Below are 56,775 nucleotides of genomic sequence, written 5' to 3'. Positions count from 1 at the left end.
GCGGTCTACCTGCGTGAATACGCGCGCCAGGGGCCGATGACCCGCCTGATCCGCATCGCGGTGAACAACCTCGCAGGCGTTCCGGCCATCGTCTACGGCGTGTTCGGGCTGGGTTTTTTCGTCTATGTGCTGGGCGGCTCGGTTGACCGGCTATTCTTCCCCGAGGCTTTGCCGGCACCGACCTTCGGCACGCCGGGCCTGCTCTGGGCTTCCCTGACCCTCGCGCTGCTGGCCGTGCCGGTGGTGATCGTGGCCACCGAGGAAGGCCTGGCGCGAATTCCCCGGACCGTGCGTGAAGGTTCCCTCGCGCTCGGTGCAACCAAGGCCGAGACGCTGTGGAAAATCGTCCTGCCAATGGCGAGCCCGGCGATGATGACCGGCATGATCCTCGCCGTGGCCCGTGCCGCCGGCGAGGTAGCGCCGCTGATGCTGGTGGGCGTGGTGAAACTGGCGCCATCGCTGCCGCTGGATGGCAACTACCCGTACCTGCACCTGGACCAGAAAATCATGCACCTGGGCTTCCATATCTATGACGTCGGCTTCCAGAGCCCGAACGTCGAAGCAGCCCGGCCATTGGTCTACGCCACGGCGTTGCTGCTGGTGCTGGTGATCGCGACCCTGAACCTGTCGGCGGTATGGATCCGTAACCACCTGCGTGAAAAATACAAAGCGTTGGATAGCTAAAAGCATTAGCCACAAGCGGCAAGCTGCAAGCTGCAAGCCGCTTTTGCTCAAAACTTGCAGCTTGCAGCTAAAAGCTAGCAGCTACGAACGGAGTGAGACCATGCAACACGAAGCACCTACACACGGCATCAACATGTCGGCCCTGGGCCGCGACAAGCAGAGCCTGAACCTGGCTCAGGAAACCGTCGCCATCGAAGTGCCCGGCCTGAACCTGTTCTACGGTCAGAAACAGGCGCTGTACGATGTCAGCCTGAACATCCCGAAACAGCGCGTGACTGCGTTCATCGGCCCGTCGGGCTGCGGCAAGTCGACCTTGCTGCGCACCTTCAACCGCATGAACGATTTGGTGGACGGCTGCCGCGTCGAAGGCGAAATCAACCTCTACGGCAACAACATCTACCGCAAGGGCGAGGACGTTGCCGAACTGCGTCGTCGCGTGGGCATGGTGTTCCAGAAGCCCAACCCGTTCCCCAAGACCATCTACGAGAACGTCGTCTACGGCCTGCGGATCCAGGGCATCAACAAGAAGCGCGTACTCGATGAAGCCGTGGAGTGGGCACTAAAGGGCGCGGCGCTGTGGGATGAGGTCAAGGACCGCCTGCACGAATCGGCGCTGGGCCTGTCCGGTGGCCAACAGCAGCGTCTGGTGATTGCCCGCACCATCGCCGTGGAGCCAGAAGTGCTGCTGCTCGACGAACCTTGCTCGGCACTCGACCCGATCTCGACGCTGAAAGTCGAGGAACTGATCTACGAGCTCAAGTCCAAGTTCACCATCGTCATCGTGACCCACAACATGCAGCAGGCGGCGCGGGTGTCCGACTACACCGCGTTCATGTACATGGGCAAGCTGGTGGAATTCGGCGACACCGATACCCTGTTTACCAATCCGGCCATGAAGCAGACCGAGGACTACATCACCGGTCGCTACGGCTAGGAAGCCGTTGTTGCTCATTGAATCTACGCTGCGGTCCGCCGCACCTTACCGGACGCTCCAAGGACGCCAAAGATGATTAGTAAAGAAGGCCTCACCCACCACATTTCCGCGCAGTTCAACGCCGAGCTGGAAGAGGTGCGCAGCCACCTGCTGGCCATGGGCGGGCTGGTGGAGAAGCAGGTCAACGACGCGGTGACCGCGCTGATCGAGGCCGACTCCGGCCTGGCCCAGCAAGTGCGCGAGATCGATGACCAGATCAACCAGATGGAACGCAACATCGACGAAGAATGCCTGCGCATCCTGGCCCGTCGTCAGCCGGCGGCTTCCGACCTGCGCCTGATCATCAGCATCTCCAAGTCAGTGATCGACCTTGAGCGGATCGGCGACGAAGCCACCAAGATCGCTCGTCGTGCCATCCAGTTGTGCGAAGAAGGTGAAGCGCCGCGCGGCTACGTCGAGGTTCGCCACATCGGTGACCAGGTGCGCAACATGGTCCGCGATGCGCTGGACGCCTTCGCCCGTTTCGACGCCGACCTGGCGCTGTCGGTGGCCCAGTACGACAAGATCATCGATCGCGAGTACAAGACCGCCCTGCGCGAGCTGGCGACCTACATGATGGAAGACCCGCGTTCGATTTCCCGGGTGTTGAGCATCATCTGGGTGCTGCGTTCGTTGGAGCGTATCGGCGATCATGCGCGCAACATCTCGGAACTGGTGATCTACCTGGTGCGTGGCACCGATGTCCGGCACATGGGGCTCAAGCGGATGAAGGAAGAAGTTGAGGGCACCCCGTCCGAAACCGCTAATGTTCCCGGTGAAACTGACGATAAGTAAGATTGCCAAGAAAAGCGCCCGGCCTTCTGGTCGGGCTTTTTTTTGCGGTTTTTTTAATCGAAAGCAGCACCCCGCGAACGAAAAGTCCCGGCGTGACTGAAGGTTTTTGGCGATGTGCCATCAGTAAGGCGGTATGCTTGCCGGGATTTTTTAGAGGTGTATCTGGATGAGTAAGGTCAGTGTGTTGGTCGTGGACGATGCTTCGTTCATTCGTGACTTGGTGAAGAAGTGCCTGCGCAACTACTTCCCAGGCATCCGCATCGAAGACGCGGTGAACGGCAAGAAAGCCCAGGCCCTGCTGGCCCGTGAAGCGTTCGACCTGGTGCTGTGCGACTGGGAAATGCCAGAAATGTCCGGCCTGGAATTGCTGACCTGGTGCCGCCAGCAGGACAATCTCAAGGGCATGCCTTTCGTGATGGTGACCAGCCGTGGCGACAAGGAGAACGTGGTCCAGGCGATCCAGGCCGGCGTTTCCGGCTACGTCAGCAAACCCTTCACCAACGAACAGTTGCTGACCAAGGTCAAGCAGGCCTTGAACAAGGTAGGCAAGCTCGACACGTTGATGAACAGCGCCCCGACCAAGATGAATTCGGCGTTCGGCAACGATTCGCTCAGTGCCCTGACCGGCGGCAAGGCCGCTCCGGTTGCGGCGGCTGCGCCAGCGGCGAACCCGTTTGCCAAGCCCGCTGCCGCGCCTGCACCCGCTGCGGCTGCCGCTCCGGCGGCACGTGGCTTGCTCAACAGCCCGCCCGTCAAGGCACCTGCGGCGTCCGCACCCACCGCCAATCGCGGCCAAGGCCAGTTGCGCCTGTCCAGCGGCACCCAGCAGTGCGTGATCAAGGCCCTGAGCCTCAAGGAAGCGCTGCTGGTGGTCAAGCGCACCGACATCCTGCCGCAAGTGCTGGAGAGCTCGGTGCTGGACATGGAGCAGGGCGACAACGCCGAAACCGCTCGTCTGAACGGCTACCTGCACGCCATCGTCGCCCATGAGCAAACCCCTGACAGCGAATGGCTGCAACTGACCTTCCGCTTCGTCGACAAAGACCCGCAGAAACTCGACTACATCTCCCGCCTGATCGCCCGCGGCACGGCGCAGAAGCACTTCGTACCGGGCGCCTGATCCTGCGGCGCCCTTCAGTCCGCTTTCGCGAGCAGGCTCGCTCCCACATTGATCTGTGCTTGCCACAAAATTTGTGTCCGCAGCAGATCCCTTGTGGGAGCGAGCTTGCTTGGGGCGGCGATCCGACGATGGGGCCATCAGCTTCAACCCGACTGTCGATCCCATTTTGAAACATCCGTCGACTACGCTGGTCCATCCCAGCTGCTAGGCTGCTTTGCAGGCCTTCATTTCGACAGAATTCTTGCCCATGCTCGTGCCGTTGCTGTTCGCCTGTGGTCTTGTCCTGGCCGCCACCCCGGCCTTGGCCATGACCATCTACAAATCCACCGACGCCAATGGCGTGGTCTCCTACAGTGACCGCCCCAGCAAAGGCTCCCAGGTGTTCGTATTTCGTGATCGCATGGTCGAGCGCCTGGAGCGCCAAGTGTTTCTCGACATCAGGAAGCAGAAGGGCGCGGACGCGGTGTACGTGCGCAACGACCTTTATGCGCCGGTGGAAATCGAGCTGAGCTTCGCCGGGTTGCGCAATGTGAGCGGAGCGCCGAGCCGGCCGATCCGCCGCGTGCTACCGGCGCGCAGCAACCTGCGCCTGGCGCTGCTGACGGCCACCCGGCCCGGCAGGCCACTGGCTTATACCCCAAGGTTCGAATACTCCCTGGGCGACCCCGCAGGCACGGCGCAAGCTTATCGCTATCCGTTGCCCTGGCGTGGCGGGCCGTTCCGGTTGAGCCAGGGCGCCAACGGCCAATACAGCCATTACGGCCCGAAGAACCGCTACGCCATGGACATCGCGATGCCCGAAGGCACGCCTATCATCGCGGCGCGTGGCGGCGTGGTGGTCAAGACCGAGAACGAGCAGACCGGGCGCGGCACCGATCCTGCCGGCAACTTTGTGCGCGTGTTGCACGATGACGGGACCATGGGAGTCTATCTGCACCTGCAAAAGGGCTCGGTGAGCGTCCAGGAGGGGCAACGGGTCGGGGTGGGCACGCCGCTGGCGCTATCAGGCAACACCGGTAACAGCTCCGGCCCGCACCTGCACTTCGTGGTACAGCGCAACACCGGGCTGGGGTTGGTGTCGATTCCCTATCAGTTCAACCAGCCGGTGGGGGACTTGCCCAACTTTGCGTTGGGCAAGCAATAGAGGCGACACATGGCGAGGAAGCTTTTGTGGCGAGGGGATTTATCCCCGCTGGGTCGCGAAGCGGCCCCCAGTACTGCCAGCGGTTTTGGGGCTGCTTCGCAGCCCAGCGGGGATAAATCCCCTCGCCACAGGAGGGTTTCGCCCGAAAGCAGATCGACACTCAATCGAGCATCAACACCTTCGCCAGAATGATCTTCGGCCCTTTCATCTTCTTGATGATGATCCGCAGGCCTTCGACTTCCAGCACTTCTTCCTCTTCCGGCACCCGTTTCAGGGTTTCGTAGACCAACCCTGCCAGGGTTTCCGCCTCGATGTGGTCCAGGTCGATGCCCAGCAGGCGCTCCACCTTGAACAGCGGGGTGTCGCCGCGCACCAGTAGCTTGCCCGGCTGATAAGCGAGGATGCCGCGCTCGGCCTTGCGGTGTTCGTCCTGGATATCGCCCACCAGCACTTCCAGCACGTCTTCCATGGTCAGGTAGCCGATGATATTGCCGTCGGCTTCCTCGACCACGGCGAAGTGCGAGCCGCCCTTGCGGAACTGCTCCAGCAGCTGCGACAACGGCATGTGCCTCGATACTCGCTCCAGCGGGCGGGTCAGTTCCGCCAGGTTGAACGATTCGGGGATGTGGTCCAGGGCCGCCAGTTCCAGCAGCAGGTCCTTGATGTGCAGCAGGCCGACGAATTCCTGGCGCTCACTGTCGTATACCGGATACCGGCTGAACTTGTGGCGACGGAACATCGCCAGGATTTCCTTGAGCGGGGCGTTGAATTCCAGCGTCACCAGGTCTTCCCGGGAGTTGGCCCAGTCCACCACTTCCAGCTCGCCCATTTCCACGGCGGAGGCCAGCACGCGCATGCCTTGGTCGCTCGGGTCCTGACCACGGCTGGAGTGCAGGATCAGCTTCAACTCCTCGCGGCTGTAATGGTGTTCATGATGGGGGCCGGGCTCACCCTGGCCGGCGATACGCAGGATCGCGTTGGCGCTGGCATTGAGCAGGTAGATCGCCGGATACATGGCCCAGTAGAACAGGTACAGCGGCACGGCCGTCCACAGCGACAGCAGTTCCGGCTTGCGGATCGCCCACGATTTGGGCGCCAGCTCGCCAACCACGATGTGCAGGTAGGAAATGATGAAGAACGCGGTGAAGAACGACACACCCTTGATCACTTCCGGCGACTGGACGCCGACCGCGCCCAGCAGGGGCTCGAGAATGTGCGCGAACGCCGGCTCGCCGACCCAGCCCAGCCCCAGTGAGGCGAGGGTGATACCCAACTGGCAGGCCGACAGATAAGCGTCGAGCTGACTGTGGACGGTGCGCAGGATGTGTCCGCGCCAGCCGTTCTGCTCGGCGATAGCCTCGACCCGGGTCGAGCGCAGCTTGACCATGGCAAATTCGGCCGCAACGAAAAAACCGTTGAGCAAGACCAGGATCAAAGCAAAAAGAATCATGCCGAATTCGGCGAAGAGTGTAGCGAGGGACAAGCCAGGGGAAGGGTCCATGATGGAGTTTTGCAGGTTCCGTATGTTCGTATGATGGGGAAATCGGCGCCTGAAAAGGCAGGCACAAGTCAGCCAATGTAGCGGCTGACCGGGCGATTGCCTAGTAGGGAACGCCCGTCGGCTTCATTCGTCGCGGTTGGAGGGGCGTCCGCGGACCACCTGCGCCGGGGTGAAATGGCAAGTAAACGTACTGCCATGGCCGGGCACGCTGCTGATTTCCATGCGCCCGCGATGGCGCAGCAGCACATGCTTGACGATTGCCAGACCGAGCCCGGTTCCGCCAGTGTTGGAGTTGCGGCTGGAGTCGACCCGGTAGAAACGTTCGGTCAGGCGTGGCAGGTGCTTGCTGTCGATGCCGATGCCGGAATCGCGCACGCTCAGGTGTGCGCCTTGTTCATCGCCCCACCAGCGCACATGGATCCGCCCTTGTTCAGGCGTGTATTTGACCGCGTTGAACACCAGGTTGGAAAACGCGCTGCGCAGTTCCGCCTCGCTGCCCTTGAGTTGGACGGTCGGGTCGGCTTCAAGCGTGATGGACTGCTGCTTGGGACCGGACAACTCCTGCGCATCTTCGGCAATGATTTGCAGCAGTTCCTCGATGGGCACCGGCTGGTTGTCCGAGGGATAGTCGGTGGCTTCCAGCTTCGCCAGCAACAGCAGGTCGTTGAGCAAGGTCTGCATGCGTCCGCCCTGCTGCTGCATCTGCTGCAAGGCACGGGTCCAGCGCGGGTTCACCTCTTCGACATTGTCGAGCAGGGTCTCCAGGTAACCGCAGATCACCGTCAATGGCGTACGCAGTTCATGGGATACGTTGGCGATGAAATCCTTGCGCATCTGTTCCAGTTGATGAATCCGCGTCACGTCGCGCACCAGCATCAGGTGCTCGTTGTTGCCATAGCGGGTGATGTACAGCTGGATGCGCAGCCGATCATTGGTGGGCGACGGGATTTCCAGCGGTTCGGCGTAATTGTCTTGCTCGAAATATTCCTTGAAGCGTGGATGGCGCACCAGGTTGGTCACCGGCTGGCCGCTATCCTGTGGCGTCTTGAGGCCCAGCAGGGTTTCGGCGGCGCGGTTCCACCATTCCAGGTTGCCGTCGCTGTCGAGCATGATCACCGCGTCTTTCAGCGCGGCGGTGGATTCCTGGACGCGGTCGATCACCGCCTGCAGGCGGCCGCGAACGCGCTGGTCGCGCCGTTGCAGGTGATAGATGCTGTCGAACACCTCGCCCCACAGCCCGTAACCGTCGGGCGGGGCCTCGTCGGGTTGGTGCAGGCGTAGCCACTCGTGCAGGCGCAGCAATTGCTTGAGGGTCCAGGCCAGGTAAAGCGCCAGGCCCGCGGCCAGGCTCCAGCCGTAGTAGCCGGTGATCAGGCCGATCAACAGGCAACCGGTCACCAGCAACAACATGTGGCGGATCAGGGTGCCATGCCAGTTTTGATTCACGTGAGCGCGCGTCCTTGTCAGCTTGTCGGGCGGTAAGGGCTCGGGTCAGGCCTTTGTCGAAAAACGATAACCGGTGCCGCGCACGGTTTGTACCAGATTCTCGTAGGCGTCGCCGAGGGCTTTGCGCAAGCGCCGGATGTGCACATCCACGGTGCGCTCCTCGACGTATACGTTGCCGCCCCAGACCTGATCCAGCAGCTGCCCACGGGTGTAGGCGCGCTCCTGGTGAGTCATGAAGAACTGCAACAGGCGATATTCGGTCGGGCCCATCTCGGCGGGCTTGCCGTCGATGGTCACGCGGTGGCTGATCGGGTCCAGCAGCAGGCCGCCAACTTCGATCGGCGCTTCGCCATCGGTCGGCCCGGCACGACGCAGCACGGCCTTGAGGCGCGCCACCAGCTCCCGAGGGGAAAACGGCTTGGTGATGTAATCGTCGGCACCGACTTCCAGGCCCTGGATCTTGTTGTCTTCTTCGCCCTTGGCGGTGAGCATGATGATCGGGATGTCACCCGTCAGCTCATCGCGCTTGAGACGCCGGGCCAGCTCGATGCCGGAGGTGCCAGGCAGCATCCAGTCGAGCAGGATCAGGTCGGGCTTGCGATCGACGATGATGGCGTGGGCCTGTTGAGAGTTCTCTGCTTCCATGCAGTCATAGCCGGCCATCTCCAACGCAACGGCGATCATCTCGCGGATGGGCGCCTCGTCGTCGACGATCAGAATGCTCCTGCCAACCATGGGGTAATCCTCTTGTCATTTAACTGTCTTGCGCCGCATTAGATAACGGAATTATTGCAGTCGTGTGACAGTTATTTCCCCGGACGGCAGCAGAGGCGATCTTGGGCTAGGCTTTTGGGTCCGAATCCTGACAACTGCAAAGGAAGGTTTCCATGACGCAAATGACTATTTCTTTTAAAGCCCTGCTGCTGTCTGCCGCGCTGACTCTGCCTGGTTTTGCGATGGCTGCCGATCCTGCGATGGAGAAGGACGGCATGTTCACTGACCACAAGGGTATGACCCTTTACACCTTTGCCAAAGACTCTGCCGGCAAGTCCGCGTGCAATGACACATGCGCGGCGAATTGGCCACCGCTGATGGCCGAGGCGGGTGACAAATCCATGGGTGACTGGACCGTGATCAAGCGTGATGACGGCTCGATGCAGTGGGCCTATCAGGGCATGCCGCTGTACACCTTCGTGATGGACAAGAAGGCCGGTGATATGATCGGAGACGGCAAAATGGACGGTGCCTGGAAAGTCGCCAAGGCCAAGTAACAGCTGATCCATGTGGGAGCGAGCCTGCTCGCGAAGGCGTCTGTACAGTCCTCAAGTCGCTGACTGACTCACCGCTTTCGCGAGCAGGCTCGCTCCCACAGGCCCGGATGTCACCGTAGGGCATAGTCCAGCACAATCCCCACAAAAATCGCCAGCCCGGCCCAGTGGTTGTGCAGGAACGCCTTGAAGCAGCGCATCCGGTCCTTGCCGCGGGTGTACCAGAACTCCCAGGCAAAGCACGCGGCGGCGGCCACGAGACCGAGATGGAACCAGCCCCCCAGCTTGAACTGAGCCCCGGCCAGCAGCAGGCAGCCCAGGGCCAGGCCTTGCAGCGTCAGGATGATCGCCCGATCGGCATCGCCAAACAGGATCGCCGTGGATTTCACGCCAATCTTCAGGTCGTCGTCCCGGTCGGTCATCGCGTAGTAAGTGTCGTAGCCCACCGTCCACAACAGGTTGGCGATGTACAGCAGCCATGCGGCGGCCGGCAGATGGCCGGTTTCGGCGGTGAAAGCCATCGGCATGCCCCAGGAAAACGCCGCGCCCAGCACCACTTGCGGGTAATAGGTGTAGCGCTTCATGAACGGGTAACTGAACGCCAGCGCCAGCCCGCCCAAGGACAACAGAATCGTCGGCGCATTGGTGCACAGCACCAGCAGGAAACTCACGCTCATCAACACCGCGAAGAACACCAGGGCTTCCTTCGAGCTGATCTTGCCGCTCACCAGCGGGCGCTGCTCGGTGCGTTTGACGTGGCCGTCGACCTTGCGGTCGGCCCAGTCGTTGATCACGCAACCGCCGGCACGGGTCAGCACTACGCCCAGCACAAAAATCACGATGTTGGCCAGGGACGGCGAGCCGTCGCCGGCAATCCACAGCGCCCACAATGTCGGCCACAGCAACAGGTAGATGCCGATGGGCTTGTCCATGCGGGTCAGTTGCACGAAGTCCCAGGCCCGCGGATTGAGGCGGTTCAAGGATTTGAGCAGTTGCACGTACATCAGCAATTCTCCGAATAGGCGCGAGCGACGGTCCACAGTGGCGGCAGGAAAATCTCCGCCACCAGCACGCTCAACGCACCGCGATCGAAACGCGAGCGACGGCCCCACAACGCGTGGGCGCGAACCTCGGGTGGCAACCATTCACTCGGGTAGTGGCACACCTCGATCGCCCGGCGCTGGAATGCCTGGTCGCAAAACAGCAGCTCACCCAGGGAGCGGCTGCCCAGTGCGTCCATCTGCAAGCCGTCGCCTTGCAGCGCGCTGCGCGCCGCCACGCTGCGGGCGAACACCCAAGGCTGGCCGTGACCGCGCAGGTACACTTCGCGCACCCAGCCTTCGCTGCCCTCGGCCAGATCCAGCGGGGCACACTCGTCGGCGCGCAACGGCTGCCAGCCCTCCAGCAGCGGTGTCACGCTGAAGTGGTCATCCGACAGGCCCGTAAGGCGCCGGGTCAGGGAGCCCTGGTCGAACAACCAGTCGAGCACGCAAGCATCGGGGCGGGGCGACAGCAGGTGCTGGGGCAGCCATCGAAGTGTAGGAAATATCGAATTTGTAGGCGGCACAAGGGTCTTGAATGGCAGCGAATGAGGCCGCGAGCTTACCATGCCGGTCGGCGATTTTGGCCGAGCCAGGGCGCCGCTGCACCGATCCCGCTTGCATCTGTCGCAACCGATCAGTACAAAACGGCCCTGAGCCGGAAAATACCGGCCAAGGCCTGACATCTTGAGGAAGTATTGGAATGAAAAAGTGGCAATGTATCGTCTGTGGCCTGATCTACAACGAAGCTGACGGCTGGCCCGACGATGGCATCGCGCCCGGCACCCGCTGGGAAGATGTACCGGCGGACTGGCTGTGCCCGGACTGCGGCGTCGGCAAAATGGATTTCGAAATGATCGAAATCAACTGATCGTTTCATCAAACGGAGAGCAACATGAGCGCACCTGTCGTCATCGTCGGTACCGGCCTGGCTGGCTATAACCTGGCCCGGGAATTTCGCAAGCTCGACAGCGAAACCCCGTTACTGCTGATTACCGCGGACGACGGCCGCTCCTACTCCAAGCCGATGCTCTCCACGGGGTTCGGCAAGAACAAGGACGCCGATGGCTTGAGCATATCCGAGCCGGGCGCCATGGCCGAGCAGTTGAAGGCCGAAGTGCGCACCCACACGCGCATCAGCGGCATCGACCCGGGCCACAAACGCCTGTGGATCGGCGAGGAAGCGGTAAGTTATCGCGACCTGGTCCTGGCCTGGGGCGCTGAAACCGTGCGCGTGCCGGTGCAGGGCGATGCGGCGGACCTGATCTTCCCGATCAATGATCTCGAAGACTACGCACGTTTTCGGACCGCCGCCGCCGGCAAGCGCCGGGTGCTGCTGCTCGGTGCCGGCCTGATCGGCTGCGAATTCGCCAACGACCTGATCCTCGGCGGCTACGAAGTGGAACTGGTGGCCCCCTGCGAGCAAGTCATGCCGACGCTGCTGCATCCGGCCGCTGCCGCAGCGGTCCAGGCCGGGCTGGAAAGCCTCGGCGCACATTTCCACTTGGGGCCGGTGCTCAACCGTCTGCAACATGTGGCCGACGGATTGGAGGCGCATCTGTCGGATGGCCAAGTGATTCCCTGCGATCTGGTGGTCTCGGCCATCGGCCTGCGCCCGCGCATCGACCTGGCGGCTGCCGCCGGGCTGGTGGTCAACCGCGGCGTGGTGGTGGATCGTCACCTGAAGACTTCCCACGCCAATATCTACGCTTTGGGCGATTGTGCGGAAGTCGATGGCTTGAACCTGCTCTACGTCATGCCACTGATGAGCTGCGTCCGCGCCCTGGCCCAGACCCTGGCCGGCAACCCGACCGCGGTCAGCTACGGCGCCATGCCGATCACTGTGAAAACTCCGGTCTGCCCGCTGGTGGTTTCGCCGCCGCCACGGGGCAGCGAAGGCGCGTGGAGCGTCGAGGGGCAGGGCGCCGACATCAAGGCCCTGTGCCGCGACGCCCACGGCAATCTGTTGGGCTACGCCCTGACCGGTGCGGCGGTGATGGAGAAACTGGCGCTGAACAAGCAGCTTCCGGCACTGCTGGCGTAAATGCCGGTCGCTCTGTCGCATATGCCCTGCTTTTCCGGCGACAAACGCCCGCCGGACACTGGCGCCGGTTGCGGCCCCGTGCCATCCTCACTCCGGTCTGCCGCAGAGTAGAGCCTGCGGCGCCTTAGGGGTTGTTCCGAAGAGAACAGCACGGACATAACAACAAAAAAATCGTCAAAGGGGCTTCATTCATGCGTAAACCAGAACTCGCCGCCGCCATTGCGGAAAAAGCGGACCTCACCAAAGAACAAGCCAACCGCGTCCTCAACGCTGTTCTCGAAGAAATCACCAGCGCCCTGCATCGCAAGGACAGTGTGACTCTGGTCGGCTTCGGCACCTTCCTGCAACGCCACCGCGGCGCCCGCACCGGCAAGAACCCACAAACCGGCGAGCCGGTGAAAATCAAGGCCAGCAACACGGTTGCGTTCAAGCCAGGCAAATTCCTGAAGGACAGCGTTAACCCATAATTGCGCCGACTACCTCGGTCGAGGAAAGCAAGCGGCAACAAAAAAGGTATATCGATTGATATGCCTTTTTTTGCGCCTGGAACAAACCCGTGGCGAGGGAGCTGGCTCCCGCACGGCGGCGCAGCCGTCTTAAATCGGCTGGCGCAGTCTGTGGTTGGTCATCGGCCCATGGACAGATTAATCGCCGTCAGCAATGAGTACCTCGTCAGCCTCGCTTGACGCTTTCAGGAAGGTGACAAATTCAACCACCCGACCTTCTTGGCTCTTGGAAAGTAGCTGTATCAAGGTTTGTTGGTGGCTTGGATAAATTCTGCTGGTTCCATAGGGGTCGATGTAAACGCCGGTCTGTTGTTTCAATGTGCTGAACGCGGCATCAAACAACTTGAACTCAGCATCCTTTATGACAAAGGAAGGACGCTCATTGTCTTCGTCTGAAAGGTAGGAAATATCTAGCATGTGAGGAACTCTAGAAGTCAGAAGGGTAAGACGTGATGATCTTGTTTTTCTTCGGATCGTAAATGGTTACGTGGCCTTTTTCGCCTCGGGTCCCTATGACCCGGTCGTAATCGCGTTCGTAACGTATCCGGCCGTCGTTCTGTACGACGGTTCGACTTGGATCTCGAATGGTCCTGTCCTCCAGTTTCTTGTATTGACTGGGTTTCCTGTACTTGCTCTTAGCCTGAAGTTTGACCTTATCCTTGACGGAGAATTTGCTTTTGTTGGTGTTGTTGTGCCGCCTGATGTGCCGATTCGGTACATGCCGTGTCCGGGTGGGCCCGCAGGCTTTCAATCCTTGTGGGTCCAGCCAGCCGTAAGGGTTGGGGGCATAAAGGTAAAGATTGAAGCCACCTTCCAGACCAATCGGATCCGGCGTGGTAAATCGCCCCACGTCTGGATCATAAAACCTGAACGTATTGAAATGCAGCCCGGTTTCCCGGTCCAGGTATTGCCCCTGGAACCGCAGGTTCTGCTCTTCGATGTAATACGGTTCGCGAACCTCCTCAAGCGTGTTGCCCCATACCCGATACGTGGCCTTGCCAGACGTTGTGTCCATCGGCTTCGGTAAGTTGTTCCGGCAAGCCGTTGAGGTCGTTGTGGTAGTAGCGGATCTTTTGCAGCGGGCCGCTGCCGTCGACGCGGGCCAGCGGCTCGTAGCCATCGTCTTCGTAGAGATAGAGGCTGGTTTGCTGGTGGCGATGTTCCTGCAGCAGGCGCAGCCCGTCCCAGGTGAAGCGGGTTTCGCCCAGCGGGTAGCCGTGGCTGTCGTGCTCGGCTTTTCCGATACGTCGGCCCAGTGGGTCGTAAGTCATCCTGACTACGCTGCCGTTGTCGTTGCGCACTTCGATCAAACGGCTTTCGGCATCGTAGGCGAAGTGTTGCAGGCCGCGGGTGGCGCTGCGTTTTTCGATCAGCCGGCCGAAAGCGTCGTAGCGGTAGCGCTTATCCTGATAGGTCAGCAGCTTGTTGTGCACCACCAGCCCGGCGCCTGGCGCCGGGCCGTCCAGCAGGTTGGCGGCGGCGTCGTAGGCAAAGGTTTCACGCTGGCCGTGCAGGCTGTCCTGGCTGGCGATGATGCGACCGGTGGCGTCGTAGTGCAGCAACTGGCGCTGCTGCGTGGCGGGTTGCTGGTCGAGCTTGCCGATCAGGTTGTCGGCGGGGTCGTATTCAAAGTGTTTCTGCACCGCCGCCGGCAACAGCGCGGGGTGGCTGCTGGGGCGACGTTGACGGGCGCGCAGACGGCCGCTGCGGTCGTATTCGCTGCGGGTGCTGATCTGCCCTTGGGTGCGCAGCACCTCACGATGCAGGCGGTCGCGTTCGAAATCGCTGATGACCTGGCCGTCGAGGTTGATCTGGTGCAGGTGACCGCTGCCGTAGTACAGCCGATTGACCCAGCGGCCGTCGGGCAGTTGGCTCTGGATCAGGTTGCCGAGTTCGTCGTAGTGATGCTGCAGGCTGCCAGCGGCGCTGTTTTCGGCGAGCATCTGACCGAGGGCATCGTAGGCGAAACTCAGGGTCTGCGCGGCGCCTTGCAGGTCATTGAAGGTAACGGCGGTGAGCTGGTCCAGCGGATCATAGGTATATTCGGTGCGGCCATCGTCGGTGACCTTGGCGATCAACCGACCCGCGGCGTCGCGCTCCAGACGATGGACGACAGGCGCCGGTGATGTTTCGGGAACCTGCGCCAGGCCGCTGCCATGAGCCGCAGGAATGGCCGTCACCCGCGCAACGTTATCCAGCTGGTCATAGGCGTAGCGCTTGGCGCTGCCATCCAGGTCCTGCTGTTCGACCAGCCGATCCGCGGCATCCCAGGCGAACCGATAGCTTTCGCCGTTCTCGTTGATCAGCGCTTGCAGCCGGGCGAAGCTGTCGTAGGCAAACTGCACCTGCCGGCCCTGGGCGTCGATGCGTTGGCGCACCTGGCCGCGGCGGTTGTGCTGGTAATGCGTGGTGTGCCCGGCTGGGTCGGTGTGGCCGGTGAGCTGGCCGGCGCTGTCGCGCTGGTAGTGCTCGGTGCGACCATCCGGCAATTGGCTGCCGAGCAGCCGCCCTTGGGCGTCGTAACTGAATCGGGTGCGCTCGCCGAGGGCGTCGGTGATGGTTTGCAGATAGCCGCGCGGGTCATAACTGAAACGCGTCGGGTAGCCCGAGCAGTCGATGTGTTCCACCAGTTGCCCGAACGGGTTCCAGCGCAGCTTCTTGCGCTTGCCGGTGGCGTCGATGATTTCCACCACCTGGCCGTGGGTGTCGTAGCGGTAGCGGGTGATATGGCCCAGTGGGTCGGTTTCGGCGACGCAGTTGCCGCGCTGATCGTAGCGGTATTTCCAGCTGTTGCCGGCGGCATCGGTTTCCACCAGTGGCAGCGCCCAATGCTCGAGCCAGAGGGTAGACTCGCTGCGGCCCAGTGGGTCGGTTTCGCCGATCAGGTTGCCGGTCTCGTCGTAACTGAAATGGTACTGGCCGCCTTGAGGGTCGGTGGCGCTGAGCAACTGGCGTTCGTCGTTCCACTCGAACAACCAGGTCTGGCCGAGATTGTCGGCGAACCGGGTGATCTGGTGCTGGCTGTTCCAATGCCGGATGCTGATGCGTTGCAGGCTGTCGGTGATGCGCGTTATGCCGGCCGTGAGGTCGTAGTCGAACTGGTAGGCGTCGCCTTCGTCAGTCCAGTGGCGGACCACGCGCCACTCTTGGTTTTCGATCAAGGCCCATTCGTAGAAGCAGCGCAGGCCGGCAGGCAGTTGATGTTCGACCATCCGCTGCCCGGCGTCGTAGCTGAACCGCCGCTGCACCTGGCCGCCAGCGTCGCGCACTGCGGTGAGATTGCCCGCCGCATCGTAGGCGTAGCTGACCAGCACTTCGCGCTGCTGGTCGGGGTAGAGGCGTTCGATCCGGCTGACGCGTTCGTTTTCGCGAGTCAGCTCGACCTGGAGCACATCAAACGTATCGCGCAGCCGCACCAGCCGGCCTGCTTCGTCATAGTCGAGATGGATGCGATTGTCGTTGCGGTCACCCAACTGGCTCAAGCGCAGCCGCGATGAGTTTCCAGGCGTCGGTTCGAACAAACGGTACAAGCCGTCGTCGCTTTCGATCAGCAGTTGCCCGCTCACATGGCGCCGCACCGCGAGGCCCTCGCCGGGGCTGAACACCGCGCCGCCCAACGGGATCGAGCCCATGTCGATGGGGCGGGCCTGTTCGTCGGTATACAGCAGGGTCTCGCCGCCGTCGGGGTGCGGCAGGATGTCGACCTGAACCTCGTAGGAAACGCTCCAGCCGGCGCCGAACAATCCGTCGCGGCGTTCGTCACGGCTGTTGTAGAAACGCTGCCAGTCAATCGGCAGGATGCCAGGCAACACGAAGTCCAGTTCTGCATCGCCGCCCAGCACCTTGGCCCCGGTGGCAGCATGCACCGGGTTCGACGAGCCCATGGCGGCGCTGGCCGCGGCATTGGCCGCGCTGCTCGCGACCATGGACGCCGCGCCGCCCACCAGCATGCAGGGCAACTTGCTGAAGAACTTGCCCTTGCCGCCCTTGAGCATCAGCAGTGCCGTGACCGCCAGCCCCACGCCCGGCGTCTTGCCGCTGCGGATCTCGCGCACCACCACCGAGCCACCACCAATGGTGACGTTGGGCGAAATCAGCCCGGACGACACGACCTTGGCATCGCAAGTACTTCGGTCGCCGCTGCGCACGGCGGGCTGGCCGTTGATGGTGACCTTGTCCGAGCCCTCGGCCATGAACTGCGGTGGCATTGGCGGGTGCTTGGTGCACAGCACCAGGTCTTCCGGCTTGGGCACCGCGCCCGGCGCGGGCGTGGCGACGCTGGGGCGCCACATCTGCGAAAAGAATTCCCCCGCCATGTCCAGGTAGCTGGACTCTTCTTCAGGCTCAGGGGCTTCGAGCTCCGTACCGGCGGCGGCAACGTGAGACTCGATTGCCCCGGCCGCACGGGCCGCGCGAATGTTGTTAGTGAAGGTATCGTCGGAGCCGGTGAGGATGTTGGCCTGCACCGTGGGCGGAAAAAGGGCGTTGCCGATGCCCTCGCATATATTGCTCAGGCCCTTGTCGGCTCCGGTCTTGCTCATCGCCAGGCCAACCACGGTGCCCACCACCAGGCCGAGCACGAAGCAGCCCAGCCCGCCGGTAACCACGGTAATGCCCGTGGCCGCGACCACCGCGGCGGTCGCCAGGGCGGTGATCGCAATATTCGCCGCCACCTCCAGTACGCCGCCAAGTATATCGGCCATCATTGACGTGTGGTCCAGCGCGTCGCCCAGGCGGGCGGCCCAGAGCGCATCAGACATGCCGCGGGCTCATGCGCGCGGAGCGTTCGACAGCTGTGGTTTCAAGCAATATGAAGCCTTCCATTGCGCCCCTTCCCTGTGGGTGATGGCTCGCTGATCAAGGCTACGCCAAGGCGTCTGACCAGCTTCGATTTCATGAGGCAATCGGCGGGTCGTATGTTAACCACGGCAGGCGCTTCCTGTCGCTTTCGCCAAGGACTTTTTTGTCAAATGATCGCATCGATATCCAGCGTATAAGGCTTACCGATGACGTACCCATGAGCACCATGGACCAGCTCGATATCGGTGCCGGCCGCAGGCGCCATGGCCAGTTGTTCAGCCACGCGGTTTTCCGGATGCGCTTGCCAGCGGGTCAGGTGTTGCGCCAGTCGCTCAGGGTGTTCGGACAGGCTGCCGTAAACGTCTTGGTCGCTGACTAACGTGGTGTGCAGCCCTCTCAGGCGAGCACGTGTGGCGTGCACCTTGTCGACCTCACGGGCGAGGGCATCAATGATCGGTTGGTGGGTGCGCTCGTAGCCATCGGGACGCCCGATCAACTGTCTGCTTTCGTTACGCAACTGCCGAGTGATCTGTTCCAGCGCGTTTTCGATGCATTCGTATTCACGCTGTGTCACCAGAGGGCCCTTCGACTCCAACGCTTCCTGCCAGCGGCGCAGGGTTGCCCAGCACGCAGGAAGATAACTGGAGGTCATGAGGTGGTTACCGGCCTGAAAGAGCTGGGCGGTGAACTTCGCCCGGTCCGGCAGGCCACGTCTCTGCTCCAAGGCCAGCTCGCAAGCGGCATGTTGCGTGAGGGTGTCGCAGCCTGGCGTCCAGAGGATCGACGACCGCTCCTGACGACCGAACTCTACGGGCAAGAAATGGCGCAAGGTGCCGTGGTGTTCATAGGACTCGCCCGTCCAGTTGTAGATGCCGGCCACGAACACTGAAAAGCCGGCCGGCACGTTGGCGAACATCAGCGCGAAACCCGTGCCATAGACACTCGCCTTGGTGTCCATCCAACTGCCCGGTACGCTGGGTATCGGGTCGTTGTGATTGACCATGCGGTAGTGCACCAGAGGGGCGGCATTTTCGACGAAGGCGGCGTCGGCGGCGCGAGGGGCACCGTAGGTGTAGAGTTGGATGTCGTAGCTGAATCCTTCCCTCAGACGTAGCATTTCTGCAAGCAGCAATGCCACGGCGCCGCCCAGGCTGTGGCCACAGATCAGCAGTTCCTGACCGGCATAGAACCTTTCCAGGTAATCAATTACGAAGGCAGCAGCTTTTTTGGCTGCTCCGTAAAACCCCTGGTGCACCTTGCCGCCACCTTCCTCAAAGGGAACCTGGAGCGCGTCGGCGTCACGCAGGCCATCGGCAAGCATCTGCGCTGTGCCGCGCACTGCAATCAGGATTACTTCGTCGTTGTGAGTGATAAAGGCTTGGGTATCGGTGCTTTCTTCTTTTGCAGTGTCATCGAGAAAATGGACCTTGGCGGGATGCTCCTGCTTCACACCCAGTTCCGGATTGTTCATAGGATAAAGCGCAGGGTCGAACGGGACGATTTCCAGTCGCTTGGAGTAGGGCACATCCTCATACAAGGGGTAGTGAATTTTTACCTGTCCCGGGTCAACCTTCCAAAGCTCCTCGGACTTGGCCAACGCATCGCCGAACCAGTTGCCCACGCTCGGTTGCTCGGGAAAGCTCACCGGTGAGTGTATCGGAGCCTCGCCGGGCTTCTGGCCGAAGGGGCAGTAACTCAGGGTCGCCATGAGTGCCAGTTGGTACAGGTTGAGCGCGCAGAATGCCGGAGTAGTAGACAGTAAGGGCCGCAAGGCCCGCAGCGGGCGTACCTCCAGCACGGTATGCAATTGAGGCATCAACGCTACGCCAGTCTTGCCAAACTCCCCCATTAGCCGCGCCGGCCCCTGGTTGGGTGGGTAATGCCGGTACACCCGCGGTGGCAGGTGGGTGACATGCTTGACCAGGTCGCGCACCTCCACCTGGAAGAACTGACCGGCGCAGGCTTGGGCGGGGTTCTCTCGGGTGCTGGTGGCGTTGTCGTTCAGGTAGCGGGTTTGTTCGGCGCGGACTTGGAGTTCGGTGACTTTGAGCGGGTAGTGCGGTCTTGTTTGTAGAATTGAATATTCATCTTCGGTGCCGTCATGGTCTTGGTCAAAAAACAAAGCAATCGGTCCGGCAAAATGATTGTTGACCTGACCGACGCCCGCGAGATCGAGATTGCCACGGTACGTTTGTCCTTCCGAATCGATGACCTCATAAGCCAGCCACGCGTAAGGCTCTCCAGAGCCAAACTCATCAACCAGCTGAAAGCTGCTCCATCGTCCCCCCGCAGGACAGGCGAGAATACGACCGCTTAGGTGCAACTCCAATCCCGTTGTAGATAATGTCATGCAATAACTTCCTTATTCAGTGCAGCCCGGATAGATGCTGCAGCGCTGTCCGTCCGGCATGTGGAAACCGCTGAAATCCTTGTAGTTGCCGTAACAGAAGGCGTAGTGGTCTTCGAAATTACGGCCCATGCAGCGTTTCCAACCGTTCGGCACTTTTACCCATGTATCGCCAATGGCGGGTCTTTCCTCGCTTGCCAACTTGATCTTCATCCTCACCGTTTTCCCCGGCAGTTGATCAAGCGTGAACGCCGAAAAAGGCCGACCATTTCCAACCTCGCCCTTTGGGTTGGTTTTTTTGCAATCGAGGATTTTCACGATGCGTCGTTTGGCCCCCGAGGTGCGGAACAGCCACTGGCATTGGCCGTGGAAGGTGCTCTCACCCGCCTTGCTGAAGGTGCCCCTGTATTGCTCCTCCAGCTCATCACGTATATGGGGACTTGCAACCAAAGCGGCACCTCCGGCACCGGATGTATCCCGGGGGAGGAGTTGTCGATGTGTTCCCAGCGCTCACCTTGCCAATAGCACACGCTATTGGCCGGACCGAGATAGGCGGCATGCGCTTCGACTGGCAGATACGCAAGCGCCCGGGCCAACACCCGGTTGTCGTGGAAGCGATACACCGCTTGATGAGGACGCTCCCCGGCAATCAATCGCTCGCGCCAGTGTCCGACCAACTGGGGGAGATGGCCCTTGGGGAGGCTGGCGAGCCAACCCCAATGACTGTCCGGTCGATTGAGCAACTCTTGGAGATTTTTATCGTTGGGGTTATCTAGGGTGAAGACAAATGGCCCGACCTCACTGAGATCGGCAATCAGGGTTTTGCTGAAGAAGCTCAGGTATTGATCGGGTCGACTGTTTTTGATCAGTGCCTGGAGCATCGGTTGTTCGCCGTCTGCATCGAGGATCACACACAGGGCATGGCCGAGGCGGAGGTGTTCAAGCAGCCACTGACGAGGTTGGGTATCGTTCATGCGGCAATGGTCTCCGTCGGGCATGCGCCCTCGCGGCAGGCTTCGCAAAGGGGGCAGAAATCCGCTCCGGCGACCTTGCTGGTTGTCATGAGGGCGCGTTGGGTAGGCGCAAGCGTGGGCGGCAGGTTGAGCAGCGTAGCCAACGGGTCGATCGACCCTGGATCGAATGCTGCAGCACGTACACCGGGAAGCGGGGCGCCGCCCAATTGGATTGCGCTACTGCTGAAAATGCCGCCATGGCCGATTACGATATGCTCGCCTCCGGCACTCAGGCTGGCTGAAGATCCTGGAAAAAAGTGAAGCCCTGCTGCGTACCCAGTCAAAAGATTTGCGAGTGGCCGCCTGGCTGACCTGGGCGTTGTACCAGCGTGAGTCCTTCCAAGGGTTGCTAGCCGGCCTCGGGCTTTTACGACATCTGTGTAAGAACCATTGGCTTGAGCTCCACCCGGTCAAGACCCGAACCCGTGCCGCCAGTTTTCATTGGTTGGTGCCTCGCCTGGAGCAGGCGTTAAGTGAAGATGTCGCGATAGGCAAGCAACTGCCGTTGTTCCGTCATCTGGCAGAACAACTTGAAGACCTTGATGCCGTCTTCACCACTCATCTCGGCGATGACGCGCCTCTGTTATTGCCGCTGTGCCGACGCCTCAAGGGCATGATCCAGCGTGTGACCAGTGGCCAGCCGCAGCCTGGATCTGTCGGGACGATGGTGGCTCAAGTAAAACAAGCCGCTACCCAACTGCTCGCTTCCGGTGCCCCGATCGAAAACGAAAGGGATGCCCACAAGGTGTTGCGGGCTCAGCAGGAAACCGCAGCCGATTACGGATTGCCCGACCTCAATGATATGCGGCTGAGTTTGCACGACGCCCGTGGTCAGGTCTGTCGTGCGATCCAGGCATCTATCGAGGCTTACGAGCCGCGTCTGAGGAATGTCTGTGTCGTTTCAGCGCCCAATGATGCCGACCAGCTCCGCCTGTCTTTTCGCATTGACGCCTTTCTGGAGGTGGAAGGCTTCAGGGGAGCGGTGAGTTTCTTCGCATGCCTGGACGGCAATGGCCAGATCAAGGTCATTCAAGGATAGATATGTCATTCAATCAGTACTACCAGAGCGAGTTGAGCGCGCTTCGCCAGTTGGGCCAGCGCTTTGCCGAGCGCAATCCTGCGCTGGCACCGTTCCTCGGCCAGGCTGGGCGCGACCCTGATGTTGAACGGTTGCTGGAGGGCGTCGCGTTCCTGACAGGGCGTTTGCGCCAGAAGCTCGATGACGAACTGCCGGAGTTGAGCCATTCGTTGATGCAACTGCTTTGGCCCAACTACATGAGGCCGCTACCGTCCTTCGGTATCTTGCAGTTTGATCCGCTACAACGGGCTGGCCCCGCATTGCAGGTCGAGCGCGATACGCCGGTGGAGAGCAAGCCGATCAAGGAGGTGATCTGTCGTTTTCGAACCTGTTACCCGACCGAGGTATTGGCGCTGGACCTGACTGGGCTCGGTTACTCGGTAAAGGGAAACGGCTCGTTATTGAGCCTGCGTCTGCAGATGACTTGCGATGGCCACCTGGGAGAATTACAGCTAAGCCGTTTGCGCCTGCATCTGACCGGCGAGCGTTATATCAGCCAGATGCTCTACCTCAATCTGATGCGCAACCTGGAACATGTCGAGCTGATCCCGTTGGGCGGTGACGGCGGTCCCGTAACCGCTGCGAATGGTGATCCCATGACGTTCAGGATCGCCGCCAGCCAAGTCCGGCCGGTGGGGTTCGCCGACGAGCACGCGCTGGTCCCTTATCCGTTGAATACCTTTCGCGGCTATCGCTACCTGCAAGAATATTTCGCGTTCCAGGAAAAATTCCTGTTCATCGACGTCAATGGCCTCGATGTACTCAACACGTTGCCGCAAGACATCCTGAAACAGATGCGAGGGCTGGACCTGCGTTTCGACATAGGCAAGAGCGGTAATCAGCGGTTACGTCCGACGCTGGATAACGTGAAGCTTTATTGCACGCCTATCGTCAATCTGTTCAAACACGACGCGCAGCCGATTCGCCTGGATGGGAAGCAGGATGAATACCTGCTCTTGCCGGCCCGATACGACCCTGAACACTGCGGCGTGTTTTCCGTCGAGAGCGTTACTGGCTGGAACCCCGGTGGGCTGGGTTACCAGGCCTACGTGCCTTTCGAATCCTTCGAACACGATTCCAGTTTCGACGTACCTGGCAATCGCGGTTATTACAGCGTTCGCCAACGGCCTTCGTTGCTTCACGGTGGCTTTGACACTTGCCTGGGATTCGGCGTCCGGCCCAGTCCGACCCACGAGACGCTGTCGATCGAGTTGATGTGTACCAATCGGAACCTGCCGCGCCAGCTCAATCCGGGTGATATCAATCAACCGGGCGACAAGAGCCCGGCGTCGCTTGGTTTCCGCAACATCGGTCCGGTTACGCCGAGTTACGCGCCTCCGTTGGATCGTGACTTCCTCTGGAAGCTCATCAGCAACATGTCGCTCAACTACCTGTCGCTGGTGGACGTCAATGCGCTGAAGGTAATACTCGAAACCTACGACTTTCCGCGTTACCACGACGAACAGACCGAAAAGGTCAGCAAGCTTCTGCTGAGCGGCCTGAAGGCGATTGAACACCACCATGTTGATCGACTGCATCACGGCTTGCCCGTTCGCGGCATATGTACAGAGCTGACGATCGATCCTCAGGGCTATATCGGCGAAGGTGATTTGTACGTCTTCGCGTCCGTCCTCAACGAGTTTTTCGCGCTCTACGCCAGCCTCAACTCGTATCACCAGTTGCGGGTAAACAGTACGCAGGGAGAGGTGTACCAATGGACACCCCGTATGGGCCAGCAGCCGCTTCTATGAACGCGCTGACGAGAGGTATACGCGAGTATTCGTTGTTCCAGGCGATCTTACTGGTGATCGAGCGGCTGCGCGGCGCCCATCCCGGGCTGGATGACGAAGCACTGTATGACCAGTTGGAGTTCCAGGCCAATCCGAGCCTGGGGTTTCCGGCCAGTGATATCGAGCGCGTGGAATTTTTCCAGGAGCATGGGCAGGTGCGGGCTCGCCTGAGTATCAACCTGATCGGCCTGGTGGGAACAGGATCACCGGTACCGGCGTTTTATGGCGAGCAGGCGTTGGGAGACGGCGATGGCAATCCGACTCGCCAGTTCCTCGACGTGTTCCACCATCGCCTCCAGCGGTTGATGCTGCCGATATGGCGCAAATATCGTTACTACCAGAGTTTCCAGACTGGTGCTCGGGACCCGTTTTCGGAGCAACTGTTCGCGCTGATCGGTCTGGGAGGCGAAGAAATTCGCAAGGCTACTCAACTGAACTGGAAACGCCTGCTGCCCTACCTGGGCCTGTTGAGTCTCCGAGCCCATTCGGCCGCCTTGATCGAAGCGGTGTTGCGTTATTACTTCAAGCACGCCGAGCTAAGCCTGGAACAGTGCGTAGAGCGCCGGGTCGAGATTCTCGCCGAGCAGCGCAATCGACTTGGAGGCGCCAATAGCCTGTTGAGCGAAGACCTTGTGCTGGGCGAACGGGTTCGTGATCGCAACGGCAAGTTCCGGATCCATATTCGCGAACTGGACTGGCAACGTCTGCACGAATTTCTGCCAATCGGTGTTGGCTACCAGCCTCTTTGCACACTGGTGCGCTTCACCCTGCGTGATCCCCTCGAATATGACATTCGCCTGGTCTTGCGCCAGCAGGAAATACATGAGCTGCGTATCGGAGAGCAGAACACTTGCCGCCTGGGATGGACCAGTTGGCTTGGGCTTGAACACGCCGACGGCGTGGTGTCCCTCGGCAGCAGCATTCATCAGGAACGAGTGAAATGATCAATGTGGATCTTCAGCAACTTATCCAAGCGCTGGACGCAGATACCCGGGGCGATCTGGAGCGCTCGGCGCAGCGATGTGCGGATCGTGGCGCAGACAGGATTCTGGTGGATGATTTGTTGCTGGGCCTGCTGGAACGTAGCCAGAGCTTGCTTGTACGTGCCTTGCGGGATGTCGGAATAAGTCCAGGCCAGTTGAGCGCGGTTCTTCAACCTCGGGCTGAACACGGCGCTTCACGTAATCCGGTATTTGCCCCTGAGCTGGTGCAATGGCTGCAGGATGCATTGTTGGTGGCGAATCTCGAGCTAGGTCAAGGCAGCGTCACCGAGGCCGCGTTGATCCTGGCCATGTTACGCAACCCCATTCGTCATGCCGGCACTCGGTACCAGCCGTTGCTCGCCCGGTTGAGCATCGAGCGGCTGATGGATTTCACCCTGTCCCTACAGGCCCAGACGAAAGACAGCCCACCGTCCCTGCCTGGCGATTCGTTACTCGAGCGCTTCACTCATAACCTGACCCGGCAGGCTCGTGACGGCAAGCTTGATCCGGTGCTATGCCGGGACGGCGAAATCCGGCAGATGGTCGATATCCTTTCGCGCCGCCGCAAGAACAATCCGATCGTTGTCGGTGAAGCCGGGGTCGGCAAGACTGCCATCGTCGAGGGGCTGGCGTTGCGCATCGCCGCAGGGGAAGTGCCGTCAGAGCTTGAAGGGGTGCAGATCCTTTCGCTGGACATGGGGCTACTGCAGGCCGGAGCCAGCATCAAAGGGGAATTCGAACGTCGCCTCAAAGGGGTGATCGACGGCGTAAAGTCTTCATCCACTCCCATTATTCTGTTCATTGACGAGGCCCATGCATTGGTCGGCGCAGGTGGGAGCGCTGGCGGTTCAGACGCGGCCAACCTGCTCAAGCCGGCGCTGGCCCGAGGTGAATTGCGCACAATCGCGGCCACGACATGGGCCGAGTACAAGAAATACTTCGAAAACGACGCGGCCCTCGCACGTCGTTTCCAGCCGGTGCAACTACACGAGCCGACCGTCAGTGATGCGGTGACAATCCTGCGTGGGTTGGCCCGGGTTTATGAGCAGAGTCATGGCATCTATCTGCGTGATGATGCGGTGGTCGCCGCGGCGCGGTTGTCAGCTCGCTATCTGGCCGGTCGTCAATTGCCGGACAAGGCCGTCGATGTGCTGGATACCGCCTGTGCTCGGGTGCGTATCAGCCTGGCTGCAGCGCCGCGAAGCCTTGAGCGCCTGCGTGGAGAACTGGCCGAAGGCGAGCGACAACGTCAGGCCTTGTGTCGTGATGCACAGGCCGGGTTGCCGATCGATCACCAGGCATTGGCGACGCTTGAGGTGAACCTGGAAGCTGTTGAAGAAAAGCGCCAGGTTCTGGAGTCTCGTTGGATCGAGCAACGAGTGCTTGCCGAACGCCTGTTAACACTACGCCAGCAATTGGTCGGGGCGCGGGAGGATGGGTCGCAGGTCATGGAGGTCGAGACGCTGGAAGCGGCGTTAGACGAAACCCACCATGCGCTGCTAATCGCCCAGGCCGATGAGCGCCTGGTCAGCTTTGAAGTGTGTCCACGCCTGGTAGCTGAAGTAATCAACGCATGGACTGGCGTGCCGTTGTCGCAGCTGGCATGCGAGCACAGCAGCAGGATCACCCGTTTCGCGGATGACTTGCGCGCGCGCATCAAGGGGCAGGAACCAGCCGTGCAGGCCCTTGATCGCGCGATGCGGGCGGCCGCGGCTGGCTTGAACAAAGTCGATGCTCCTGCGGGTGTGTTTTTGCTGGTGGGCCCGAGCGGTGTCGGCAAGACCGAAACGGCGTTGGCCCTGGCGGATTTGCTATACGGCGGAGACCGTTTTATCACGACGCTCAACATGGGCGAGTTCCAGGAGAAACATACCGTTTCCCGACTGATCGGCGCGCCACCGGGTTATGTCGGGTTCGGCGAGGGCGGCATGCTCACCGAAGCCGTCAGGCATAAGCCCTATTCTGTTGTGTTGCTCGACGAGGTTGAGAAAGCTGATCCGGATGTGCTGAATCTGTTCTATCAGATTTTCGACAAGGGCCTGGCCAATGACGGCGAAGGACGCGAGATCGATTTTCGCAACACGCTGATTCTGATGACGTCGAACCTGGGCAGTGAATGCATCAGTCAATTGTGCCAAAACAACGCGCGGCCAAGCGCCGAACACCTCGAAGAAGCTATCCGTCCATTGCTCAGTCAGCATTTCAAACCTGCACTATTGGCGCGGATGTGCGTGGTGCCGTACTTCCCGGTAAGTGGTGCGGTGTTGCGTGAGCTTGTGGAGATAAAAATGGCTCGCTTGGGCGAGCGGCTGAAACGTCGTCAGTTGGGATTCACTTATTGCGCGCAGCTTGTGGACCAGTTGGTCGAGCGTTGTGACCGCAGCGACAGCGGCGCGCGGCTTATCGATCACTTGCTCGATCTTCATCTGATGCCGCGATTGGCCGACCGCTTGCTCACGGCGATGGCTAACAATGAACAGCTGCGGCATGTACACGCCACGCTTGATGATCAAGCCAGCGTAGTGTGCGAGTTCACTTGATGAGCGCAATGTTCACGCTGGTACCGCAGCCGCTGGCTTATGCAGAAGCCCTTTTGGCCGAGTTTTCAACCCTGTCGCGATCTGGTGACGACGTGTCACTGCTCGGGGATTTCATCAGGGGCATCGCACGGCTCAGTACGTGTGAGGTGGCGCAACTATACCTTCTGGATACCACGCACGCCCGGTTGGAAATGTACGCCGAATGTCTCGAAGAGCAGCTGCAATTTCCTGATCGGGCAAGCGTGTCCTGCGACTATAACGATGAACAACTGTTGCAGTACGTCCTGCGCCAGAATCGTGTGGTATGCCTGGGCGCGTTGAGTGACAGCTTGCACGATACGCGGTTCTTGCCGGTTCGTGCCGCGCCTTGGCAATCACTGCTCTGCGTGCCGCTTGTCGACATGCAAGGCGCCACCGCCGGACTGTTGCTCTGCGCCAGCGTCAAGCATCTCGACTTGAAGGGGTTCGCTGAGTCCTTCGGGCATCTGGGGATGTTTGCGCTCAGGCAGATACACCTGCTGCAGTGCAGGCAACTTCCTGCCGACGGCCTCCGGCAAGTTACGATTACTCTGCCAAGTGCCAACCGCTATGGTTTGATCGGCAAGAGCGACGCGATGCGTCAGACCTGCCTATTGGTCAGCAAGGTAATCAACAGCCCATACACCGTGCTGTTGTGTGGCGAGACCGGGACTGGCAAGGAAGTGGTTGCCCAGGCCCTTCATGATCATGGCCCGCGCCGCACGGAGGCATTCATTGTCCAGAACTGTGCCGCGGTTCCCGAGCATTTGCTGGAAAGCGAGTTGTTCGGTTATCGCAAGGGGGCTTTCACGGGTGCCGATCGGGATCGCCCCGGGCTGTTCGATGCGGCTGACAGAGGCACGTTGTTGCTCGATGAAATCGGTGACATGCCGTTGTCTCTCCAGTCCAAGCTGCTACGGGTATTGCAGGAAGGCGAGATTCGTCCGCTGGGGTCCAACCATACCCACAAGATCGATGTGCGCATCATCGCCGCTACCCATCGGGACCTGAAGCAGTTGATGAACGAGGGCAAGTTTCGCGAAGACTTGTATTACCGCCTCGCACAGTTTCCGATCCAGTTGCCCGCGCTACGTCAGCGCGGCCCCGACATCATTGAACTGGCGCGACACTTCACTGACAAGGCCTGCGCACTCCTGCAACGAGACGTTCCGCGCTGGTCCGACGCAGCGCTGGTTCACCTGGCGGCCTATGATTTTCCAGGCAACGTACGCGAGCTCAAAGGCATCGTGGAAAGAGCCGTACTGCTGTGCGATGGCGCCGAACTGCTGGAAGAGCATTTTTCCCTGCACATCAAGGATCTGTCCGAAGAGGGCCGCGTTAGCCTGCGTGAACGGATGGAGCAAATCGAGCGCAGCCTGGTAATTGATTGCCTGCGCAAGAACCTCGGTAACCAGACGCTCACTGCCTGTGAGCTCGGCTTGCCCCGTCGGACACTGATCTATCGGATGCACCGGCTGAAAATCAGCCGTCGGGATGTTGAAGCATGAATCCCACTCCCTCATTGGCTCCCATCTATTCAAGTCTCCGGAGGCTCTGGATGCCTGTTCGTGCCTGTCAGACCGTTCTGCTTGTTTTCATCGTGTTGTTCGGCCTTGGCGCCTGCAGCGGCAATTATAAATTCGACGATAAAGATTATCGCCCGTTAGGTGATCCGCAAGCGGTCAGTCGTGGCCAGTGAACACAAGGAGCGTTGTCGATGGAACTCGTTTTAGAAATGCTCACTGCCAGGCAGTTCATCACCCCGGATCTCTGCCGGAAGATCTTCGGGCCGGCCGGCGGTGTGATTGGGCGAGGGGATGATTGCGACTGGACCATTCCGGACTGCGAGCGCCTCCTGTCCAAGCGTCACGCACGGGTGAGTTTCGAGGAGGGCATGTTTTTTCTGACCGATACCAGCGGCAACGGCATATCCAACCGTAAAAGCGGCATGCGATTACCCAAGGGGCAGCCGGTGCACATCGAGGATGGGGATGTGTATGTGATGGGCGACTGCACTGTCCAGGCGCGGCTGGTAGAGAGGGCGGCAAGCCGCGTTGCAGACCCCTGCCGTTCGGTACCGGTCGAAGGCTTCATACCGGACGACGCGTTTTTCAATCTTGATCCGCTGAAAACCCTGGATCAACAGGAACGGGCTTGCTGTGGGATTGATGAGCTGATCAACCCCGGTGCGGCGGCCACGTTCGGGTCCAGTTGCCCGGACCATGGACGTGTGGATACGGAGAGCCTTCTGCTTCCTGAACTGGTCGAAGCACCGGGCGAACCCGAGCTACACCTGTCGCCAGAACCCGCTGCGCTGGTAAGCCAGGATTTCTGGAAACGCTTCGGCGTTGCGCTGGGGATGGAACTCGACAATCTGGACAACGAAGGCCGGGAGGCCCTGGCGATTGATGTTGCTCGGTTGTTCCAGCAAAGCATTCAAGGGCTGCAACAGAGCGTGCGAACCCGTAGGGAGTTGAAAAGCGAATTGCGCCTGGCGCCGACGCAGGTTCAACGCGACCGGAAAAACCCATTGAAGTACACCGATGACGCCTTGCAGATGTTGTTGCAGCCGAGATCGCCAGGGATGTTGTCGGCGACCGATGCCATCGCTAGCGCATTCAGCGATCTTCAGGCTCATCAAGTGGCCTTGCTTGCCGCCAGTCGCGCCACCTTGCGCGCAACGCTGGAACATTTTTCACCTCGGCAATTGATCCTTCGACTGGAACGAGAGCAGCGACTGTTGATCAGCACACCTGGTCGCTACTGGCGAGCATATGGTCGTTATCACCAGGCGCTTTGCCTGGACGACGACTGGACCGAGCGACTGCTGGCCCGGGATTTCGCCAAGGCTTATGAGGAGCAGGTTCGCCTGATTTCCACCCTGCAAAACGACTCTCATGGATGACGTACATGTCTCGCAGCACCATGCCTTTATTCAAGCCTTTGATGTTGGCGTTCGTAACCTCGACGCTCATGACCGGCTGCGCCTCGCTGTCACCGTTTTCGACGATGACCAAGCTCAACCTCACCCTGATCGCCGGCAATCAGCTCAACCCGGATCTCAACGGACGGCCATCTCCCGTGGTGGTGCGCTTGCTTGAGCTCAAGCATCCAGTGGCTTTTGAGAACGCGGACTTCTTCAGCCTCTACGAGCGTGCCAGGGAAACCCTTTCACCTGACCTGATCGCCAGTGAAGAGCTGGAGTTGCGTCCCGGCGAAACCGTCAGGCTCCGGCTCGACATTGCAGGGGGCGGTCGTTATGTCGGCATACTCGCGGCATACCGTGATCTGCCGCAAGCAAAGTGGCGCTACACGCTGCCAATCATTGCAGGGCGAGTGACTGAAGCGAGCCTGACGCTTGATCAGGATGGGATCGCCACTCGTCTTGGAAAGCCGGCAGGGTGGGTGATCGATGAATCACGATAAAGTCATCTGGCAGGAAGGCATGCTGCTACGGCCGCAGCATCTGCAGCACAACGACCGCTATTTCGATCACCAGTTGAAGGTCCGCACGCGGCTATTGAGCGGCTACACCTGGGGCTTCCTCGCGCTGGAAATCGATGCGCAGTTCCTCAACATGGGACGACTGGTTGTCAACAGAGCCTCCGGTGTCCTCCCGGACGGTAGCTTGTTCGAGCTGGACGGCAGCGCTGAACCGCTCGTCCTGGAAGTCCCGTCCAATATCTGCAATACGCCGATCTACCTCGCGCTGCCACTCGTAACGGGCAATCACATCGAGTCTCGTCGTCCGGAGCAGTCGGATGTGCTGGCGCGCTACATCACCTATGACGCACAAGTGTCTGATTCAAACGCTGCGGATTCCTCCAGCAGCCAGATCAGCTGTGGCCGCCTGGATTTTCGTCTTCTGCTGGGTGAGCAGCAGGGTGATCAGGTTTTTGTGAAACTGAAACTCTGTGAAGTGCTGGATACCACGCCCGACGGTGCGATCACGCTCGATTCGGATTTCGTGCCTACGTTTATCCAGGTCAAGTCGTCCGCTTACCTGTTGTCGTGTCTCAAGGAAGTGATCGGCATGCTGGGCCACCGGGGCGAGAGCCTCGCCGAGCGAATTCGATCCTACGGAAAGTCGGGCGGGGCACAAGTCGGCGATTTCATGATGTTGCAGTTGATCAACCGCACCGAGCTGTTGCTGCGGCATCAGCTGGAACTGGAGCTGGCTCAACCCGAAACGCTTTACCGGATGCTGTTGGCCCTGCTGGGGGAGTTGGCGACATTTTCCACTGACAGCAAGCGACCGCCCCTCGACAATCGGTATCAGCACAGCAACCAGGGCGAGTGCTTCCGAAGCCTGATGCAGGCAATCCGTCAAGTACTCTCGATGGTACTTGAGCAGCACGCCATCGAACTGCAATTGCAGGCTCGCCAGTACGGCATCCTTGTTTCTCAAGTGAACGATCTTTCGCTGTTGGACTCGGCCTCATTTGTATTGGCCGCGAGCGCCGACTGTGACGGTGAAGAGCTGCGCCGTCGCTTGCCATCGCATCTGAAGATCGGTTCGGTCGAGCAGATTCGCCAATTGGTCAATCTGCATCTGCCGGGCATCAGGATCAGGCCGCTACCCGTGGTGCCGCGGCAGATTGCGTTCCATGCCAACAAAGCCTATTTCATCCTCGAACCCAGCGCTGAAGATTTAGCTCAAGTGAAGCGCTCAGCTGGCTTTGCCTTCCATGTGTCTGGAGAGTTTTCCGAGCTTGAACTGAATTTTTGGGCGATCAGGAACTGACCGAAATGGATATGGAAAGTCCTCAGGACGAAACAACCGTTCTGCTCGATGCTGAGGGGAAGCGTCCGGCCTCGGGTCCTTTGACCGATGCCGTGACGCCGTCGCCGCGTGTAGAACATCTGCACGAGCGGATGATCTATGCCGCTCGTCAACCGCATTCGCAAATGTTCGTTGCCAGCCTCAATCCGTTGGTGACGGCAGCGTCCGGGCTGTTATCCCAGGTGGTGCTGCTCAGGCAGGGCCGCGATCGCGGGGATCTGAACATGCTCAAACAGGAGCTGGCCCTCGACTTGAAAGATTTCGAAGCCCATGCATTGAGGTTGAACGTGGTGGAAAGCCAGCTGATCGCCGCCCGCTATGTGTTATGCACGGTGCTCGATGAAGCGGTGGTGGCTGCGCCTGGGGGGCAGGGAAGCAACTGGTCACAAATCAGCCTGCTGAGCAGTTTTCACAACGAGACTTTCGGCGGCGAAAAAGTTTTCCAGTTGCTTGATCGCTTATCGAAAGACCCCGTAAAGCATTTGCATATGCTTGAACTCTCATACCTGTGCCTGTCCCTGGGCTTTGAAGGCAAATATGGAATGCATGCCCGTGGCGGATTTGAGCTCGAAGGCGTGCGCGATGCTCTCTACCGGGCGATCCGGCACGTTCGCGGCGACCCCCCTCGGCAGTTTTCCCATGTTGGGGACGGTTTTGTTGCTCCTCGCCGCGCCCCGATGCGCATTGTCCCCGCCTGGATGGTGATGGTCTTCGCACTGGTCAGTCTGGGAGCGATGTATTCGGGCTTCGCCTGGGTCCTGCAGGAGCAACGCCAAAGCGCATTGCAACCCTATCAATTGCCAGAGCCGGTTATCGCTCAGCCGCTGCCGTAGAACAGGGACGTATCATGAAATCGCTTTTCAGGAAAATGGGCGCCTGGTGGCGTCGGACTTGGGTCTGGACGCTGTCCTGGGTGCTTTTTATCGGATTGCTGGTGTGGTTTGTCGGACCGTTGCTGGCTGTTGCCGATTACAAGTTCTGGGCGAGCCCGACGGCACGTCTGCTGACGATCAGCGTGATGTTTCTGGCGTGGGGACTGGGCATGGTTTTCTACTCTGAGCGCGTCTCGGAAAGCGAGAAGAAAACCGACGCCAATTCGCCACGTACTTGCAGTCGGACCAGGATCGACGATCAGCGCCGCGAGCTACGCTCGCGCTTCAAGAAGGCGTTGGAAACGTTAAAGACCTCAAGCCTGTATTCCGGCTACGGCAAGTACTGGCGTGATGATTTACCCTGGTATTTGGTGATGGGCCCTGCTGCCAGCGGAAAGACCAGCCTGCTGGCCTGCTCGGGTCTCGAATTTGCGTTCGACAGGTTTGAGCGTAATCCCTCGGAAGACGCTTGCGGTACACAACATTGCGATTGGTATTTTGCCCAACAGGCTGTGCTGGTCGATACGCCGGGACGCTACTTGACCCAGGCGGATCCAGATGTCGATGCTGATGCCTGGAGCGGGTTGCTCGAATGGCTGCGCAAGCGTCGCCGTCATTGTCCATTGAATGGCGTGCTGTTGACGGTGCCTGTCGAGGTGCTGCTGGGAAGCGAGGATGAGGTTACCCGGCTTGCCAGTCATATCCGGGCCCGTCTGCAGGATATCCAGCGCCAACTGCGCGCCGACTTGCCGGTCTACCTCGTGCTGAGCAAGGCGGACTACGTGCCTGGCTTTAACGAATTCTTCGACTCGATGACCCGGGAGGAGAGCGACCAGGTGCTGGGCGCCAGTTTTGGTCGGGGCCCGCACGGTAACGATGTGACCGTGTCGCGAACCGAATTCGAGTCGCTACTGCACAGGCTCAACAGTCAGTTGCTCACGCGTCTGCATCAGGAGCGAGATGCGGGACGTCGTGGTCTCATCCTGGATTTTCCCCAGCAACTGGCGCAGATGGGCGCACATCTCTGTCTGCTGCTCGAGCAAGTCTCCAGTGGCAAGGCCTCGCCAATTCGGGGCTTTTACTTGACCTGCGCCTTGCGGCCTGGCGCTGCGGCTGCGAGCCCCGGCGATGCGAGCCCTGGCACTCGCCGCGAGCTTTCGCGGTCCTCTCGCGAAGGTATCAACTCCCGATTTATCCACCACTTGCTGACGCGGGTCATTTTTCCCGAAGCCGATCTGGCCCGCTTGGGGCGGAGCGAACATAGGCGTATCCGTTGGAACCAGCGTATGGTTTATTTCGCAGCAATGGCGCCCGTTGGATTGTTCGGGCTGCTGTGGGCACAGGGTTTTTCGGCCAACCACGAACGTCTGGAACATTTGTGGATGTTGGGCCAGCGTTGGGAACAACTGCGCCTGGCGCCGGTGGCCAGCGACGACTCGATTGCGCTGCTCGACTCGCTTGATGTCCGCTTCGATGCCACTCAGGTCTTTGCGCCGGAAAAAGCGGTGCCACTGCATGAACGCATTCGTTTATATCAGGGGGATGCAACCAGCCCCGTGGTGGTTGGCGCCTATGAACACGAATTGCAATCGCAACTCCTGCCTCGGGTTGCGAAAATGCTTGAGGAGCATATTCAGGGCAACCTGGGCGACCGTGAACGTTTGCTCAACAGTCTGCGCGCGTATTTGATGCTGGCCAGGCCCGAGCGACGCGAAGCGGCATGGCTCAAGGATCGGCTTGCCCGCGATTGGTCGCTGCGTTATCCCGGCAATCCAGCGTTACAGAACGGCTTGAATACTCACTTCGAGCGTCTATTGGACCTGCCGCTCGCCTATGAAGTGGACGAGTCATTGGTGGCCCAGGCGCGGAAAATCCTGCGCGGTGAGTCCCTGGCGGACGTCGTTTACCGAATGCTTCGCGAGCAGGCCAACCCGCTGCCGCCATACAGTCTCAGCCAACATCTGGGCCCGCAGGGTGCGTTGCTGGTCGGCACTGACCAGATCATTCCGGGCTTCTATACCCGTCAAGGTTATGAGCAGTACTTTTCAGTCCAAGGCACGACGCTGATTACCGGACTGCTACAGGACAATTGGGTGCTGGGCGAAGGTGCGAATCCCAGCGGCATGGACATGCGTCGTCTCATGAGCGAACTGGAGCAATTGTACTTTCGTGACTATGCCGAACGCTGGAGCGAGGCGATCGGGCGGGTCAGCTTGCGAAGGGCTGATAGCACCAGTGAAGCCGCCGGGCAATTGGCAGAGCTGACGTCGGCGTATTCGCCTCTGGTGCAATTGCTGGTGCAGGTGCGTGAGCACACGCGCATCCAAGGCATTGCCGAACGTATGGATGAAGCGACGCAAACGACCGGGAACAGCAGCAGTACCGTTTTGCATACGGTCGCCCTCGCTGGCAAAGCCGCCACCTCCGTGGCAGCGAGGCTGCCGGAAGTCGGGCAGAAATCCTTACAACGGCGTTTTGAGCCACTGCACCGTCTGCTGGACGCTGAAGGTGGCCCCGCAGGCGACCTGACCCTGGCGTTGCGCGCTCTTGATGACGTCGACTCGCAGTTGGCCACTCTGACCCGCGCGAGTGCACCGGAGCAGGCCGCCTTCGAATTGGCGAGACATCGCATGGGTGTTCAGCAAGATGCGCTGAGCAATTTGCGTAGCGCGTCGACACGCTTGCCGCGCCCGCTCAGTGGATGGCTCAACGGGCTTGCAGAAGATAGCTGGCGCCTGGTGCTCGATGATTCATATCGATACCTGAACCAGCGCTACCAGAGCGAGCTCTACACGTTCTACGCAAAGGCAATCAACAAGCGGTATCCGTTCAATGCCCACAGCGCCAGCGATGTCGCGATCAATGACTTCCGGGAGTTTTTCAAAGACCAAGGCATTGTCGATCGGTTCTTCGAGCGTTACATGCGGCCGTTCGTCAGTGGTCATTCGGGGCACTACCGTCTGCGCAGTGTCGATGGCCAGAGCCTGCCCATGTCCAGGGCCTATCTGGAGCAAATGGCAACGACACATACCATTCGCCAAAGCTTCTTTGCGGAAGATCCTGTCGAGCCTAAAGTCCAATTCAAGCTCGAACCCTACACGCTCGACCCGGCGGTCAGCCGATCCGAATTACGCCTGGGCGACCAGACGCTGGAGTACCGGCATGGGCCGATACAGCCTGTCGCTTTCACCTGGCCAATCGAGGCGCAGGATGGTCGAGCGGCCTTGGTACTGGACAGGATTGTCGGCGGGCAGGGGGTTGGCATCGAGAAGAGCACCGGGCCCTGGTCGCTGTTTCGTTTATTCGACTTGATGCAGATGGAATACCTGGTCGGTCGCGATGTGCGTGTGCTCAAGGCTGATCTCGGTGGTCTGCGGGCCAACTATCTATTGATGAGCCAGCGCACGCCGAACCCTTTCGACATGAGCACCTTGCGTACCTTCCGGATGCCGGTACAGCTCTGATGCTTCACTTCGGCAGGTGGCGCAGCGCTGCGCGTACCGATCCCGGCAAGGTTCGCTCGCGTAACGAGGATGCCTACCTGGAGTGTCCAGAGCAGGGAATCTGGGCCGTTGCCGACGGAATGGGCGGCCATTCGGGTGGCGATATGGCCAGCCAACTGGTAGTTGCCAACCTCGCGGAGCTGCCCATTCATCGAGATATCGATGAGCGTTCGAGGGCGGTGCGCCAGTGCCTGCGCTGGACCAACCGAAGACTGAGTCAGGAATTGACAGTTACTGCTGAAAATCCGCTCGGCATCATGGGAAGCACCGTCGTGGTGCTGTTACTGGAAGGCAATCGTGCCGCTTGTATCTGGGCTGGCGACAGCCGCTGCTACCTATGGCGTGATCGGCAACTGTATCAATTGTCCAAGGATCATTCCCTGCGCCAGCAACTGATCGACGAGCATCAGGCCAGTCTCGAGGAGGCAGATGCTCACCCCGCGGCGAAAGCTCTGACCCGCGCAGTAGGCGCCTCGCACGAACTGACGCTGGGAATCCTGGAGTTGGACGTTCATTACGGTGATACGTTTTTGTTGTGCAGCGACGGTTTGTATCAGGACCTCGGTGGAAAAGCGCTCGGTGATGCGATGAGCCTGGCTTCCCCGAGCAGAGCATTGGAACATCTTTTCGCAGGAGCTTTGAGCGGTCGGGCGAGGGACAACCTGACGGCGGTGGTGATACGTAGGTGAACGGTCCCGCCACAACTTCAGGTGCCCCAGACGGCGATGAGGATAGTCTCATCTGTTCCGCCTCCGGTGTGTCGTCTGCTTTGCCATCGAGTCAGCGCTGCATTGGCGAAATGCCTAAGATACTTGCCGGTCGCTATTGTCTCGAACGACTGCTTGGTGCCGGTGGCATGGGGGTGGTCTATCGGGCCCGCGACCTCCTCCATGAACAGTACGGCGATCCGGATCCTTACGTTGCGATAAAAATGCTCAGCGAGGAACTCGGTGATGCCCCGGACGCGGGTGCGCTGCTTTATAGCGAGTTTGCCCTGAGCCGGCGCTTGAGCCATCCGAATGTGCTGCGCCCATACACGTTTGAAGTCGACGCTGCCCAGCGACGGGTTTTCATCACAATGGAGCTGATGCGCGGCTTGACCCTGGACAAGTTACTCTGCGAATCCCCCCTCGGTTTGCCCTGGCCCGAGTTGAAACCGATCGCAATTCCACTGCTTGACGCCATCGCACATACCCATGGCCGAGGCGTAGTGCATGGTGACATCAAACCGAGCAATGTCATGCTGAGTGCAGAAGGTGTGCGTTTGTTTGACTTCGGCCTGGGCCTGACTGAGGAGGGCCCCTTGAAAGGCTTGCCTTCGCTGAACCGCCAACGTCTCGACGCCTGGACGCCGGCCTACGCCGCCCCAGAATTGCTGGAAGGAAGCCCCCTGTCCGCATGCACCGATCTCTATAGCCTGGCTTGCGTGCTGTACGAACTGGCGAGCGGCAGACACCCATATCGGCGTCTACCTTCAACCCACGCTCGCGATACCGGGCTGGAGCGTGAGCTCAAGGCTCCGCGCAACTTGCCCAGGCGTTATTGGACAGCATTGCGCACAGCGCTGGCCCTTGATCCTGCGCGGCGCAGCATCAGTGCGACGCAGTTGCGGGCGCTGATGGCAGGTGGCTCGTCCTGGTGGTGAGAAGGCTCCCCGTTGGCGACGCTGCCAATGCTTTCAACGCTGCCTTTCGCTCATCCACCGCCAACCGACCAAGCTTCTCCACGGCGACATAAAACCTGACCCAATCTTCGCCCTCACGCCTGAACAACGTCGCAAACGCCGGCACCCACTGGTCATACAGGCCGAAGGGCAGCAACCGGGCGTTATTCAGTGGCGCGTAGACCCAGGCGTCGTAGCGTTTGTCGCCGGCCCATTGGGTGTCGCGCATGTGCTCGTAGTCGGCACGCAGGCGTTCGAATTCCGCAGCCTTGCGCTGGCGCATCGGCTCGGCCGGCAGGGGGCGGGCGTAAAGGGCTTCGAGCCGCTGGCGGGTGTCGAGGATCAGTTGGATGAACTGCTCGCGCTGGCGCCCCTGGTTGCCGTTGTCCGGCGCCAGGCCGCGATGGGCGCGCCATTGGCGGGTGCCTTCCTGCTCGACGAAGGTGGCGAAGGATTCATTGAATTCGGTGTCGTCCTTTACGTAGACGCGCTGGTGCGCCAGTTCGTGAAAGATCAGTGTCGCCAAGCGCTCGTCGCCCCAGTGCAGCATCGAACTGAGGATCGGGTCATTGAACCAGCCCAGCGTCGAATAAGCCTCTACGCCACCAATCGAGACATCCATGCCGCGCAAGCGCTGCATCGCAGCCTCGCCTCGGGCGGCACTCTGGCTGTAGTAGCCGCGATACGCCACACAACCGGCAATGGGGAAGCAGTGGGTTTGCGGGGCCAGGGAAAATTCCGCGGTGGCGAAGACATTCCAGACGACGAAGGGACGGCCAATGTCCGCGTACAGGCGATAGCTTTGGTTGTCGGGCAAGTGCAGGTGGGCGCTGGCGAACGTCCGGGCTTCGCGCGCCTGGGCCAGATGCGCGCGCAATTTGGGGTCACGGGCGGAGTCGGCGATGACCCGGTCGATCGGCTCTCGAGCTTGCAGCAGTCGTATCTGCCCACTGGCGAGCTGGCTGTAGTAACCGAGGCTGGAACAACCGTTGAGTAACAAAAGCACGAGGGCTGGAAACAAAATCCTGAAAACACGGTCGAGTAAGCGATAGCGTGAACGCTGCCTGATCAATTTGGAATCACCCTGGGAAGTCTGCCTCAAGACTATCTCGCCTGCCCGGAGCTTCGCTATGCGCGTGTTGATGCTGACTTGTGGCCTGTTGCTGCTGACCGGCTGTGCCAGTTTGCCTGATCCCGACCCCTCTCAAGCGTGGATCGACCTGGGAAACCATCGGGACACGGCTTTGCAAGCGCTGGAAGTCGATGACAAAGCCTCCACCGACCGTCGTTATTTCGAAGTGCAGCCCGGCAGTCATGAGCTGACGGTGCGTTATCAATTTGCCGTGGAACCGGGCAACATCGGCCCGGATGCCGAACCGTTGTGGCGTGATTGCCGGTTGAACGTGAAATTCAAGGATTTCAATGCGGGCCGGCGCTACCAGCTGCAGGCCGGCAGTATCGGTTTCCGTCCGTGGGCCAAGCTTTATGACGAGCAACGAAAGGTGGTGGGCCAAGGCACGCCGGCGGGCTGCCAGCAAAGCTGATCGGCGTTATGCTCGGCGTCTGACTTGAGGAAACCGATCATGCGCCTACCCACGCTGTTGTTGGCTCTCGCCACGTTGAGCGGATGTGCAACGAGCCCATTGCCTGAAATGGACCCGAACATGGCCTGGGTCGATTTCGCCACGCCAATGCCGGGCGGCAAGTTGCTGATGGCTGAAAGCCTGGACGGCCAGCGACTGCGGGACGGGCGATTTTTCCAGGTCTCGCCGGGTAGCCATGAATTGAAGGTGCGCTTCGACTTCGAGGTGTTCGGCGCTGGCGGTGGGCTGGGCATGATGAGCGAGCCGAAAGAACGGCTGTGCTACCTCATCGTACGCTACGACCAGTTCGAGGCCGGCCAGCGTTATCGCCTGGAGGCTCGCAACCTGGCTTACTCCCCAAGCGCCCGGCTCTACAACGCCAAGCGTGAAATCGTCGCCGAGGATCGGCAGGCCAATTGCCTGATGTAGCGCTGCCTAGCGGTCGTTCTTCTGGTAGATGATTTTTTTGGTGCCGTATTCGCAACTGCCCACAACCATGTTCTGGTCGTGGACTTCGTCATCGGTGACGATTTCCAAGGTGTATGACGGCACGTTGTTGGCTTGGATTTTCGCTTCGATCTCTGCTTTCAGTTCCTCGCAGGATTTAGGCGCCGCGAGGGCCGATGTGGCCAATGCGCAACCGATGACTGCCAGGGCGAATCGTTTCATGCTGGAATCCCTCAATACAGCGCGCACTGCCTGTGCGCTGAAACTGCAGACCTGCATTCGATCACAATTGCCTTCGGGCAAATAGATCGCCCATCAAAAAGACCGCAGCCTGTGGAGAGGCTGCGATCTTTTCAGTTCATCAACTTACCAGCGAGGCCTCCAGGGTGATCTTGGCGTTGAGCACCTTGGAAACCGGGCAACCTTCCTTGGCCTTGTTGCTCAATTCCTCGAATTGTTCCTGGCTGGCGCCGGGAATTTTGGCCTTGAGGATGAGTTTCACCGCGGTAATGGCAAAGCCGCCATCAACCTGGTCCAGCGTCACTTCGGCGTTGGTGTCGATGCTGTCGGCCTTGAGCCCGGCATCGCCGAGAATCATCGAAAACGCCATGGAAAAACAGCCCGCATGGGCGGCACCGATCAGTTCTTCGGGGTTGGTGCCTTTGCCGCCTTCAAAACGTGCCTTGAAACCATAGGGCGCTTCGCGCAACACGCCGGTTTCCGTGGAGATGGAGCCGATTCCGGTCTTCAGGTCACCTTCCCAGTGAGCCGATGCTTTCTTGACGATAGCCATGTGTGCCTCCTCATGATCCGGCGCGAGGGTTCGCGCCTGGTTATTTTTCGGTGCCAGGATTGTGAGGATAGACCGGCTGATAAAGTTCACCCTGGCGGATTAGTCGACTAATTTAGTAGGAAATTTCTCCGCTACTATTGAATCTCGGGTATATGCCCACATTCATAGGACACACCTACAGAAACGGCAGGCTTTCGCCCACAGGAAAGCTGGTACGCCGTTGGAGATGCCGGCCCATGAAACAGCTGTCCGAAGTCAAATTTTCAACCCTAGACCTAGTTCCCGTGCGTGCCGATGGCAACGCCGCCCAGTCCTTGCGCAACTCCCTGGACCTGGCGCAACACGTGGAAAAATATGGCTACACCCGCTTCTGGGTGGCTGAGCACCACAACATGGACGGCATCGCCAGCTCCGCGACGGCGGTGTTGCTGGGCTATCTGGCGGGCGGCACATCGACCATTCGTGTCGGCTCCGGCGGGGTGATGCTGCCGAATCATGCGCCTCTGGTCATTGCCGAGCAGTTCGGCACGTTGGAGAGCCTGTTTCCGGGCCGGATCGATCTCGGGCTGGGCCGCGCACCCGGCTCCGACCAGATGACCGCCCGGGCCCTGCGCCGTGAACGCTCCGGCAGTGCCGATGATTTCCCTGACGATGTGGCTGAACTGATGAGTTACCTCGGCCCGCGAACCCCGGACCAGCGCATCATTGCCATGCCGGGCACGGGGACCAACGTGCCGGTGTGGCTGCTGGGTTCGAGCCTGTTCAGTGCGCAACTGGCCGGAGAGCGCGGGTTGCCCTACGCCTTCGCCTCGCATTTCGCACCGCGTTTCATGCATGAGGCGATTCGCGTCTATCGCAATCATTTCAAACCGTCTGCGGTGCTGGACAAACCTTACGTCATGCTCGGCGTACCGCTGGTGGCAGCGGATACCGATGCGCAGGCCGATTACCTGGCGACTTCGGTATACCAGCGCATCCTGGCGTTGATGCGCGGCCAGAGTCTGGTGCAGCGTCCGCCAGTGGAAACCATGAATGGCCTATGGCTGCCCCATGAGAAAGAAGCGGTCGGGGACTTCCTTGGCTTGGCGATGATCGGCGGGCCGCAGAAAATCCGCGCCAGGCTGGAGGTGCTGATCGAGCAAACCCAGGCCGACGAGCTGATTTTTACCAGCGATCTGTACGAGCACGCCGACCGTCTGCACTCGTATGAGCTGCTGGCGCAAGTCATGAAGGGCTGAATCACAGCTACAAAAAAGCCGACGCACTGCGTCGGCTTTGATTTGAACGCGCAATCAGCCGCGTTTGTAGACGATTTCCTTTGAACCGCCTTCGCAGGTGCCGACGACTTCTCCGTCAGCCGCTGCGCCTTTATCGACAACTTCCAGCGAATAACCCGATACACCTTTGGCATCAAGCTTCGCCGCGATTTCGCTTTTCAGCTCTTCGCAGGGCTTGCCGGCCGCAAACGCGCCACCCGCAAGGCTCAGCAGACCCAGGGCCACCATCAACTTCTTCATCGCTCGCACTCCTTGGACGGATCAAATAGGGAGGTATCAGAAAGGCCTGATGCGCGAACCATAGCGCATCGCCATTCCCTATGGCACTCCGCCAGCGTGCAAGTTCAAAGCAGCTCAGCTGTTGGCGATCCGGAACCCGACCTTGATGGTCACCTGGAAGTGCGCGGCACGGCCGTTTTCGATGTGACCGCGGGTTTCGGTGACCTCGAACCATTCCAGGTGCTTGAGGCTTTTGCTGGCCTCCGCCAGGGCATTGTTGATGGCGTCTTCAATGCTGGTGGGAGACGAGCCGACCAGTTCGACCTTTTTGTACGTGTGATGATCACTCATGACGTTCTCCTTGGTTGTCTTTAACAGCCTAGCAGCGATTTTTCGCCTTACGTGTGTCGCCGTTTTCGCTGCGAAAGTTCAGATTTACTGCACTTTCGCAAGCGGTCGCAGTCCCAATCCTCACACGCTACTCAACCACTGCAGGAGAGAGCCACCATGGCCAGCACTTCGTTACGTAAAGCCTCGTTGCAAAGCATGGAAGCGGAGATCGAGAGTCTGCTCAAGTCCTTGGAAAGCCTGAAGGACGACGCTTCGGACGAGTCGCGCAAAACCCTCAAGTCGCTCAAGGCCAATGCCGAAAGCGCGCTGAAACACTCTCGGCATCTGCTCAGCGATGCGTATGAAGAGGTCAAGGTGAAAACCCGTGAAACCGGGATCGCCACCCGTGATTACGCTCAAGAACATCCCTGGACCACGGCCGGTGTCGCGGTTGGGGCGCTTGGTTTGCTGGCCGCTTACTTGTTGTGCAAGCGCGGTGACTGAATGGGTGGGCTCAGCTCATGCCTGAGCCACTCTGCCAATTGCCGGGCGCGCCCATCCGCGGCGCGCTTGGGCAGCCACAACGCCAGCCGCGCCGGGGTTTCACTGAAGCCCCACGGCGCGACCAGGCGTCCGGCACGCACGTCCTCGGCTACTAGCGGTTCCGGGGCGATGGCCACGCCAAGCCCGGCTACCGCTGCCTCCAGTAAATAATACAGATGCTCAAAACCTTGCCCGAATCTCAGTGACTGGGGTTCCAAGGCATTTTGTCGTGCCCAGGTTGGCCAGGCCTGCGGGCGAGAGGTGGTATGCAATAGCGGCTCGCCCAACAATGTGCTGGCCGGTGCGTCCTGCAGTCGGGCGAATCCGGCGTAGCGCGGGCTGATCACCGGGCCGATTCGCTCGCTGGCCAGTTCATACACTTGCATGTCGGTTGGCCAGGGCGGTTCGGCGAATACCAGCAGGGCGTCCAGTCCCGGTCGCCTCGGGTCCAGGTCGCCTTCGCCGGCGGACAGGTGCAGGCGCAAGTCGGGCAGATCAGCGTTGAGCCTGCCCAGGCGGGGTATGAACCAGCGCGCCAGCAGGCTTCCTGAGCAGCCCAGCACGAACGGCGCATCCGCAGTGCTTTGCGTCAGCTCCGCGCAAACCGTGCGCAGGCGTTCGAAGGCGTCGGCACTGGCGTCACGCAGACGCAAACCTGCATCTGTGAGTTTCAGGCCACGGCCATCCTTGCTGAACAGGCTGACACCCAAGTGCTCTTCGAGCACTTTCAATTGCCGGCTGACGGCGCCGTGGGTGACGTGCAACTGGTCCGCCGCCTGGCTTACGCTGTTCAGGCGGGCGGTGGCTTCGAAGGCACGCAGGGCGTTTAGCGGCGGAAGGTCGTGGCTCATGGTATCTGTGAGTTTTCCTGACAGGTTGCGGCGATCTTATCGGTTTTCAGGGCGCGATGGCAGGGGTAGAGTGGCCCTCACTGTTTTTCTACGCATTCGCCTGGAGCGCCCGATGACCCAGCCTACGACCTCTTTCAACCTGCGCAGCGGCCCTGATGCCAATGGCCTGTTTGGCGCATTCGGCGGCCGCTACGTGGCCGAAACGCTGATGCCGTTGATCCTTGATCTGGCCCGTGAATACGAAGTGGCGAAGGAAGATCCTGCGTTCATTGAGGAACTGGCCTACTTCCAACGCGATTATGTCGGTCGTCCGAGCCCGCTGTATTTCGCCGAGCGCCTGACCGAGTACTGCGGCGGTGCGAAGATCTACCTCAAGCGTGAAGAGCTGAACCACACCGGCGCCCACAAGATCAACAACTGCATCGGCCAGATTCTGCTGGCACGGCGCATGGGCAAGAAGCGCATCATCGCCGAGACCGGCGCAGGCATGCACGGCGTGGCCACTGCCACCGTGGCTGCGCGTTTTGGCCTTGAGTGTGTGATCTATATGGGCACCACCGACATCGAGCGCCAGCAGGCCAACGTGTTCCGGATGAAACTGCTGGGTGCCGAAGTGATTCCGGTGGTTGCTGGCACCGGCACCCTCAAGGATGCGATGAATGAGGCGCTGCGCGATTGGGTGACCAACGTCGACAGCACCTTCTATCTGATCGGCACCGTGGCCGGGCCGCACCCTTACCCGGCGATGGTCCGTGATTTCCAGGCGGTGATCGGCAAGGAAACCCGCGATCAGTTGCAAGCCCAGGAAGGCCGGCTGCCGGATAGCCTGGTGGCATGCATCGGTGGAGGCTCCAACGCCATGGGCCTGTTCCATCCGTTCCTGGATGACAAGAGCGTCGATATCATCGGCGTTGAAGCGGCTGGTTATGGCATCGAGACCGGCAAGCACGCTGCGAGCCTGAACGGTGGCGTTCCGGGTGTGCTGCACGGCAACCGTACATTCCTGTTGCAGGACGACGACGGTCAGATCATCGACGCCCATTCCATATCCGCAGGTCTCGATTATCCGGGGATCGGTCCGGAACACGCCTGGTTGCATGACATCGGCCGGGTCCAGTACACCTCGGTCACCGACGCCGAAGCTTTGGAAGCTTTCCATAAATGCTGCCGTCTTGAAGGGATCATTCCTGCGCTGGAAAGCGCCCACGCCTTGGCTGAAGTGTTCAAGCGTGCGCCTAACCTGCCCAAGGATCACCTGATGGTGGTCAACCTGTCCGGCCGCGGCGACAAAGACATGCAAACCGTAATGCACCATATGGAACAGTCCCAGCAGGAGAAACATTGATGAGCCGCCTGCAAACCCGTTTTGCCGAACTCAAGGAACAGAATCGCGCGGCGCTGGTGACGTTTGTCACCGCCGGTGATCCGGACTACGACACCTCGCTGGCGATCCTCAAGGGCCTGCCTGCCGCTGGCGCGGACGTGATCGAGCTGGGCATGCCGTTCACCGATCCGATGGCTGACGGCCCGGCAATCCAGCTGGCGAATATTCGCGCCCTGGGGGCCCAGCAGAACCTGGCGAAAACCCTGCAGATGGTGCGTGAGTTCCGCAAGGACAACACCGAGACACCGCTGGTGCTGATGGGTTATTTCAACCCGATCCATCGTTATGGTGTGCAGCGTTTCATCGGCGAGGCGCTGGACTCCGGCGTCGATGGCCTGATCGTGGTGGACATGCCGCCCGAGCACAACAGCGAACTGTGCGAACCGGCCCAGGCCGTCGGCCTGGACTTTATCCGCCTGACTACGCCAACCACCGACGACGTGCGCTTGCCCACCGTGCTCAACGGCAGTTCCGGTTTTGTCTACTACGTGTCAGTTGCCGGTGTGACCGGTGCCGGCGCCGCGACGCTGGAACATGTGGAAGAGGCCGTGGCGCGTTTGCGTCGGCATACCGATCTGCCGATCAGCATCGGTTTCGGTATCCGCACGCCTGAACAGGCGGCAGCTATCGCGCGGCTGGCCGATGGGGTAGTGGTTGGCTCGGCGCTGATCGACCATATCGCCCGTGCCGACACGTCGGAGCAGGCGATCGATGGCGTGTTGAGCTTGTGTGCTGCCTTGGCTGACGGCGTGCGCAAGGCGCGTCTGGGCTGATTCCAGATTCGGTTTGCAGCTACAAAAAAGGGGGTTCAGAACTGAGTTCTGAACCCCCTTTTTAAAGTTTCATCCAAACGGTTCAGGGCAACTCCAACCCGCCCCCGGCTTTGTGCAGCTTGCGCAGATGTTCGCCGATCACCTTCACGTTGGCCTCGCTTGCAGCAATTTCAGCTGCTCGGCTCGGCTCCAGCAACGCGCGAACCTCCTTATCCAGGTCGCCTGTGAGCGTTTGCAGTTGCTTCTGGCGCAGGCTGCTTTCCGATTCCAGTCGTTGCCACTCGCTGGGTTGCGGCAGACCATAGCCGCCGCTGCCCAGCAATTCGGCCGGGCGGCTCAGGAAACCGCTGTTGGCGAGAATCTGCTGCAGCGTCGCGTTTGCCCGTTCCATACCGCCGTTCTGCAATTCGCGGGCACCGAGGTAGCGCTGCTTGACCTCATCCTGAGCCAGCAGCAATTGCCGGCGGAAACTCGCCTGCTCCAATAGAAGCAGCGCCGCGCTGGTGCGCAGGTCTGCCTGCTCGAACCAGGCGCGGCGTTCAGTGGCGTCCAGGGCCAGCCAGCCTTCAACGGTTTGTTGTTTGATGGGCAGATGCTTTTTCAGGACTTCGAACATCGCCTGATAGCGGTCGCGGAACGAGTCGAAGCGGTAACCGAGGCGCAGTGCCTCCTTGGGATCATCCAGTACGCTGGTATCGGCCAGGCCTCGACCCTTGAGGATTTCCAGCAAGCCGTTGGGCATGATGCTGTCCAGGCCCTTGAGCTGCTCGTTGTTACTGCCGCTGCGCAGCAGCTTCAGGCTTTCAACCGCGCAGTTATTGGAGAGGAAATAGTAGTTTCCGTCGTAGCTCCAATGCATTTCGGCGGCACGTTCGACTGTCTCCTCGATCTCGGCACGAGACAAGTTCAGCGGAACTGATGCCAGGCTGCGCAGTTCGGTTTTGGTGTATTCATCGATTACCTGGGCCAGCGGCAGCACAAACAGGCGCGACGGGTATTTGCCCACCAGTCCGTCCCAACTCGACAGCTGTACATCACCTACAAACGCACGGTAAGACAACACCAGGTGCTGATCCAGGTCCAACCGGCAATCCGGCCCACGTGGTCGGCCCGGCGCGCAGATCACCAGCCGGAGCATGCTGTGGCCCCAGCGACTGACCCAGTTCTGGTTGGCTTCGGCCAGCAGGTAATCGATCGCGTAGACGCGCTCCGGATCCACCTTGCCCAGCGGCGTCTTGGCGAAATCGTTGCCGGCGTTGAGGAAAGCGAAGGACTGGGCGCAGGTGTCCTTGGCGGCAGGCGCCCAGCCGAAGTGTTCCTGATAATAGCGATACAGGGCGGGGCGCCGGCAGGCATAGCTCGGGTCCAGGAGAAAATACTCCATGTTCACCGCGACGAACTCCTTGGGACTGCTGGTCTCGTAGAGGTCCGGGCTGCGGGCGACCTGGCGGTTATGCTGTTCCCGTTCGCCGCGGCGGCCGACGTATTGCGGCCAACCGGCCAAGTCGAGCAAGCGTGGATCATCGCTGAGGGTGAAGCGGCGGTCGTTCTCACCCCGGCACTCATCCGGGAGCCCGATCAATCCTGCACTGCTGTTGCGCCGCGTACAGCGCTGGATCAGCGCACGTTCGGCATCCGGCCATAGACGCGAGCGATCATAGATATGGGTCAGTTCGTGGAGGACCGTGGCGAGCATCTCTCGCCGCACCGTGCCGTGCGGCCGCTGGGTCTTTTGCCTGGCGGCGCTGCCGTCGGTGAGGCTGTCGAGCAGGTTCCGGTTGAGATCCAGCTGCGACACCAGCGAAGCCTGGCCGTAGGCGTTTTCCGGCATCTGGTCGGTCCAGCCGACATCGATGCGCCGGTCCAATCGCTCGATGAAGCGCGGAGGTAATGCTTGCATGGCTTCATCGAGCAATGCCTGACTGGCCTGCTGTTGCGCCGGGCTCAAGCCGTCGCTATTGAGGTGTAGCTGCAGGCCGGCCTGGGCAGTGCTGCCGATGAGCAGCACGACCCCGGCCGTCAGCCAGGCGGCGAGTCGCCTCACAATGCGAGGATGGCTTCGGCGAGAACCTGATCACTGGCGTCGCGAGCTTCCGGTACGCGGGTACGCAAGGTTTCGAAAGCGGCCTCGAGATGAGCGCCACGTATTTCGCCGTTGCTGGCGACGAAGCTAGCCGCGTCATCATGTGCTTCACGGACGATTTTCGAATCACGGATGGAGGTAGTGGTGTCAGAGGTGAAATCGATCGAGCGCTGGGAAGCGCGAACGATGATGTTACTGGTGGCTACCAAGGTATGTGCCTGGGCCACATCGGCCAACACCAGCAGGCCAAGGGCGGCAGCAATCAGCGGGCTACGCATGGAACGACTCCGAAAAGAAAAATACAGATAGCTATTGGACGAGAATTGCCTGTGCCAGTTCAAGGTCGCTGGCGTGAAGTTTTGGCTGGCTCCGGCGCAGGTAAGCCAAGGCCGATTCCAACTGTGCGCCTCGCAACTGTCCATCGCTGGCAATGAATGTTGCGGCGTCATCGCGAGCGGCGACGACCAGTTTATTGTCGAAGGGCGCCGAGGTCACGAGGCTTGTGGCATAAGCGCTGGCCACCAGCTGTTGGGTGGACACGTCAAGGGCTTGGGCCGGAACAGACCAGCAGAAAGCTGCGAAGAAAAAGGCTCGGTACAGATTTGGAAAACGCATGGGACTCGACAGTGGTTGGCGAGCCTGAAGGCTAGCGCAAACCGGCGGGCCAGAGCCAGTGCTGAAACATCGGAGCACCTCTGGGTGCCCGATGTTTCATGTTGCATCAAATAACCAGGATGGCCTGTGCCAACTGCGCATCGGTGGCGTTGAGCTGCGGAGCCTGCTGGCGAATGAAATCCAACGCGCTTTCCAGCTTCACGCCACGGATGGCGCCTTCGCTAGCCACGAAGCTGGCGGCATCATCACGGGCAGCTTGAACAATTTTGTTGTCCCGCAGTGAAGAGGTGGCGTCGGAGGTTACGTCGGAAGTGGCTTTTAGTGCGCCGACGATGGAGTCAGTCGTGACGATAAAGCTGCTGGCGTTGGAATGGGCGGCGACAGCCAGCAGGACAGCGGTGCTGAGCAGGCGAAGACGGATCATGATGTAACTCCTTGATGATGAAGGATGCCGGTGCGTGTAGCTGGAAGGAAGAGACGCAGATTCGACTCGCTTCGCCACGTCAGGATCGATATTAGGACAGAACGCGGCGGCTGACAGCTACAGAACAATAATAAGACGAGCAGTTTAAACTGTACTTGTTGCTCTTGAAAAAATTAAAACTGTTCTATTCCAGCAAATTGCAACCTAGACCCATAAACGACGAGACCCGTCGTGGTTTCCCACGACGGGTCTCGTTTATTCAATTCGATGCTGGCGATGGACCCGGTGGGTCAGGGCCAGCGACGCTGAGTTAGCGCCAGAACGGCTTGCTCAGCTCTTCGTAGCGTTGTGCTTCGCTGATACCGGCGTCAGCCAGCAAACGCGAATCCAGACGAGCCAGTTGATGGCGGCTGGCAATGCGGCGCTGCCACAACATCAGATTGGCGATAACGCGAAGAGGCAGGGAAGCCTGGTTTTTTTCAGCTTTGTCTTCGAAAAACAGCTCGGAACTGAGTGTACGTTCCATGGTTGACATCCTTCCGCTTGTGGCGGGATCAGGTAGTGGTTTGACTGGTGCCCATGATCCTCTCGTTTGGCCAGTCTCTCTAGATACAGTTCACCTGTATTGTGAGAGACCAGTTAACTGTTAAAGAGCGGTGTACTGGTCTATATTGAGGCAACTGTACCTGTCTGCACAATTTGGGTGCATTTTATGCTGTTATTCCCCGTTTTGTAGGAATGGGGTGTAAGAAATAACCGGTACAGTAGTACAGTTTTATACAATAACTACCCCTGCCGTATGCATTCACCGAAACTGTTATTGCTGTATCGCTAGGCCAGCTGTATCAAATCGCCAACATGCGTCCGGTTTCCTCAAGGTTGAGGTGCCAACTGAGTGCATCCTTAAGGATATGCGGCGTATGTCCGCCCAGCTTACAAGCGGCTTCAAAATAGTCGCCGAGCGCCTGGCGATAGATAGGGTGTACACAGTTGTCGATGATGACCCTCGCTCGCTCCCGTGGTGCGAGCCCCCGCAGGTCGGCCAGGCCGATCTCTGTTACCAGGATGTCGACGTCGTGCTCGGTATGGTCCACATGGCTGACCATCGGCACGACGCTGGAAATGGCACCGCTCTTGGCGATGGACTTGGTAACGAACACCGCCAGGTGCGCATTCCGGGCGAAGTCGCCCGATCCGCCAATGCCGTTCATCATCCGCGTGCCGCACACATGGGTTGAGTTGACGTTGCCGTACAGATCGAATTCCAACGCTGTGTTGATGCCGATGATGCCCAGGCGGCGCACAACTTCTGGATGGTTGGAGATTTCCTGCGGGCGCAGGACCAATTTGTCCTTGTACCTTTCCAGGTTGCCGAAGACATCGGCATTGCGTCGAGCTGACAAGGTAATCGAACTGCCAGAAGCGAAACTCAGCTTGCCGGCATCGATCAGGTCGAAGGTCGAGTCTTGCAGCACCTCGGAATACATGGTCAGTTCTTCGAACGGGGAATCGATCAAGCCGCACATCACGGCGTTGGCGATATTACCGATTCCAGCCTGCAAGGGGCCGAGCTTGTTGGTCATCCGTCCGGCTGCAACCTCTTGCTTGAAAAAATCGACCAGGTGATCGGCAATAGCCTGTGTATCGCTGTCAGGTGGCAGGACGGTGGAGGGTGAGTCCGCTTGATGGGTGATGACAATGGCGGCAATTTTTTCCGCGGGGATTGGAATGGCAGGGCTACCGATGCGGTCCTCGACCTTCACCAGGGGAATGGGCGTGCGGGTTGGGCGGTAGCTCGGGATATAGATGTCGTGGAGCCCTTCCAGATTCGGGTTGTGGGCCATATTGATCTCGACGATCACTTGTCTGGCGAAAATCGCAAAGCTGGCCGAATTGCCCACTGATGTGGTGGGCACGATATGACCTTGTTCGGTAATGGCCACGGCTTCGATCACGGCGATATCGGGCAGCTTGAGCTGCGCGTTGCGCATCTGTTCAACGGTCTCCGATAGATGCTGGTCGATGAACATGACCTCGCCAGCGTTGATGGCCTTGCGCAGGGTGCTGTCCACCTGGAACGGCATGCGTCGCGCCAGCACGCCTGCCTCGGTGAGCTCCTTGTCGAGATCGTTGCCCAGGCTCGCTCCGGTCATCAGGCTGATTTTCAGCGGCACGAGCTTGGCCCGTTCGGCCAGTGCGTGAGGTACCGCCTTGGCTTCTCCGGCGCGGGTGAAGCCACTCATGCCAACGGTCATCCCGTCCTCAATCAGCAAGGCTGCCTCGGCAGCGCTCATCACTTTGTCCAACAACGAAGGCAGGCGGATGCGGTCACGGTACATGGATGGTTGTCTCGGGCAGGAAGCAGGATGCGCAGTGTAGAGAATTCGCGCCGTGCCCGACCCGCTACAAAAGTCGCATTTGAGGCGTCTATTGCGGGCGTTTCAGGCAAAACATCATTACCGTATCGGTAACTTTCTGCCTTGATACAAATCAAAACGCCCCGACAAGTCGGGGCGTTGTGATAACACTGCTGAGCTTATTCCACGGCCTTGACCATGTCCTCAATGACCTTCTTGGCGTCGCCGAACACCATCATGGTCTTGTCGAGGTAGAACAGCTCGTTGTCCAGGCCGGCATAACCGCTGGCCATCGAGCGCTTGTTGACGATGATGGTCTTGGCCTTGAAGGCTTCGAGGATGGGCATGCCGGCAATCGGCGATTTCGGATCGTTCTTCGCCGCCGGGTTGACCACATCGTTGGCGCCCAGCACCAGCACCACGTCGGCCTGGCCGAACTCGGAGTTGATGTCCTCCATCTCGAATACCTGGTCGTAAGGCACTTCGGCCTCGGCCAGCAGGACGTTCATGTGCCCGGGCATGCGACCGGCCACCGGGTGGATCGCATATTTGACGGTCACGCCATGGTGCGTCAGCTTCTCGGTCAGCTCTTTCAACGCATGCTGCGCCCGGGCCACCGCCAGGCCGTAGCCCGGCACGATGATCACGGTGTCGGCGTTGGTCAGCAGGAAGGTCGCGTCATCTGCCGAACCGGATTTCACCGGACGGGCTTCTTTCGAGCCTGCCGGGCCAGCCGCATCTGCGGCGTTGCCGAAGCCACCGAGCAGCACGTTGAAGAACGAACGGTTCATCGCCTTGCACATGATGTAAGACAGGATCGCACCGCTCGAACCCACCAGGGAGCCGGCAATGATCAGCATCGAGTTGTTCAGCGAGAAGCCGATCCCCGCTGCGGCCCAGCCGGAATAGCTGTTGAGCATCGAGACCACCACCGGCATGTCCGCGCCGCCGATCGGGATGATGATCAGCACACCCAGCACGAAGGCCAAGGCCAACATCAAGGCGAACGCGCCGAGGTTGCCGGTGAACATGAAGGTCAGGCCCAGGCCCAGCGTTGCCAGGCCCAGGATCAGGTTGAGCTTGTGCTGGCCACCAAACTGTACCGGTGCGCCCTGGAACAGGCGGAACTTGTACTTGCCCGACAACTTGCCGAAAGCGATTACCGAACCGGAGAAGGTGATTGCACCGATGGCCGCGCCGAGGAACAGCTCCAGACGGTTACCGGCCGGAATCGAATCGCCCAGTTGCTTGACGATACCCAGCGATTGCGGTTCGACTACCGCGGCGATGGCAATGAACACCGCCGCCAGGCCGATCATGCTGTGCATGAACGCTACCAGCTCCGGCATCTTGGTCATCTCGACGCGCTTGGCCATGATCGAGCCGGCGGTACCGCCAACCAGCAGGCCGACGATCACATAGCCGATGCCGGCTGTTGCTAGTTCAGCGCCCAGCTTATAGATGAGACCCACGGTAGTGAGCACCGCCAGCGCCATGCCGAGCATGCCGAACAGGTTGCCTCGGCGGGAGGTGGTGGGATGCGAAAGGCCTTTGAGGGCCTGGATGAAACAGATCGACGCAATCAGGTAGAGCGTCGTTACCAGGTTCATGCTCATTACTTGGGCGCCTCTTCTTTTACGGCTTTCGGGGCTTTTTTCTTGAACATCTCAAGCATGCGGCGCGTCACCAGGAAGCCACCGAACACGTTGACCGCGGCCAGGGCCACGGCGAGGGTGCCCATGGTCTTGCCCAGCGGCGTGACGGTCAATGCGGCGGCGAGCATGGCGCCGACGATCACGATTGCCGAGATGGCGTTGGTCACTGCCATCAACGGCGTGTGCAGCGCGGGTGTAACATTCCAGACCACGTGGTAACCGACATAAATCGCCAGCACGAAGATGATCAGGTTGTAGATACCGGGGGAGATAAGCTCTTCCATTGTCTGAATCCCTGCTTAGGCGTTTTTGCGGATGACTTGGCCGTCGCGGCACATCAGGCACGCGGCGACGATGTCGTCTTCCAGGTTCACGTCGAACTGACCTTCCTTGGTGAAGACCAGCTTCAGGAAGTCCAGCAGGTTGCGGGCGTACAGCGCCGAAGCGTCGGCAGCGACTTCCCCGGCCAGGTTGGTCGGGCCGCAAATGGTCACGCCGTTTTCGACCACCACCTGATCGGCCACGGTCAGCGGACAGTTACCGCCCTGTGCTGCTGCGAGGTCGATGACCACCGAGCCCGGTTTCATCTGCGCGACGGTTTCGGCGCTCAGCAAAGTCGGTGCCTTGCGGCCCGGAATCAATGCGGTGGTGATGACGATGTCCGCCTGCTTGGCGCGCTCGTGCACGGCTTGGGCCTGGCGCTGCATCCAGCTGGCTGGCATGGGCCGGGCGTAACCACCGACGCCAACGGCGCATTCACGCTCTTCGTCGGTCTCGTAAGGCACGTCGACGAACTTGGCCCCAAGGGATTCGATTTGCTCTTTCACCGCAGGACGCACGTCCGATGCCTCGATCACAGCGCCCAGGCGCTTGGCCGTGGCGATCGCCTGAAGCCCGGCCACGCCCGCGCCGAGAATCAGTACGCGCGCCGCTTTCACGGTGCCTGCGGCGGTCATCAGCATCGGCATGAAGCGCGGATAGTGATGGGCGGCCAGCAACACGGCTTTATAGCCGGCGATATTCGCTTGAGACGACAGCACGTCCAGGCTTTGAGCGCGGGAGGTACGCGGCGCGGCCTCAAGGGCGAATGCGGTGATGCCGCGTTCGGCCAGCTTGGCGATGGTTTCGTTGTTGAACGGGTTGAGCATGCCCACCAGAACGGTGCCGCTCTTGATCAGCGTCAGTTCGCTGTCGCTGGGGGCAACCACCTTCAGAATCAGCTCCGCCCCGAATGCATCACTGGCGCTGCCAATGGTTGCGCCCGCTGCCTCATAGGCACTGTCGATAACGCTGGCCTTGACGCCGGCGCCGCTTTCAACCGTGACTTTATGGCCTTGGCCGACCAGCTTCTTGATGGTTTCCGGGGTAGCAGCAACCCGTGTTTCACCCGTCTGGGTTTCGAGAGGAACACCAATGTGCACGTCAAATCTCCTGCGTGATCTTATTGAGTAAACCCAGGCACTTCGGATGGTGCGACTGGGGCGGCCGATCAGCACGATCCCGCCTGACCAGGCGGGGCGCGGCATTTTGCAGGCGAATATTCAGCCCTTCAAGGGATTATGACGTGTGACGTAAATATAACTACAAGTCACCCTGTGACCGAATGTCGCAACTGGCGAGGTAAAGGTCGTTAAACCCAGATAAATCAAGGGATAACGGCAATTATGATTCTTTTTGTATCGGTCAGATGAATGGAGCGATATGACTCGCTCGATATGGCTTAAAGCCACGTGCTTCAACGGTTCTAGGACGTTTGTACCGATATGATCACAGTTTGGTAAAATGCGACAAATAGTTATATCTGTAGTGCTTAATATAGTATTACTACTTATTTTATGAGGCTGGTTTTTCCTTAATTTTCAACATCATAGTCTCTGGCTTCGGTGACCAGCCAATCGCGAAATGCCCGAAGCGAGGCCGATTCCACCTTCCGTTCCGGGATCATCAGGTAATACGCCTTGAGGCTCGACAGGGCATTGGGGTTGGCAATGACCAGGCGCTTCTCCGCCAGTTCGCGCTGGATCAAGAAGGGCGGGATCAAGGCAACACCCATATCGTGCATGGCGGCTTGGGCAAGCATGGAGAATAGTTCATAGCGCGGACCTGTCAGGTCGCGTGCGATATTCAAGTCTTGTGAGTTGAACCACTGGCGCCACGCGTATGGGCGGGTTGTCTGCTGGAGCAAGGGGAGCTCGGCGATTGCCTTTGGCGTCAGAGTTTTGCGGTTGCCTAGCAAGGAGGGGCTGCATACCGGCAACGGCTGTTCCCCCATTAATTTGTGAGATTCGGTACCGGACCAGTCCGCGTCGCCGAAGTAGATGGCTGCATCGAAATCCGTATCGGCGAACAGGAAAGGGCGCGTGCGGTTGGTGAGATTGACCGTCACCTCAGGGTGCTGCTGCTGGAAATCCTTGAGGCGTGGCAGCAGCCATTGAGTGCCGAAGGTGGGCACAACGGCGAGTTCGATAACGTTCGCGCCGGTGTGCCCCATCACTGAAAGGGTATCGCGCTCGACGGCATCCAGTTGCGTGGCGATTCGACGGCTATATGAAAGCCCCGCTTCAGTCAGCTTGACGCCGCGTCTCGAGCGTCGGAAAAGTTCCACGCCAAGGAAGTCCTCCAGGCTGGCAATCTGGCGGCAGATAGCGCCTTGGGTGAGAGAGAGCTCGAATGCCGCCTTGGTGAAGCTTTCGTGGCGTGCGGCAGCCTCGAAGCTGATCAGGGCGGCGGTGCTTGGGATTTTACGACGCATATACGCAAGCCTCACTCGTTATCCGCGCAACAGCGGTCTATGGCGTTTACGGAGTGAGAAATTAGCACAACAACATGCCGAATCCTCGTTTGCTCTCGTGGGAAACCGGGCCTAGGATCAGTCCACGATTTTCCATTTGATTGGCGAGGACTTTTTCATGGCCGGTAAAGCGAGCTTCAGCTGGATCGATCCCTTGTTGCTGGACCAGCAACTCACCGAAGAAGAACGCATGATTCGCGACACTGCGGAGCAGTTCGCTCAGCAGAAGCTGGCGCCGCGCGTACTGGAGGCGTTCCGTCATGAAAAGACTGACCCGGCGATCTTTCGTGAAATGGGGGAAGTGGGCCTCCTGGGCGCCACCATTCCCGAACAGTACGGCGGCAGCGGACTGAATTACGTCAGCTACGGCCTCATCGCCAGGGAAGTGGAGCGTGTGGACTCCGGCTACCGGTCGATGATGAGCGTGCAGTCCTCACTGGTCATGGTGCCGATCAACGAATTCGGCACCGAGGCGCAGAAGCAGAAGTATTTGCCGAAGCTCGCTTCAGGCGAATGGATAGGCTGCTTCGGCCTGACCGAGCCGAACCACGGTTCCGACCCGGGCGCGATGATCACTCGGGCGCGCAAGGTTGAAGGCGGTTACAGCTTGACCGGCAGCAAGATGTGGATCACCAACAGTCCGATCGCGGATGTGTTTGTCGTTTGGGCGAAGGACGACGCCGGCGATATCCGAGGCTTCGTGCTGGAGAAGGGCTGGAAGGGCCTGAGTGCTCCGGCG

The 56,775-nt window shown here is 60.0% G+C and carries 53 protein-coding genes and 3 pseudogenes (2 of these 56 running past the window's edge); 30 read left to right on the top strand and 26 right to left on the bottom strand.

Features of this window, described 5'->3' with window-relative positions; all coding sequences use genetic code 11:
* The 5 genes from pstA to PSH78_RS26050 all read left to right on the top strand — a co-directional run.
* Positions 1-684, top strand: the 3' end of a protein-coding gene (gene pstA, locus PSH78_RS26070) for a phosphate ABC transporter permease PstA (RefSeq protein WP_305497679.1). The gene continues 987 nt to the left of window position 1, outside the view; 684 of the gene's 1,671 nt are visible here — the last part of the coding sequence; its start codon lies off the left edge, out of view; its stop codon occupies positions 682-684.
* Between the two features lie 100 nt (positions 685-784).
* Positions 785-1,618, top strand: coding sequence for a phosphate ABC transporter ATP-binding protein PstB (gene pstB / locus PSH78_RS26065; RefSeq protein ID WP_305497678.1), 834 nt, complete (start codon positions 785-787; stop codon positions 1,616-1,618).
* A gap of 72 nt (positions 1,619-1,690) precedes the next feature.
* Positions 1,691-2,452 (top strand): phosphate signaling complex protein PhoU, encoded by a 762-nt coding sequence (gene phoU / locus PSH78_RS26060; RefSeq protein WP_030139132.1) that lies wholly within the window; start codon positions 1,691-1,693, stop codon positions 2,450-2,452.
* 166 nt (positions 2,453-2,618) lie between these two features.
* Positions 2,619-3,572 carry a response regulator gene (locus PSH78_RS26055; protein WP_305497677.1) on the top strand — a complete coding sequence of 318 codons (954 nt, stop codon included), beginning with the start codon at positions 2,619-2,621 and terminating at the stop codon, positions 3,570-3,572.
* 247 nt (positions 3,573-3,819) lie between these two features.
* A complete protein-coding gene (locus PSH78_RS26050) occupies positions 3,820-4,716 on the top strand; it encodes a peptidoglycan DD-metalloendopeptidase family protein (protein WP_305497676.1) in 897 nt (298 codons plus the stop codon).
* A 160-nt stretch (positions 4,717-4,876) separates the two neighbouring features.
* Here PSH78_RS26050 and PSH78_RS26045 read toward each other — a convergent pair whose 3' ends face one another.
* The 3 genes from PSH78_RS26045 to phoB form a co-directional block, all read right to left on the bottom strand.
* Positions 4,877-6,217: a hemolysin family protein gene (locus PSH78_RS26045; RefSeq protein WP_186611377.1), complete on the bottom strand. Its 1,341-nt coding sequence runs from the start codon at positions 6,215-6,217 to the stop codon at positions 4,877-4,879.
* Positions 6,218-6,340: 123 nt separating this feature from the next.
* Entirely contained in the window at positions 6,341-7,627 is a 1,287-nt protein-coding gene (gene phoR, locus PSH78_RS26040) for a phosphate regulon sensor histidine kinase PhoR (RefSeq protein WP_305501415.1), read from the bottom strand.
* 81 nt (positions 7,628-7,708) lie between these two features.
* Positions 7,709-8,398, bottom strand: a complete 690-nt coding sequence (gene phoB / locus PSH78_RS26035) for a phosphate regulon transcriptional regulator PhoB (protein ID WP_003177195.1) — start codon at positions 8,396-8,398, stop codon at positions 7,709-7,711.
* Positions 8,399-8,550: 152 nt separating this feature from the next.
* Between phoB and PSH78_RS26030 the strand changes: the two genes are divergently transcribed.
* The gene (locus PSH78_RS26030) at positions 8,551-8,934 is read left to right on the top strand and encodes a hypothetical protein (RefSeq protein ID WP_305497675.1); all 384 of its coding nucleotides are present in this window, start codon (positions 8,551-8,553) and stop codon (positions 8,932-8,934) included.
* Between the two features lie 110 nt (positions 8,935-9,044).
* Here the strand turns inward: PSH78_RS26030 and ubiA are convergent, their stop codons facing one another.
* Positions 9,045-9,935 (bottom strand): 4-hydroxybenzoate octaprenyltransferase, encoded by an 891-nt coding sequence (gene ubiA / locus PSH78_RS26025; RefSeq protein WP_305497674.1) that lies wholly within the window; start codon positions 9,933-9,935, stop codon positions 9,045-9,047.
* On the bottom strand, positions 9,935-10,540 hold the full coding sequence (locus tag PSH78_RS26020; RefSeq protein ID WP_370871034.1) for a chorismate lyase: 606 nt from the start codon (positions 10,538-10,540) through the stop codon (positions 9,935-9,937). The genes ubiA and PSH78_RS26020 overlap by 1 nt, the downstream gene beginning before the upstream one ends.
* Before the next feature lie 134 nt (positions 10,541-10,674).
* On the opposite strand from PSH78_RS26020, the gene PSH78_RS26015 reads away from it, so the two are divergent.
* The 3 genes from PSH78_RS26015 (at position 10,675) to PSH78_RS26005 (ending at position 12,482) form a co-directional block, all read left to right on the top strand.
* Complete coding sequence (locus PSH78_RS26015; protein WP_003177199.1) at positions 10,675-10,842, top strand: rubredoxin; 168 nt, start codon at positions 10,675-10,677, stop codon at positions 10,840-10,842.
* A 24-nt stretch (positions 10,843-10,866) separates the two neighbouring features.
* Positions 10,867-12,015, top strand: coding sequence for an NAD(P)/FAD-dependent oxidoreductase (locus PSH78_RS26010; protein ID WP_305497672.1), 1,149 nt, complete (start codon positions 10,867-10,869; stop codon positions 12,013-12,015).
* A gap of 191 nt (positions 12,016-12,206) precedes the next feature.
* Positions 12,207-12,482, top strand: coding sequence for an HU family DNA-binding protein (locus tag PSH78_RS26005; protein WP_065758133.1), 276 nt, complete (start codon positions 12,207-12,209; stop codon positions 12,480-12,482).
* A 177-nt stretch (positions 12,483-12,659) separates the two neighbouring features.
* Here PSH78_RS26005 and PSH78_RS26000 read toward each other — a convergent pair whose 3' ends face one another.
* The 5 genes and pseudogenes from PSH78_RS26000 to PSH78_RS25980 all read right to left on the bottom strand — a co-directional run bounded on the left by PSH78_RS26000 (position 12,660) and on the right by PSH78_RS25980 (position 20,642).
* Positions 12,660-12,938: a hypothetical protein gene (locus PSH78_RS26000; protein ID WP_305497671.1), complete on the bottom strand. Its 279-nt coding sequence runs from the start codon at positions 12,936-12,938 to the stop codon at positions 12,660-12,662.
* 10 nt (positions 12,939-12,948) lie between these two features.
* Positions 12,949-17,281 (bottom strand): annotated as a pseudogene (locus PSH78_RS25995) (RHS repeat-associated core domain-containing protein).
* A gap of 206 nt (positions 17,282-17,487) precedes the next feature.
* Positions 17,488-19,671, bottom strand: a complete 2,184-nt coding sequence (locus PSH78_RS25990; protein WP_305497670.1) for a lipase family protein — start codon at positions 19,669-19,671, stop codon at positions 17,488-17,490.
* 12 nt (positions 19,672-19,683) lie between these two features.
* Positions 19,684-20,100: pseudogene (locus PSH78_RS25985) on the bottom strand (hypothetical protein); the annotation flags it as partial.
* Positions 19,983-20,642 (bottom strand): DUF4123 domain-containing protein, encoded by a 660-nt coding sequence (locus PSH78_RS25980; protein WP_305497669.1) that lies wholly within the window; start codon positions 20,640-20,642, stop codon positions 19,983-19,985. The pseudogene PSH78_RS25985 and the gene PSH78_RS25980, both read right to left, overlap by 118 nt.
* A gap of 328 nt (positions 20,643-20,970) precedes the next feature.
* On the opposite strand from PSH78_RS25980, the pseudogene PSH78_RS25975 reads away from it, so the two are divergent.
* The 14 genes and pseudogenes from PSH78_RS25975 to PSH78_RS25910 form a co-directional block, all read left to right on the top strand.
* Positions 20,971-21,072 (top strand): annotated as a pseudogene (locus PSH78_RS25975) (type VI secretion system ImpA family N-terminal domain-containing protein); the annotation flags it as partial.
* 222 nt (positions 21,073-21,294) lie between these two features.
* Complete coding sequence (tssE, locus tag PSH78_RS25970; protein WP_370871144.1) at positions 21,295-21,720, top strand: type VI secretion system baseplate subunit TssE; 426 nt, start codon at positions 21,295-21,297, stop codon at positions 21,718-21,720.
* A 2-nt stretch (positions 21,721-21,722) separates the two neighbouring features.
* Positions 21,723-23,510 (top strand): type VI secretion system baseplate subunit TssF, encoded by a 1,788-nt coding sequence (gene tssF / locus PSH78_RS25965; RefSeq protein ID WP_305497668.1) that lies wholly within the window; start codon positions 21,723-21,725, stop codon positions 23,508-23,510.
* On the top strand, positions 23,474-24,493 hold the full coding sequence (tssG, locus tag PSH78_RS25960) for a type VI secretion system baseplate subunit TssG (protein ID WP_305497667.1): 1,020 nt from the start codon (positions 23,474-23,476) through the stop codon (positions 24,491-24,493). The genes tssF and tssG overlap by 37 nt, the downstream gene beginning before the upstream one ends.
* Positions 24,490-27,072, top strand: coding sequence for a type VI secretion system ATPase TssH (tssH, locus tag PSH78_RS25955; RefSeq protein ID WP_305497666.1), 2,583 nt, complete (start codon positions 24,490-24,492; stop codon positions 27,070-27,072). Before tssG ends, tssH begins: the two co-directional genes overlap by 4 nt.
* Positions 27,073-27,080: 8 nt before the next feature.
* Positions 27,081-28,598 carry a sigma-54-dependent Fis family transcriptional regulator gene (locus tag PSH78_RS25950; RefSeq protein WP_305501412.1) on the top strand — a complete coding sequence of 506 codons (1,518 nt, stop codon included), beginning with the start codon at positions 27,081-27,083 and terminating at the stop codon, positions 28,596-28,598.
* A 50-nt stretch (positions 28,599-28,648) separates the two neighbouring features.
* A complete protein-coding gene (locus PSH78_RS25945) occupies positions 28,649-28,789 on the top strand; it encodes a type VI secretion protein (RefSeq protein ID WP_305497665.1) in 141 nt (46 codons plus the stop codon).
* 18 nt (positions 28,790-28,807) lie between these two features.
* Positions 28,808-29,995 (top strand): type VI secretion system-associated FHA domain protein TagH, encoded by a 1,188-nt coding sequence (gene tagH / locus PSH78_RS25940; RefSeq protein ID WP_305497664.1) that lies wholly within the window; start codon positions 28,808-28,810, stop codon positions 29,993-29,995.
* Positions 29,996-30,000: 5 nt separating this feature from the next.
* The gene (tssJ, locus tag PSH78_RS25935) at positions 30,001-30,516 is read left to right on the top strand and encodes a type VI secretion system lipoprotein TssJ (protein WP_305497663.1); all 516 of its coding nucleotides are present in this window, start codon (positions 30,001-30,003) and stop codon (positions 30,514-30,516) included.
* Positions 30,503-31,834, top strand: a complete 1,332-nt coding sequence (gene tssK / locus PSH78_RS25930) for a type VI secretion system baseplate subunit TssK (protein ID WP_305497662.1) — start codon at positions 30,503-30,505, stop codon at positions 31,832-31,834. The genes tssJ and tssK overlap by 14 nt, the downstream gene beginning before the upstream one ends.
* A gap of 5 nt (positions 31,835-31,839) precedes the next feature.
* Entirely contained in the window at positions 31,840-32,706 is an 867-nt protein-coding gene (gene icmH, locus PSH78_RS25925; protein WP_305497661.1) for a type IVB secretion system protein IcmH/DotU, read from the top strand.
* Between the two features lie 14 nt (positions 32,707-32,720).
* Positions 32,721-36,209 carry a type VI secretion system membrane subunit TssM gene (tssM, locus tag PSH78_RS25920; protein WP_305497660.1) on the top strand — a complete coding sequence of 1,163 codons (3,489 nt, stop codon included), beginning with the start codon at positions 32,721-32,723 and terminating at the stop codon, positions 36,207-36,209.
* Complete coding sequence (locus tag PSH78_RS25915) at positions 36,209-36,937, top strand: PP2C family serine/threonine-protein phosphatase (RefSeq protein ID WP_305497659.1); 729 nt, start codon at positions 36,209-36,211, stop codon at positions 36,935-36,937. The genes tssM and PSH78_RS25915 overlap by 1 nt, the downstream gene beginning before the upstream one ends.
* 50 nt (positions 36,938-36,987) lie before the next feature.
* Positions 36,988-37,893: a serine/threonine-protein kinase gene (locus tag PSH78_RS25910; protein ID WP_305501410.1), complete on the top strand. Its 906-nt coding sequence runs from the start codon at positions 36,988-36,990 to the stop codon at positions 37,891-37,893.
* On the opposite strand, the gene PSH78_RS25905 is transcribed toward PSH78_RS25910, so the two are convergent.
* A complete protein-coding gene (locus PSH78_RS25905) occupies positions 37,841-38,983 on the bottom strand; it encodes an aminopeptidase (protein WP_305501408.1) in 1,143 nt (380 codons plus the stop codon). The genes PSH78_RS25910 and PSH78_RS25905 overlap by 53 nt on opposite strands.
* A 58-nt stretch (positions 38,984-39,041) precedes the next feature.
* Here PSH78_RS25905 and PSH78_RS25900 point away from each other — a divergent pair, with 58 nt between their 5' ends.
* Both PSH78_RS25900 and PSH78_RS25895 read left to right on the top strand, forming a co-directional pair.
* On the top strand, positions 39,042-39,455 hold the full coding sequence (locus tag PSH78_RS25900; protein ID WP_305497658.1) for a hypothetical protein: 414 nt from the start codon (positions 39,042-39,044) through the stop codon (positions 39,453-39,455).
* Between the two features lie 39 nt (positions 39,456-39,494).
* The gene (locus PSH78_RS25895) at positions 39,495-39,923 is read left to right on the top strand and encodes a hypothetical protein (protein ID WP_305497657.1); all 429 of its coding nucleotides are present in this window, start codon (positions 39,495-39,497) and stop codon (positions 39,921-39,923) included.
* Positions 39,924-39,929: 6 nt separating this feature from the next.
* On the opposite strand, the gene PSH78_RS25890 is transcribed toward PSH78_RS25895, so the two are convergent.
* Positions 39,930-40,163: a DUF1161 domain-containing protein gene (locus PSH78_RS25890; protein WP_305497656.1), complete on the bottom strand. Its 234-nt coding sequence runs from the start codon at positions 40,161-40,163 to the stop codon at positions 39,930-39,932.
* 139 nt (positions 40,164-40,302) lie between these two features.
* Positions 40,303-40,734, bottom strand: a complete 432-nt coding sequence (locus tag PSH78_RS25885; RefSeq protein WP_305497655.1) for an OsmC family protein — start codon at positions 40,732-40,734, stop codon at positions 40,303-40,305.
* 236 nt (positions 40,735-40,970) lie between these two features.
* Between PSH78_RS25885 and PSH78_RS25880 the strand changes: the two genes are divergently transcribed.
* Positions 40,971-41,972 (top strand): LLM class flavin-dependent oxidoreductase, encoded by a 1,002-nt coding sequence (locus PSH78_RS25880; RefSeq protein WP_305497654.1) that lies wholly within the window; start codon positions 40,971-40,973, stop codon positions 41,970-41,972.
* 54 nt (positions 41,973-42,026) lie between these two features.
* On the opposite strand, the gene PSH78_RS25875 is transcribed toward PSH78_RS25880, so the two are convergent.
* The gene (locus tag PSH78_RS25875) at positions 42,027-42,251 is read right to left on the bottom strand and encodes a DUF1161 domain-containing protein (RefSeq protein ID WP_305497653.1); all 225 of its coding nucleotides are present in this window, start codon (positions 42,249-42,251) and stop codon (positions 42,027-42,029) included.
* Positions 42,252-42,365: 114 nt separating this feature from the next.
* Complete coding sequence (locus tag PSH78_RS25870; protein WP_003177209.1) at positions 42,366-42,581, bottom strand: dodecin; 216 nt, start codon at positions 42,579-42,581, stop codon at positions 42,366-42,368.
* Between the two features lie 156 nt (positions 42,582-42,737).
* Here PSH78_RS25870 and PSH78_RS25865 point away from each other — a divergent pair, with 156 nt between their 5' ends.
* Positions 42,738-43,064, top strand: coding sequence for a YqjD family protein (locus PSH78_RS25865; RefSeq protein ID WP_186611411.1), 327 nt, complete (start codon positions 42,738-42,740; stop codon positions 43,062-43,064).
* Here the strand turns inward: PSH78_RS25865 and PSH78_RS25860 are convergent.
* Positions 43,037-43,954 (bottom strand): LysR family transcriptional regulator, encoded by a 918-nt coding sequence (locus PSH78_RS25860; RefSeq protein WP_305497652.1) that lies wholly within the window; start codon positions 43,952-43,954, stop codon positions 43,037-43,039. The two genes, PSH78_RS25865 and PSH78_RS25860, sit on opposite strands and share 28 nt — an antisense overlap.
* 112 nt (positions 43,955-44,066) lie before the next feature.
* Here PSH78_RS25860 and trpB point away from each other — a divergent pair, with 112 nt between their 5' ends.
* Positions 44,067-45,299: a tryptophan synthase subunit beta gene (gene trpB / locus PSH78_RS25855; protein ID WP_305497651.1), complete on the top strand. Its 1,233-nt coding sequence runs from the start codon at positions 44,067-44,069 to the stop codon at positions 45,297-45,299.
* A complete protein-coding gene (gene trpA / locus PSH78_RS25850; RefSeq protein ID WP_305497650.1) occupies positions 45,299-46,111 on the top strand; it encodes a tryptophan synthase subunit alpha in 813 nt (270 codons plus the stop codon). Before trpB ends, trpA begins: the two co-directional genes overlap by 1 nt.
* An 82-nt stretch (positions 46,112-46,193) precedes the next feature.
* Here trpA and PSH78_RS25845 read toward each other — a convergent pair whose 3' ends face one another.
* From PSH78_RS25845 to PSH78_RS25800, 10 genes are all read right to left on the bottom strand, one after another.
* Positions 46,194-48,155, bottom strand: a complete 1,962-nt coding sequence (locus tag PSH78_RS25845; RefSeq protein ID WP_305497649.1) for a DUF4105 domain-containing protein — start codon at positions 48,153-48,155, stop codon at positions 46,194-46,196.
* The gene (locus tag PSH78_RS25840) at positions 48,152-48,472 is read right to left on the bottom strand and encodes a DUF2388 domain-containing protein (protein WP_039593376.1); all 321 of its coding nucleotides are present in this window, start codon (positions 48,470-48,472) and stop codon (positions 48,152-48,154) included. Before PSH78_RS25840 ends, PSH78_RS25845 begins: the two co-directional genes overlap by 4 nt.
* A gap of 31 nt (positions 48,473-48,503) precedes the next feature.
* Positions 48,504-48,809 (bottom strand): DUF2388 domain-containing protein, encoded by a 306-nt coding sequence (locus PSH78_RS25835; protein WP_305497648.1) that lies wholly within the window; start codon positions 48,807-48,809, stop codon positions 48,504-48,506.
* 106 nt (positions 48,810-48,915) lie between these two features.
* Positions 48,916-49,233 (bottom strand): DUF2388 domain-containing protein, encoded by a 318-nt coding sequence (locus PSH78_RS25830; protein WP_305497647.1) that lies wholly within the window; start codon positions 49,231-49,233, stop codon positions 48,916-48,918.
* Between the two features lie 310 nt (positions 49,234-49,543).
* Positions 49,544-49,759, bottom strand: coding sequence for a DUF1127 domain-containing protein (locus PSH78_RS25825; RefSeq protein WP_003187014.1), 216 nt, complete (start codon positions 49,757-49,759; stop codon positions 49,544-49,546).
* Positions 49,760-50,078: 319 nt separating this feature from the next.
* Positions 50,079-51,572: an acetyl-CoA hydrolase/transferase family protein gene (locus tag PSH78_RS25820; RefSeq protein WP_305497646.1), complete on the bottom strand. Its 1,494-nt coding sequence runs from the start codon at positions 51,570-51,572 to the stop codon at positions 50,079-50,081.
* Between the two features lie 197 nt (positions 51,573-51,769).
* Positions 51,770-53,206, bottom strand: a complete 1,437-nt coding sequence (locus PSH78_RS25815; RefSeq protein ID WP_305497645.1) for an NAD(P)(+) transhydrogenase (Re/Si-specific) subunit beta — start codon at positions 53,204-53,206, stop codon at positions 51,770-51,772.
* Positions 53,206-53,529 (bottom strand): NAD(P) transhydrogenase subunit alpha, encoded by a 324-nt coding sequence (locus PSH78_RS25810; RefSeq protein ID WP_003187010.1) that lies wholly within the window; start codon positions 53,527-53,529, stop codon positions 53,206-53,208. The genes PSH78_RS25815 and PSH78_RS25810 overlap by 1 nt, the downstream gene beginning before the upstream one ends.
* A gap of 15 nt (positions 53,530-53,544) precedes the next feature.
* Positions 53,545-54,666 carry a Re/Si-specific NAD(P)(+) transhydrogenase subunit alpha gene (locus tag PSH78_RS25805; protein WP_305497644.1) on the bottom strand — a complete coding sequence of 374 codons (1,122 nt, stop codon included), beginning with the start codon at positions 54,664-54,666 and terminating at the stop codon, positions 53,545-53,547.
* A 431-nt stretch (positions 54,667-55,097) separates the two neighbouring features.
* Entirely contained in the window at positions 55,098-55,997 is a 900-nt protein-coding gene (locus PSH78_RS25800; protein WP_305497643.1) for a LysR family transcriptional regulator, read from the bottom strand.
* 157 nt (positions 55,998-56,154) lie between these two features.
* On the opposite strand from PSH78_RS25800, the gene PSH78_RS25795 reads away from it, so the two are divergent.
* On the top strand, positions 56,155-56,775 hold the 5' portion of the coding sequence (locus tag PSH78_RS25795) for an acyl-CoA dehydrogenase (protein ID WP_305497642.1). It continues 561 nt past the right edge of the window; the window shows 621 of its 1,182 coding nt (coding positions 1-621); its start codon is at positions 56,155-56,157; its stop codon lies off the right edge, out of view.

It is taken from the genome of Pseudomonas sp. FP198, from assembly GCF_030687895.1.
GTDB lineage: Bacteria > Pseudomonadota > Gammaproteobacteria > Pseudomonadales > Pseudomonadaceae > Aquipseudomonas.
The sequence above is the reverse complement of the archived record's forward strand: the minus strand, read 5'-3'. Positions and strand labels throughout refer to the sequence as shown.

Bases quoted from the DNA above. Each gene is read 5' to 3' on its own strand.
- PSH78_RS25810 (WP_003187010.1), bottom strand. From the start codon at position 53,529: ATGGAAGAGCTTATCTCCCCCGGTATCTACAACCTGATCATCTTCGTG.
- tssF (WP_305497668.1), top strand. From the start codon at position 21,723: ATGTCATTCAATCAGTACTACCAGAGCGAGTTGAGCGCGCTTCGCCAG.
- PSH78_RS25895 (WP_305497657.1), top strand. From the start codon at position 39,495: ATGCGCCTACCCACGCTGTTGTTGGCTCTCGCCACGTTGAGCGGATGT.
- PSH78_RS25865 (WP_186611411.1), top strand. From the start codon at position 42,738: ATGGCCAGCACTTCGTTACGTAAAGCCTCGTTGCAAAGCATGGAAGCG.
- pstB (WP_305497678.1), top strand. From the start codon at position 785: ATGCAACACGAAGCACCTACACACGGCATCAACATGTCGGCCCTGGGC.
- PSH78_RS25885 (WP_305497655.1), bottom strand. From the start codon at position 40,734: ATGGCTATCGTCAAGAAAGCATCGGCTCACTGGGAAGGTGACCTGAAG.
- tssG (WP_305497667.1), top strand. From the start codon at position 23,474: ATGGACACCCCGTATGGGCCAGCAGCCGCTTCTATGAACGCGCTGACG.
- tssH (WP_305497666.1), top strand. From the start codon at position 24,490: ATGATCAATGTGGATCTTCAGCAACTTATCCAAGCGCTGGACGCAGAT.
- phoB (WP_003177195.1), bottom strand. From the start codon at position 8,398: ATGGTTGGCAGGAGCATTCTGATCGTCGACGACGAGGCGCCCATCCGC.
- PSH78_RS25835 (WP_305497648.1), bottom strand. From the start codon at position 48,809: ATGCGTTTTCCAAATCTGTACCGAGCCTTTTTCTTCGCAGCTTTCTGC.
- PSH78_RS26000 (WP_305497671.1), bottom strand. From the start codon at position 12,938: ATGCTAGATATTTCCTACCTTTCAGACGAAGACAATGAGCGTCCTTCC.
- tssJ (WP_305497663.1), top strand. From the start codon at position 30,001: ATGTCTCGCAGCACCATGCCTTTATTCAAGCCTTTGATGTTGGCGTTC.
- phoR (WP_305501415.1), bottom strand. From the start codon at position 7,627: ATGTTGTTGCTGGTGACCGGTTGCCTGTTGATCGGCCTGATCACCGGC.
- PSH78_RS25915 (WP_305497659.1), top strand. From the start codon at position 36,209: ATGCTTCACTTCGGCAGGTGGCGCAGCGCTGCGCGTACCGATCCCGGC.
- PSH78_RS25870 (WP_003177209.1), bottom strand. From the start codon at position 42,581: ATGAGTGATCATCACACGTACAAAAAGGTCGAACTGGTCGGCTCGTCT.
- PSH78_RS25815 (WP_305497645.1), bottom strand. From the start codon at position 53,206: ATGAGCATGAACCTGGTAACGACGCTCTACCTGATTGCGTCGATCTGT.
- PSH78_RS26020 (WP_370871034.1), bottom strand. From the start codon at position 10,540: ATGGTAAGCTCGCGGCCTCATTCGCTGCCATTCAAGACCCTTGTGCCG.
- PSH78_RS25860 (WP_305497652.1), bottom strand. From the start codon at position 43,954: ATGAGCCACGACCTTCCGCCGCTAAACGCCCTGCGTGCCTTCGAAGCC.
- PSH78_RS25990 (WP_305497670.1), bottom strand. From the start codon at position 19,671: ATGACATTATCTACAACGGGATTGGAGTTGCACCTAAGCGGTCGTATT.
- PSH78_RS25800 (WP_305497643.1), bottom strand. From the start codon at position 55,997: ATGCGTCGTAAAATCCCAAGCACCGCCGCCCTGATCAGCTTCGAGGCT.
- PSH78_RS26015 (WP_003177199.1), top strand. From the start codon at position 10,675: ATGAAAAAGTGGCAATGTATCGTCTGTGGCCTGATCTACAACGAAGCT.
- trpA (WP_305497650.1), top strand. From the start codon at position 45,299: ATGAGCCGCCTGCAAACCCGTTTTGCCGAACTCAAGGAACAGAATCGC.
- ubiA (WP_305497674.1), bottom strand. From the start codon at position 9,935: ATGTACGTGCAACTGCTCAAATCCTTGAACCGCCTCAATCCGCGGGCC.
- PSH78_RS25980 (WP_305497669.1), bottom strand. From the start codon at position 20,642: ATGAACGATACCCAACCTCGTCAGTGGCTGCTTGAACACCTCCGCCTC.
- PSH78_RS26010 (WP_305497672.1), top strand. From the start codon at position 10,867: ATGAGCGCACCTGTCGTCATCGTCGGTACCGGCCTGGCTGGCTATAAC.
- PSH78_RS25825 (WP_003187014.1), bottom strand. From the start codon at position 49,759: ATGGAACGTACACTCAGTTCCGAGCTGTTTTTCGAAGACAAAGCTGAA.
- trpB (WP_305497651.1), top strand. From the start codon at position 44,067: ATGACCCAGCCTACGACCTCTTTCAACCTGCGCAGCGGCCCTGATGCC.
- tssM (WP_305497660.1), top strand. From the start codon at position 32,721: ATGAAATCGCTTTTCAGGAAAATGGGCGCCTGGTGGCGTCGGACTTGG.
- PSH78_RS25945 (WP_305497665.1), top strand. From the start codon at position 28,649: ATGCCTGTTCGTGCCTGTCAGACCGTTCTGCTTGTTTTCATCGTGTTG.
- PSH78_RS26030 (WP_305497675.1), top strand. From the start codon at position 8,551: ATGACGCAAATGACTATTTCTTTTAAAGCCCTGCTGCTGTCTGCCGCG.
- PSH78_RS25875 (WP_305497653.1), bottom strand. From the start codon at position 42,251: ATGAAGAAGTTGATGGTGGCCCTGGGTCTGCTGAGCCTTGCGGGTGGC.
- PSH78_RS26045 (WP_186611377.1), bottom strand. From the start codon at position 6,217: ATGGACCCTTCCCCTGGCTTGTCCCTCGCTACACTCTTCGCCGAATTC.
- PSH78_RS25880 (WP_305497654.1), top strand. From the start codon at position 40,971: ATGAAACAGCTGTCCGAAGTCAAATTTTCAACCCTAGACCTAGTTCCC.
- PSH78_RS25840 (WP_039593376.1), bottom strand. From the start codon at position 48,472: ATGCGTAGCCCGCTGATTGCTGCCGCCCTTGGCCTGCTGGTGTTGGCC.
- PSH78_RS26005 (WP_065758133.1), top strand. From the start codon at position 12,207: ATGCGTAAACCAGAACTCGCCGCCGCCATTGCGGAAAAAGCGGACCTC.
- tssE (WP_370871144.1), top strand. From the start codon at position 21,295: ATGATCCAGCGTGTGACCAGTGGCCAGCCGCAGCCTGGATCTGTCGGG.
- tagH (WP_305497664.1), top strand. From the start codon at position 28,808: ATGGAACTCGTTTTAGAAATGCTCACTGCCAGGCAGTTCATCACCCCG.
- PSH78_RS25950 (WP_305501412.1), top strand. From the start codon at position 27,081: ATGTTCACGCTGGTACCGCAGCCGCTGGCTTATGCAGAAGCCCTTTTG.
- icmH (WP_305497661.1), top strand. From the start codon at position 31,840: ATGGATATGGAAAGTCCTCAGGACGAAACAACCGTTCTGCTCGATGCT.
- phoU (WP_030139132.1), top strand. From the start codon at position 1,691: ATGATTAGTAAAGAAGGCCTCACCCACCACATTTCCGCGCAGTTCAAC.
- PSH78_RS25900 (WP_305497658.1), top strand. From the start codon at position 39,042: ATGCGCGTGTTGATGCTGACTTGTGGCCTGTTGCTGCTGACCGGCTGT.
- PSH78_RS25820 (WP_305497646.1), bottom strand. From the start codon at position 51,572: ATGTACCGTGACCGCATCCGCCTGCCTTCGTTGTTGGACAAAGTGATG.
- PSH78_RS25890 (WP_305497656.1), bottom strand. From the start codon at position 40,163: ATGAAACGATTCGCCCTGGCAGTCATCGGTTGCGCATTGGCCACATCG.
- PSH78_RS25830 (WP_305497647.1), bottom strand. From the start codon at position 49,233: ATGATCCGTCTTCGCCTGCTCAGCACCGCTGTCCTGCTGGCTGTCGCC.
- tssK (WP_305497662.1), top strand. From the start codon at position 30,503: ATGAATCACGATAAAGTCATCTGGCAGGAAGGCATGCTGCTACGGCCG.
- PSH78_RS26055 (WP_305497677.1), top strand. From the start codon at position 2,619: ATGAGTAAGGTCAGTGTGTTGGTCGTGGACGATGCTTCGTTCATTCGT.
- PSH78_RS26050 (WP_305497676.1), top strand. From the start codon at position 3,820: ATGCTCGTGCCGTTGCTGTTCGCCTGTGGTCTTGTCCTGGCCGCCACC.